Raw genomic sequence first — 56397 nt, 5'->3', positions numbered from 1 at the left:
GCAGGCCGGCTGAAAATTCACGCCATGTCGGCCATCGGCAACCATTACGTGATCGGCGCCATTGCCCGCTACCGAGAAACCTATCCTTCGGTTCTGTTTGACCTGACCGTGACCAATCGCCTGCCGGATTTGCTCGAGGAAGGCTATGACATGTCGATTGTGCTGGCACGGGATCTGCCCGATTCCGGATTCGTCGCCCAGCGGCTGGGTATCACCTACAGCATTCTCTGCGCCTCGCCGGCCTACCTGAGCAAGCGCGGGACTCCCGAGTCGCCGAGTGATCTTGGCGGCCATGATTGCCTGCGAATCGTCAACACGGTCATGCCGGTCGAGAACTGGGTATTCGAAGGTCCCCAGGGGATAGAAACGTTCAGCACACCGGCGTCGCCCTTTCACGTCAACACGGCTGACGCCATGACATTCGCGATCAAGAACGGGATGGGGATCGGCATTCAACCGATTGCTTCGGCCGTTGAAGGCCTGAAGGCGGGGACCTTGGTGCGGGTATTGCCGGGGTATCGGCTTGAAGAACTGAACCTGTTTGCGATCTACCCGTCACGCAAGTTCGTGGATGCAAAAATAAAAACCTGGGTGGAATTCCTGAAGCATTCCATTCCGGGGTTGCTGGCGTCTGATGAAAAAATTGTCGGTGCATCTGTGTAGCGATGTGGCTGGCGCTGTACGCATGGAGTGTCGACCCTCCATCGTCCGTACAGTGCTCAACCGTTCGAGCATCCGCTGCCCATGACCTGATATTCGATGGTGCGGCGTTGTCCCTGGGAATCTTCGTAGGTCATGCGCGCCGGGACGGGGCCGCATTCATTGGCTATTTCTGATACATCGATGACGCGTTTGATATCCAGCCTGGTGCCATATGTGTAGGTTTCAACGGGTGTTTGGCCGGTGGCGGCAGTCGAGTGGCTGTCTTCTGCAAAGGCCTGGGTGCCGGCGGTGCCAAGCGCAAGCAAGAGTGCGATTTTCAGCAGTTTCATGATCTTCACCTCGTGGTCAGAGCGTTATCCCTTGAACGATTTCTCCCGAGTGAGTGGATAGCGCCTGTTTGGCTTTACTCACTTGGGTAGAACCGATGGTAGGCGTTTGGCGGGGGCGCAAATATCGGTCGGCGGGATAAACACTGTTGCCGGATTGCTAATGAATCAACATTGCCAGTTATGTCAGGGAGGGAAAGGCGACGGTTATCAAGCGTCACTTAAGTTCAGCCATCCCATTGCAGTCGGCACCCTTGGTGAGCTCAGGGCGATGAGATCGGCCGTCGACGATAACTGGGACAATTGATGTTCATGGTGTCCAGCGATTGCAATAATCAATCGCCATCGGTTTTCTCGCGCACCGAATTTACCCAGAAGTTTATCGAGAGAGACGAAGTCAATGACCTTACCTGGTGAAACCAGCCTTCAGGTAAAAAGAGCAAATCGCCAGGTTTCAGATGCACTGCAAGAAAGTTCACCTGTTTTGCAGCCGGAAACTCCTCAAAATTCGGATTTGATGGGTCGAAGTCGCAACCTTCCAGACCGCCGTGAGGCGAAGTCGACCAACTACCCAATGCAATGCGGTGGTGAGGCGCAGCCAGCAACATAGACTTTTCTCCCCAGACTTGAGCGAAAAGGTTGTCTGAGTCATCCCGATGAAGGGGAGTCAATGTACCCTTCGGACCCAGCCAGAGTCGTGGTGGAATGTACAAGGACCTTTTGAAGTAGTCCGGGAACCTGATGAGTGGAAGCAGTTGTTTCGGAACCAGATTATTACCCATGTAAGCTGGCGGCTCGGCGAAAACCTGGCAGGTAGCGTCGTCCATGGTGGCAACAAAATCCAATATCGCGGTAGTCCGAAAATCGCGCTCCGACGAGAAGGCTTTTTGGGCATACTCGCCGTGACGGGTGATGCCCTGCAAGTTGGCAAACTGCTCAAGGGCGGTATCTCTGGGCATGCTGAACAACGGCCAATCGTCAAGGGCCTGGGTGAACACCAGCGGGATGCCTCTGGCCCGGTATCGAACGTTGAACTCGTTCATTGAAACCTGGTTTTTTGGCCGACGATCAATACTGCCATTCAGGTTCACGCTCGCCGAAAGCTGTTCACTAAAGCGTGGTAGTGCTGGATAACGTCGATTCATCTCGACCTCCATTTTGGCGGCAGCAGGATGCAGGCTGTCGCTGACAAGTGAAGGGAGTAGCGTGGCCAGGCCGATGTTTCCGGTTATTTTCAATTGACGTTGAGCGAAGAGCTCTTCGATGTTGGCAAGGCCTTGTACGATAGTGAGAAAAACGGACTCCTTGAGTTCAATTGTCACATCTGCCGTAGGATGCACTCCCAGCTGTGGGAGGTTGGAAGTTGGCACGCATACCCAATAACGTTTCTGATCCGAAAAAACGAACTGAAACGTGCCTGCGACACCAACAGAGTTGGCACTGGCGAACAACGCAGATAGTGCGGATTGAACATGCATAGTTTAGCTCCTTGCTTTTAGGTGTGGTGACGAGATTTGAATTAGTCTGCAAATGCAGTTCGATGCGCGGCAGCACCCTCGTTAATTTCAGACGAGCGTGCCAGCGCACCATCAAATGAGATCAGTCGATCGGTTGTAGCCTTCCAATCTGCAAGGCGATGATAGGCGTTGATAAACCAACTCAAGTTTTCACAAAGGTTTCCAAAGGCCGAATTGATCTGCATGACGTCACCGAACATGATGCTGCCCGCAAAAAAACGAGGGACAGCCAACAAGCTGCTGAATACCAGCGAAAGTTGACTGTAACTTTCGGTGAATAACGACAACCGCATTTTTACTCGAATGGTACGGCGCATATTGGCCAGGCTGATATCAAGTTTTTCGCTGATACTCTCTTTCTCGCAGTTACGCCTGGTGTCGGTAGAGTGCACCTTGGAACCCTCGCGAAAGCGGATGAGAAAGTACCGAAGATCGGCCTCTGATCGCTGTTGGTTGTTACTCAGGGAGACCAACTTAAAGCCGATTTTCTGGCTGATGTACGTACCCAACAACGCATAAAGGATAGCAGCCCAGAACATATAAGCTGGGACGGTAATTCCCCAGAGCGACGCGTCGCCCGAGATGCCGATCAGTACCACGCTGAAGGATACGATGCTGGCCAAGGTGTAAATTAGGCCGCAGGCTAGGTCTATGGTTTCGAAGGTGAATTTGTTGATATCCTCGGCGATGCGTTGGTCTGGGTTGTCGACACACTGTTCAATCTGGTCGGGCCTGGTCGAGTTGACTATCCAGGCGGAGATGTAATGGTTTGTCAACCACCTTCGCCATTTGAGCGCAAATACATCCACCAAGTAGGTAATCAGTACTGATCGCACCACCGAAAACGAGACGATAGCGAGGAACACTACCACTAAGCTGTAAAATTTATGGGCATCAAATTCTTGAATTGCATTGTAGAAATGTTTGTACCATTCGTTGATAGCCAAGGCGGTCACGACGGCAAGCAGCGAGAGAACTACCAAGGCAATAAGCGCGCACCAGGCAAAAACTTTATCCTCGCTTTTCCAATATAATGAAAGCACCGTGTATGTGTTTTTTAGGAACGAGTTTTTGCTGAGGACAATATTGTCCTTTCTTGTGAGGTTGCAGTCCATTGGAGTACCTTGGTAGTGTATGATATTTGTATGTTTTTTTCTGTGGTGTGCTGTTGTTTGTTGTTTTGTAGCGCTCGATTAGAGCGCCCAGAAGCCTAGGCGCCCAAGGCTTGCTGCAAGTTTGAGACGGGCTAATTGCCAGCTGTTCAACGTATTAATATGTTGTTGTTCTGCCGTTGCATAGGCGGTTAATGCGTTCAGAAGCTCAATCATGTTACCGACTCCTGAACGATAGCGCCCTTGCACAACTTGCAGTGCCTGATTTGACTGCTCTACCCACTCAGCAGTTTTTTCCAATGAGCGCGTTTCGATGTTCAAGTTTTGGTAATTGGCCCATAGTTCCATCGAAATACGCTGTTCAACCTCCGAAAGTTCTGCCTTGCTGGTCTCAAATTTTGCTTGAGCTCCCCGTACCTGATAGGTGCGCTCGAAACCTTCGAACAAGGGAATGTTTAATTGCAATCCAACGCTATTTTCACGTAGGTGACTATCGCCATTGAGCGCGATTGATTGGTTTGTCTGTACATCGGAGATGCTAGCGATAAACGACAGGGTAGGGCGGCCAGAGGCTTTGCTTTCGTCGATAGCAGCTTTTGCTGCATCCAGTTTGGCCTTTGCGGCAATAAGTGAGGGATGATCCTGGCGTGCCTGTTCAATTAACTCATCAATGGTTTTGACGAAATGGGTATCCGGACGTCGATTCAGGTTCCCCGCCAACTCCAGAGGTGTTTGTGGAGGTAAGCCCATACGCATCGCGATTAGGCCTTTTGCGCTACGCAACGCGCCTTTGCCGCGAACTTCGTTCAGGCTCGCCTGGGAGTAGGCCGTTTGCGCCTGCAGGCGGTCGGAGAGCGCTGCGGCCCCCGCTTCATATTTGGCGCTTGCGGCTTTCAGGTTTTCGGCTGCCAATTTTGCCACTTGGGTGGCGGCAACCTGGCTACGTTGTGCTGCGAGGGTGTCATAGTACAGCTGGGCTGCCAGCACGAAAGCCTCCTGCAACTGACTATCCTGATTGGCGTTTGCTGCAACTAACAGTTGGCGTGCATTAAGCAGGGCCGATTCGCGGCGACCAAAGTCAAACAGCACCCAACTCAAGGTCAGGCGATTGTCGAGTTGACGCTGATGACCATGACTGGAGTACTCTCCACGCTGTTCATACGCAGTGTCGTTGCGTCCACTGGTAATGCCAGAGCTACCATTGAGCCTTGGAAGATACGCCGATTGCTTAACACCGACCAAGGCTGCCTGGGCCTTTGCACTGGCCCAGGCCTGTCGTGTCTGTGGGTCGTTACAAAGCACCCGCTCTATCATTTCCTCCAGTGTCAGCAACGCCGCTACAGGACCGACTTCACACGACCAGGTCGAGTTGTTGATGTCCTTGATCGCAGTGCGGGAGACATCACGCTCGGTCGCAAATACATCCATTGCCATGGCCGATTGCGACCAGGCGCAAAGGCCTGCCAGAAGGGAATAGGCGAAAGCTGTTTTCATCACAGTGTGACAGCGCCAGTAGTTTGGAACATGGTGGACGAGGTTGGCTGGTCCAGGACAATCCGGCCAGCTTCCAGTATCACCACTCGATCTGCCGAGGCGATCGTCTCCGAACGATGGGCGACAATGATGCGCGTCACCTCAAGTGCACGAACAGCGTCATTTACCTGCTGCTCGCATTTCACATCCAGATGACTGGTTGCCTCATCAAGAATCAGAATGTCTGGTTTCTTGTAGAGCGCTCTGGCTAGCAGCACACGCTGTTTCTGCCCCCCGGACAAAACCGTTCCCATGTCACCAACCAGGGTGTTGTAGCCCATTGGCATGGACAGAATGTCAGCATGAATTGATGACTTGCGTGCACATTCCATGACCCAGTCCAGATCAGGGCTCGGCTCGAAGAATGCGATGTTGTCTGCCAGTGAGCCGGCAAACAGACAATCATCCTGCATCACCGTGCCGATCTTGCTGCGAAAGTTCTCCACCCCGAGGTGGTGCAGTTCATTGCTGGCGATTCGTATCTGGCCATGAGTGGGCTTGCAAATACCCAGCAGCAGGTTGATCAGCGTACTCTTTCCGCTGCCGGAAGCACCGGTGATTGCCACCGACTCCCCCTGCGCAATGTGCAAATTAACGCCATCCAGCACGAATGGCTCCTGATCGGAATAGCGGTACTTCACCCCTGTGAAATCAATATCTACCTGGCACGAAGACCAAGTCGCGGAATTCTGCGTGCCGCGGTTGTCCTCTGGTGGATGCAGGACGATGTCAGCCAGGCGTTCACCTTGTAAACGCAGCATGTGCAGTTCAAATAAATGATCGATCAGGCTGGCCACGCGGCTTACAAATTGGGATTTGTAAGCAATAAACGCCATCAGTACACCGACACTGAATTGGTTGTTCATCACCATGGACGCACCAAGTCCAAGCGCTAGTAGATTCTCCAGTCCGAATATCAAGCCGTTGAACTGGGTGTAGATCAGTTGCAGCTTCTGGGTTCGTAACCCTGCGTTGATCTGTTCTACGAGTAATCCAAGCCAGGTGGAGCGTCGCTCGCTCTGGCGTTGGAACAGCTTTATTGTGCGCATGCCGCGCACGGTTTCCAGAAAGTGGCTTTCCTGCCGGGCAGCATGAATGATTTGTTCCTCGTTTGCTCGACACAAAGGGCGGTACCAAGCCCAGCGAACCAATGTGTACGAAGTCATGGCAATTACCGCGATGACTGCGAGCAACGGGCTGTAGGTAATCATGAGGACGAGTGTCGCGATGGTCATCAGACCATCCAGAAGCGCAGAAAAGAAGGCGGCTGTCAGTGTCCCCTGTATCTCGCCGATAGCACCGAACCGCGAGACGATATCGCCCAGGTGGCGCTTTTCAAAGTACTGGATCGGCAGCCGGAGCAGGTGACTGTAAACGTTCGCCCGCCATTGCACGCTCAGCAGGGTACTCATGTGCATCATCACCCAAGCCCGTGTAGCACTCACCAGTTGCTGCATCAAAAGTAACAGCCCAAAGCCGATGATCAACGTCGTCAGCAAGTCACGGTCTTGAGTGACCAGTACGTTGTCGAGCGTCCACTGCAGCAAGAACGGACTGACAAGCGAGAACACTTCCAGGGCCAGAGCTAGTAGCAGAACCTGCGAAAGGGCGCGATAAAGACCGCTCACCCGTCCCAGCATGCTCATCAATTTGATCTGTGGCTTGGCTTCCTGCTTTTCAAAGTCACTGTCAGGCCACACCTCAAGAGCGACACCGGTAAACGACTTGCTAGCCTCGGCCAGGCTCAACTGGCGGATACCATGGGCCGGGTCATGCAAGGTAAGGCACTGGCCGTCCACGACCTTAAGAACGACGAAATGGTTGAAGTTCCAATGTAATACACAAGGCAACGTGAGCTTGCTCAGGTCCTCCAGTTCAACCCTCATCGCCCGAGTGCCGAATTTCAGTTGATCGGCTGTCTGTGTCAGTTGTTTGAGCGTAACCCCCTTGAGTGACACGCCGAACTGGCGGCGCAGTTCCATCAGCGTCGTGTGATGACCATGGTAGCCCGCAATCATCGCCAAACAGGCCAGACCACATTCTGTCGCTTCTGTTTGTAGAATCAGGGGCAGCCGTCGGCCGATGCGTAGCGTGATCGCGTCGAGATAGTTCATGCATTCGTTCCTAGAGTTTGCCCGTCAGGCTGTAGAGCGGCTCAAGTACCCACTCATAGAGGTGGCGGGTTTCCTGCAGGATGTCTGCCTCAACCAACATGCCGGCTTGTAGCGGTCTCGGTTTGCCGTAGGCCAGTACTGACTGCGCCTCGATATCAACGCGAATGCGGTAGAACTGTTCGCCGTCCAGGCCCAGCCCCGGCACAGTTCCGGTTACGCTCGCCAATTCGGTCGCCGAGAGGGTAGTTTTGGAGATAGATGTCACATTGCCGCGGTGTTGGCCGAATTTCTGATACGGATAAGCATGGTAACGGACCATTACAGGGTCGCCTGTATGGATGAAACCGATGGCTTTGCTCGGTGCATATAGCTCTACTTGTAGGCGGGAATCTGCAGGCACTATGCTCATTAATGGTTGTGAGCTATCCACGGTTTGACCCGGCTCAACAAGAATGGAAGTTGCCATGCCGTCTTGGGGGGCCGACAGGATCAGCGTGCGCTTGGCTTCGCTCTCGATAAACTCCTGCCGGATGCTGGACAATGACCGCCGGATACTGGCCAGCTGATTTTCGTGCAGTGCCGAGAGTCCTGAAAAATCATGCCGACGCTCGACCAGCTGCTGTGTCAATGCTGTAGCTTCGCGAGTCAACCTCTGAAGGGTTTGGCGTTGGCCCAAAAGTTCAGCCTGGCGTTGCTGAAGCTGATCCATGGATATGTAACCTTTATCCATCAGTCCTTGATATCGACCGGCTGCATTAGTTGCCAGATCTACAAGCTTTTCCTGGCTGGCCCTTTGCTGTGCGAGTGTCAGCAGTTCCTGTCGCAAACTTTGCAGTTTGCTTTGCAGACTTTGACGCTCCTCGAATTGAAGTTGTGTTTGTTTCTTCAACTCTTCGTTTAAGGATCGGCGTTGTTGCGCGAGCTGATCGCTTACTTCTGCCTGTACCGGCCCGAAATCTCCTGCGAAGCGCTCACTGGATAGGCGAAACAATCGAGCGCCTTGCTTGACTAACTGCCCTTCATCGACAAAACGTTCGAGCACCAAGCCATATTGTGGCGAGTGTATTTTCAGCTGTCCGGAGATGGGCACTAGCTGACCTGCCACAGTGCTGCGTTTGGTATAGCTGCCGCAGAGAAAGAAAGTTACAACCATTGCGCCAAACAATGTGGCTATCAGCGTAAGTACCGTGAAGGAAACGGGTCTGACAAGCACGATTTCACCGAGCCAGTTAGCTTGTTGTGAGGCTAGCGCTTCAAGTCGAAACAGCGGAGTCTTTGATGTCACACATTCATCCTTAACTTTTTGTTTAGTATTAAACTGGTCACGCCGTTTCCTCTCGGTTTGACAAACCTTCAATTGAATAAGCATTGGTTCCGCAAATGGTTACAAATTCACGGTAAATTTTTAGTTTTTCCTTTCGTCTCGTTCGTAGCTATTTAGCATCAAAGCAACTACAGGGGCGGTGTGCCTGTTTTTGAATCTTGAAATTACAAGACTCGATCTGTACGAATTTGCACGGAGTAATAAATGAAAATAACAAAAAGAGAACGTGATGTGATGCGCTTGTTGGTCAATGGTCTGACTAATAAACAAATCGGTCAGCTGCTGGGGATCAGCAACTACACTGTCAGGGATCACATTTCTTCAGCGTTTAAAAAACTTAATGTAACAAGTCGTGTTGAGCTCGCGGTAATAGCCGCAGAGATGAAAGATGAAAAATAGTTTTTGCTCTCGGAAATTTGCTGTTTTTACTTTTGCACGGCGGTGCATCTGTAGTCATCCCTACAGATGCAGGGTGGTATTTTGGTCGCTGGCAGGGGTAACGTAATTAGTAGATGTGGTTGGCGTCGTCTTGTTTTGGCATCAAATGTGATAATGCGCAGGACAATGCAGGTTTTAGTTGGAAAATCCTGTTCGATCATCGTGGTATGAAATGGAAGTGTTCAAGTATGATTGAGGGGAAGCGATTATCTGATCTACAAGAAGTTTTTGTTAGTTTTGAAGCTGAAAAGCTTGATGGGTGTGTTATCGCTTATCTCAACGAAGATTTGGCGGGTAAGGAGAATGCTGCAGCTATTCTTAACGCTTACAGCTACGCTATAAGTGTTGGGCCAAAGCCCGGTAAGGGGCAGTCTTCGGTAAAAAAATTCATGGCCGAACGCTATGGCGGAGATGGCATCCTCACTAATGGAGGCGGAGGGCGTTGCGGTTTCGATGGTATTTGGCAACTAAAGGGGATTGGTCCCAATCAATTGGTAGGCAAAGAGGTCGACGCTGCGCATGGCGATGGTAATCTTTGTTTGGATACGGCAATTTATGAGTCAATTTGGTCAGAAATTATAAATGCAGTACTCCCCTTTGGCGCCATTCGAACAATCGCCATTCTGGACACTGGGCGCACATATGAAGAACGGGGAATTGAAACTCCCCGCGGACTATTGGTTCGCCAGTCCGTCGTGCGCCCAGCTCATTTTATTAGGGCTACTTTCTTTGAGGAAAAGCAAGTTAACGGGCTATGTAAAGATGCACAGCGAGTTAAAGCTTCAATAGCGAAATTGGTCGACTTTCTTCCTGGGGAAGGTGCTATGTCAAAGGCTAGCAGTGTGAGTGAACGCTTGGAATCTGGATTTCTCGAGCTAGCCGCGAGATTTGCCGAGCAGTTTGCTGCTGCCAAGGCGAAGCACATTATTCATTACAACGTGAGCGCGTCGAATCTCTCACTCGATGGGGCTTGGCTAGACTTAAGTGGCACCCGCATATTCAGCAATCTCATTGAGGGTTATCGAACTGACATTGATAGGTTCAATACTGAGCATTTTCCTGCAGTCGAAAGCTTGAAAAGCTTGTCTTATTACTTAGGTAAATACTCCGTTATTACCGTTGAGGAGTCGGCTTGTATTTTAGATAAAACAGTAAATCACTTTGCGCAAAAATACGGCAAACAGTTGAGCTTGTATCAGGTAGCGCAGGCAGGATTTCCTCTATGGATACTGCGAGCGCTAGTAGACAGCAAGGAGCTTGAAAATTTTTCTAGTAGCCTTCGTAAGTTTTTTGAGCTTGAAAATTTTACAGTACATGAAATTAGCCTAGCGGGAGGCTGGAGCGGTTATGAACGACGGACTGCGCGGTTGTTCAATGAGTTGCTGTCAAGCAGGATAAGTGCTTCGATCGCAAGCTTTCCATGGTTGAGGGTGGACGCTGCTGCGATCAGTCAATTGCAATCAAGTTATAATAAATTACTCGACCTGGTCTCCAAAATAGCCGGTGAACAACACATAAATTTGCAAAGCGTTTATCGTTGTATGTTAATAAATATGATTCGCCTTAATCGTAGCCATAGTCTGTTGCACGATATTGACTCACGAATTGAGCGCATAAGAACCAGTGTGGAAACAGATAAAAAAGGAGCCTATCAAATGCTTTCAGAAGAGGCTGTGCATACTGCGCAGCTTCACCTCGGCAACGAACAGAAGCGATGTGTTCCGTTCTGGTTGAGTAGTACGCTATCAATCTGGTTTGATCCAGTCTCCGGTATGTTTACATTGCAAGCGGCAGATACATGCTCATTATCGATCGATGCCCTTGTTGATCTCAGAGAACATCACAAGGATGTAAATATGGCACTTGGTTTTTATCGTGGTGCCTGGAAGATATTAAATGAAAAAACTATCTGATGTTTTACAAATTTAGAAGCATAGCGGCTTCGCTGCTATGTTTTTAGTAATGAAGTATTTTGGTTTTAGTTTTCTCGATTGGGTAAAGGTGTGTTTATGATTTGTTTATTTATTTATATTACTCTTCTCTATGCAGGTAATTAACGTTTTCTGTGAATATAGCTGCAGGTTGAATTGTGCAGGCTATTTTTGTCATGTTATTTGGGCGCGCGGCGTGATTGGATGTAGAAGGTTAGGGTCGTATTTTCCGTGTGGCGTTGGAGTTAATTGATGAAAAAATTTTCTGAGCTTTATACCAGTTGTCGATATGATCACTCGCCGAACAGGGCAAAGCTCATCGGCTTTGCTTGTCTAATTATTTTAATGTGCAGGCACTACTCACTTTTTCAGATAATGACTTTGCGGTTCTGGATAGCCCCGGCAATAGATCACAAGCAGATTTTGTTTTTTTTCGATAACTTCGATATGCCTGTTGGCTATGTGACATGGGCACACTTAGCTCCAGACAGCGAACTGCGTCTATTGCAAGACCCTGACTTCTTGCTTCACACGTCGGAATGGAATGAAGGAGGTAAGACATGGATTGTTGACTTTTGCTTCCCTGTAGGCGGTACAGCTATTGCTATTAAACACCTAAAAAAACATTTCCGAGAACTTGGGATCAACAAAGTATTTTGGGGGCGTCGAAACAGAGACCACTCAGTCCGAAGAGTTGGAAGCTACTCCATTGTTATGGAGGAGTAAGACGCGAATGCTTTCCGGACGAAATGGGGGGTATAGTTGTTTGCCGGCACTGATTGAGCTGTACCACTCTAAGGCAAGCGTTTAGTTTGCGACTAACCCTCCCTGACACCATGTGCGTATTCATCTGCTGCAAACTAGTTGGTGTTGAACGATCCAGCGCAGATTTTTCCTCGGGGCTTGATGTTAAAAGTAATAAAGAGACTTCGGCTGCTGTTAAAATTCGTCAGGCGTTTGAGTTTTAAATTCGAGCCGGTATCATTGCTGTTAGCCGGCTCAGGATATTTTTCGCAGAGAGTTATGCGTCGTGTCTTATATAGAGTGCTCAGCTATATGCATCTCACTCTATTATTTTTGTAAGCTTTAGTAACTTGTTGTGTGGTCCCGTAAATGTAGTAGTTTCATTCTTGGATGTGTGAGTGATAAGTTCAGATTTACAGAGGTAGAAAATGCTAAACATTCTTTTTTTGGGGTAATAAACTCCGTCTTTTTTTTCTGAATAACCGATGGCGAGCATTGCGTTCTTCAATGTATTTTGATTTATATTGGTATGGGTTTTTAATTCAGAAAGCGCTTCGTCGTGATACATTAGTTTAATGGCTATGATTAAATAACCTATAGTTCCGCCTATCACGCTGCTACCCAAGTATACTTCCGTTAGGCCTGTTTTTTCCAAAAAAATAAAAACTAAACCTATCAGTAAGTAAGCCAATATAGATTTTTCAATTAATGAAAATAATTTGAGGTGGTCTTCTGATAATTGGTCTCTTAGCTTAAATCTTTTCAAGGTGTCCCTGTTCATGAGTTCAATCTCACTGCCATACGCTATTATAATGTTAAATCTACTGGGCGTACTTGCACTGAGCTAAGGTACGTCCAGTAGAGTCCCGAGTTATTTAACTGGGAGGACTAGATGGTGTCTGAGGGAAAAAAGGAGATCCCTGAAAGCCACCTGGAAAGGTACCTGGTTTCCAAGCGTTAGCAGCATCTCTTCCAGCATTATAAATTCCTTCTCCTGCCATGCCCCCCAACCCACTCCCAATTGCCGCGCCCGCGAGTGGCTGCCCAAATCGACTCCCTATAGCAGCACCTGCCGCAGCACCCAACGTACCTCCTACGTTAGATGCAAAAGTGCTACCATTGTTGGCGCCTGAAACTTGAGATATTTCAATGTTGGATAATTTTCTCATGACTAAGTATTCCTTTTTTAGGAGTTGGTGATCGTCAGCGTTCTATTTGTGTAGTATTCAACCTCCATTTGTTAATAAGATTTCGACTATTCATGCCAATAGGTACTGAAATCGGAGTACGCTTGAAACGCACAATTCCTCTAGTTTCGCTATGATGGTAAATCTGTAATTACCGCATTGCCACTGCATTGCAATAGATTCATTGTCTTGTTGTATATTAGAAATGAGTTTTATGGTTGATGAAAGCCTAGAAAAACCATCAACTCTTGAGCGGAGTAAATTACGAAGGAGATGAAAGTTGGTATGACGAATATGTGTAAGTCTTCGCTTCGAATGTTCCCGTCAAATTTTGCATTTATAAGTAATACGCAACCCTTTGTTGCGAGTCCCAAAAGTAAAGCCATTGCAAGAGAAATAGTTATTAACACGGCATCACCTGCGTCCAAGAAAGTCGGTGCACTTGTAAGTGACGATTATAAAAAATGCATTTTCCTCTATTGCTAAGTAAAACAGAACCGACATTAACAATAATTACCACTAGCTAGTCGAACCAGTCCGCGTTTCCTGTTACGACGCCAGTGCCGAAAACCGGCAGCTGACTCGCCCAAAGCCTGGCTTACATCAAAAGGCCCTGATACTCCTATTCGATCGATCGTCAGCACCCATAGGGTTTGTAATGTTGGCATACTTGGCTCCGGATATAGAGGAACGTTTCTAACCGATCCGAGACTTCCATTGTAAGTCCATGTAGAAAGCGAGCAGGCTGATATTGCGTTAATAAGCCATAAATGCCGATGGCAGGACAATATGAAGTCAAAGATATATTTATATTGCCATGAAGGAGGCCAAGTACCATCCTGCAGATGTAGGGGGCGGTGAATAGTTATCCGAAGTTAATGTGAGTCCGTCTATAAAGGTCAGGCGCTGTACGAAAGAATTTTAAAGTACGTAGATCGTTTGTTAAGTCAGCTTCGTCCTATACGTCAAGTAACTTTTCTTTTTCTCATGAGGGATATTTCCTACAGGATGCTTTCCCAATTTAACCTTCCAGACTGTAAATTGCGCGAACTCCACACCCCCTATTATTGAATCTGTATTTGACCGTAGCCTGAAAAACTAAAGTTTGTTGTTTTTCAAATTATCAGATGCAAAAAAACGCTCGCATGTACCTCAGAAAACCATGCCGGTAGTAGTTTTTGGTTATGACACCTCGGTTGCGCTCAGTGACTCGGCCACCTCCCTGAACAGCTGCATGCCCTGTCGAAACTAATTTGACTTAAAAGTCAGTATCTTGAAAGATGCCGCCCGACCAGACGGTTTCCAGGCTTTCGCTGTATGCGAAAATATATAGCGCTAGCTGCCCGCCAGAGCCCAGGCAAACCCGGTCCATGGACACCAAAAAAACAAGAGACCTGCACTGGGGTAAACACAATGAAGTTGCAACCCCTGGCCCTGGCCATCACCCTGGGTGGTTTGACCCACCAGGCCATCGCCGCCGGTTTTATCGATGACAGCAAGGCCTCGCTGAACCTGCGCAATTTCTATTTCAACTCTGACAACCGCGAAAGCCAGGGCAACGTGGGCAATGCCGCTTACACCAGCCAGGCCAAGGAATGGGGGCAGGGGCTGCAACTCAACGTGATCTCCGGATTCACCCAGGGCACCGTCGGCTTTGGCCTGGACGCTATCGCCATGACGGGGCTGAAACTGGACAGCGGCGGTCGTGCCGGCAAGGCCGGTATCGACCGCACGCCCGGGGCGCTGTTTCCTACGGACAGCGACGGCCATGCGGTCGATGAATATTCGAAGGGTGGCGTGACCGGCAAAGTGCGCATTTCCAAGACCGAAGCACGCCTGGGCACCCTGCAGCCCAAGCTGCCGGTGATCAACTTCAACGACGGTCGCCTGCTGCCGCAAACTTTCGAAGGCGGGCAGATCACCTCAAGCGAAGTCGACGGCCTGACCCTCACCGCCGGCCAACTGCAAAGCACCAAGACCCGCAGTTCCACCGACGATATCGACCTGCGTATCGCCGGTGCGACACGTCCCGCCCGCACACCGGCCAGCACGCCGCTGGCAGACTCGGACACCTTCGTCTTCGCCGGCGGCGACTACAAAATCACCAAGGACCTGACCGCCCAGTACTACTACGGCAGTCTCGAAGATTTCTATAAACAGCACTTCCTCGGCCTGATCCACACTATGGCCATCGGCCCCGGCGCGCTGAAGACCGACCTGCGCTATTTCAACAGCAGCGCCGATGGCAAGACGGCAACGCGGCCGGACGTGCGCAGGGCTACAAAAGCAGCGGTTTCTGGAGGGCGGGCGACACAAAGCCTTCTCCCCCCAGCCAAATCAGGAACTCTGCCGATCAATATCGCGGCGCAGAACGACAGCGGTGGTAATGTCTTCAACGGATTCGTGACTGGCTACTGCATCTCTGACTCGATTCAGGTCATCAATGGTTCGCGATTCGACCTCAATGACCAGATCGAGCTGGCCACTGACCGAGGAGACTCGTCGTACCTGTGAGTTTTGGGCAAGCAGGTCCAGCAAGCTGATGGCTGGTGTGCGTTTCAGGCATACAAGAAGGATTGCGCGAATCACGTTGGCATCGATTTCGCCGATATCAGCTCGGTAGCCTCTGATCACACCATTGCGTTCAAGGTTGATGACTCGCTCGCTGGTAGCACTTCTTGAAAGCCCGATTCTCGCTGCCAGGGCCTTCAGGGCAATTCGAGCCTCTTTGGAAAGAATTTCGAGTATTTCGCGATCTTTCGTGTCCAGGTCGCGCATCAGAACTCCCTAATTTTGCTGCCGAAATTGTGCCGGTCGATTCCGGCAATATGCAGGCGCAAGCCGACCGTATACCTACTGCCGTCCCGGGCGTTGCGTGCCAAGCTATCTGAAAAAAATGGCTTGGAAAACAATTACCATGACAAATCTTTCCCATCCTGCCCCCCAGTTCTCGACCGGGGATGCCGAAAAACTGAGTGAGCAGCTTTTCAACGTTATTGGTACAGCCACGCCTCTGGATGGCGAGCGCGACCGCAACTACCGGTTGAATACCGGAACCGATGCGGGATGGATTCTGAAGGTCGTCAATTCGACCGAGCCGCGCGTTGAAAGCGAGTTTCAGACGGCCATTCTCAGTCATCTCGCCACTCACAACCCCGAGCTTACCGTGCCTTTTCTCAAGAAAAGCCTTGCCGGTGAATACCTCGCCACTGCGGTAGCGCCCTCGGGTGAAACCCATGCGGTCCGTCTGGTGAGCTGGTTGCACGGTACGCCGCTTGCCGAGGTCGAGCGTACGTTCGAATTGATGCGCAGCCTTGGCCAATCGTTCGGTCAGATAGATCGTGCACTGCAAGGCTTCATTCATCCGGGCGCGGTGCGTGATCTTGACTGGGATTTGCGTCACGCCGCACGTTCGCGCTCACGCCTGCACTTCGTCACAGATCCTGGCAGAAGGGCCATCCTGGAACGCTTCATTGAAAACTTCGAACAAAGCGTCCAACCGAAGCTTTCGCGTCTGCGTGCGCAAGTCATTCACAATGACGGCAATGACTGGAACATCCTCGTCGATTCCCACAATCATCAGAACGTCTCGGGCGTCATCGATTTTGGCGATGCGGTCCATACGATCCTGATTGCCGAAGTAGCCATTACCTGCGCCTATTCCATTCTCGACATGGAAGACCCGATCGGCGCCGCCGCCGCCCTCACTGCCGGTTTCCATGACAAGTACCCTCTGCAGCCGGAGGAGCTTGACGTCCTCTTCAATCTCATTGCGATGCGCCTGGTCACCAGCGTCACCTTGTCGGCATCGCGATGCGACCGCACGCAAGACAATCCCTACCTTGGCATCAGCGAAGCGCCGGCCTGGCGCCTGCTGGAAAGGATGGATCGCATGAATCCCCGACTGGCGACGGCGATCCTGCGCAAGGCCTGTGGTTTTGACGCGATCGAAGGCGCGGGTGCGGTGCGCCGCTGGGTGGCTGCGAACAGCAAGTCCTTCGCCGATATCGTGCGTCCATCGGCTGCGACCATGAACAAGGCCATTGCCCCGTTCGGCGACGCTTCGCATGTGATGACCATTGCTTCAGCCGAGCAGCGTCCAGCGCAGGCAACGAAGTGGTGGAGTGATTTTTCTGCCGAGCACAAGGTGCCGCTCGGCATCGGGCCATGGGGCGAGGAACGGACCATCTACACCGACACGGCGTTTGAGTCGCGATTCATCGAAGGGCAGCGTCGGATCATTCACGTCGGTGTCGACTTGATCATGCCCGCCGGGACGCCGCTCTATACGCCGGTTGCCGGTGTGGTGCAGAGCGTCGAGGTCGAGCATGAGCCGCTGGGTTATGGCGGCTTGATCATGCTCAAGCACTCGCCTGAGGGTTGCCCGCCATTCCTCACGCTGTGGGGGCACATGGCGCATGAAGCCCTGGCGCGGCTCAAGCCCGGTGACCGCCTGGAGGCTGGCGCGCTGGTGGGATACATGGGGGCGGATACGGAAAATGGCGGGTGGATCCCCCATGTGCATTTTCAGATGTCCACCGACACCGGGCTGAAAGCGGGCGAGTTCATCGGCGTGGGTGAGCGGGCTTATCTTGAGGTATGGGCGGACCTGTTCCCCGATGCATCGACGCTCGCGGGGATTCCTGCGGAAACCTACAGCCAGGATGGACGCACCAAGGCCGAGCTTGTGGCCAAGCGCAAGGAGCTGTTGCTGCCAAACCTGTCGATCTCTTATTCGGACCCGATCAAGTTCGTTCGCGGTGACGGGGTCTGGTTGATCGACAACTTTGGCCGGGCGTATCTGGACTGCTTCAATAACGTGTGCCATCTCGGCCACTCTCATCCGGATGTGGTGCAAGCACTTTCCCGACAGGCCTCACGCCTGAACACCAACACGCGCTACCTGCACGACAATATCGTCGAGTATGCAGAGCGGCTCACCGCCACTTTGCCTGAAGGTCTGGCGGTCGCTTCCTTCGGTTGTTCGGGCAGTGAAGCCAACAGCCTGATGCTGCGCATGGCGCGCAATCACACCGGGCGTAACGATGCGATCGTGCTGGATTGGGCTTACCACGGCACGACACAGGAACTGATCGACCTGAGCCCCTACAAATACAAGCGTAAAGCCGGTAAAGGGCGCGCAGACCATGTGTTCGAGGCGGCGGTCCCGGATGCCTACCGGGGCATGGATCACTGGGCGTTCGAGGAACTTGGCAAGCGTTACGCCGAGAGCGTGGCGGATCAGATTGAGCTCATGCGCAAGCAGGGCAGGGCGCCGGCGTTCTTCCTGGCGGAGTCCATTCCCAGTGTCGCCGGGCAACTGTTCTTCCCGGAAAACTACTTGAAAGAAGTCTACGCGATGGTGCGTGCCGAGGGCGGTCTTTGCCTGGCTGACGAAGTCCAGGTCGGCTTTGGTCGTGTAGGCAGCCACTGGTGGGCTTTTGAAACCCAGGGTGTGGTTCCCGATGCAGTGTCCATGGGCAAACCTATTGGCAATGGCCATCCCATGTCGGCAGTGGTGACCACGCGAGAAATTGCAGACAGCTTCAACAATGGCATGGAGTACTTCAATACCTTCGCCGGTAGTCCGGTTTCATGTGCTGTAGGGCTCTCGGTACTCGATGTGATCGAGCGCGATAACTTGAAACTCAACGCACTGACCATTGGCAACTATTTGCTCGACGGCTTTCGCAAGTTGCAGCAGCGCTACGATGCAATCGGCGATGTGCGCGGGCAGGGTCTGTTTCTCGGGATAGAACTTGTCACGGATCGCAAAACGAAAGTTCCAGCCACGCAGTTGGCCAGGAAAGTAGCCGATGGTGCCAGGGAACGAGGTGTTTTGATCGGTACTGAAGGGCCACATGACAATGTCCTGAAAATGCGCCCATCGATGATATTCAGTCAGGCAAACGCTGACTTTCTGCTTGAGGTCCTGGACGAAAGTTTCAAGGCAGCACTCCGGTAACCAGGTTGGACGATGTGACTGCCCGACATAGTGTCGGCCAACTCCGGCAATGTGTCAGGCAGGCTGACACCTTGCCGGGTGCTTTCCAGAAGTGCCTATGCAAGACTTTTCATGAAGGCCGGCTGAATAACCCCAAGAAAATAAAAAACAATTCTTCCAAGGTGCCATCCAATGCTAACCAAAAAGCTCAAGGGTTTGATTGTCGCTACTACCGTGGCGGCAGCGGCGCTACTTTCCACCTCGGCTGTTCACGCTGATGATTTGAAGTCGATTCAGGATTCCCAAGAAATCCGCATCGCGATGAGCGGTCAATACTCTCCCTTCAGCTTTGCCAACGAGCAGAACCAGATTGTTGGATTCGACGCTTCCATCAGCGAGGCATTAGCTGAGCGGATGGGGGTAAAAGTGAAGATCATTACCACGCCATTCGACGGGATAATTGCAGGTCTACTCGCGAAAAAGTATGACGCCATTATCGCTTCCATGACCATTACCCCGGAACGGCAGAAGGCAGTGGATTTCGTGGGGCCCTATTACCATGCCGGCCGCACGATCGTAGTGAAGGACGATTCTTCGATCAAAAGCCTTGATGATCTTAAGGAGGTGATTGTCGGCGTGACCCTCGGCGATGCCCACGATAAATGGGCCAGGGCCCGCGGCAACCTGAAGGTCAGAACCTACAAGGGTCTTCCCGAAATGCTGGTCGATCTTGAGGCCGGACGTATCGACGCGATAGTGATGGACAGTGTTCCGGTGTTGGTCGCAGTCAAGGAAACAGGGCAGAAAGTGCGCATCATTACTCCACCGGATAGCGATGGTGCTCTTGAGGGAATGGGTATTGCGTTGCGCAAGAATAACCCTGAACTCAAGGCGACGATGCAGAAGGCACTTGAAGACATGCTCGCTGATGGCACCTACGAAAAGATCTCGATGAAGTGGATTGGCAACGATATCCGCTAATTCGTATTTAGCGTGGCTCGACTTACCGTCGAGCCAGCCAATCAGACTTTTCCGAGCGTGCTCATGGATCTGACTCTCATACAACGCACATTCCCGTTTTTCCTGGAGGCGGCCTGGATTACGGTGCAGATCTCTGTACTTGCTCTTCTGCTTGGTTTTCTGGTCGCAATCGTGCTGGTGGCTGCCCGGTTGTCCACTGTTCTTACCTTTCGATGCCTTGCAAGACTCTACATAAGCGTTTTTCGCGGCACTCCCTGCCTGGTCCAGCTGTTCATCATTTACTTTGGCGGGCCGCAGATCGGTCTTGAGCTGGAGCCGTTTGCGGCAGGCGTAATCGGCTTGGGCCTGAACATCGCCGCCTACATGGCCGAGTCCATTCGTGGCGCTATCATCAACGTTGACCCTGGCCAGGAAGAAGCAGCACGTTCAATTGGTTTCGGGCGGGGTCAAACCTTATGGTTCATCACGCTGCCACAAGCTGCAAAACTGATGATAAGACCGCTGGGAGTGAACGCTGTTGCTCTTATCAAAGGTTCTGCATTGGTGTCGACGATCTCTGTAGTTGAACTTTCATATACAGCGCAACGCTTTATCAGTTCAACATATAAACCTTTTGAGATTTTCATGGTGTCTGCACTGCTTTACATCGTGATGGTCTACTCGGTCAGATTTATTGTTGACTATCTCGATAATCGCTTCGCGGCAAGGTGAGAGCATTCATATGCAAAGCCTGGATCTTAGTATAGTTACACCTTATTCCGAGCTGCTTGCGACCGGTCTTTGGTGGACGGTCGTGATGTTTGTAAGTTCCAGCGTACTGAGTTTGATGGCCGGGATAGCCATTGCACTCATCGTTCTTTATGCGCCCAAGGTGTTGGCGCTGCCCGTGCGTTTTATTACCTGGTTGCTGATGGGCACTCCACTGCTTCTGCAGTTGTACGTGATTTATTATGGTCTTGTGCAAGTGGGAATCGATATTCCTGCACTGGTGGCTGGCATCATAGGCCTGAGTTTGCACTTTGCCGTCTACAACGCCGACGTTATTCGTGCCGGCGTGGTGTCGGTAGACCCGGGGCAGATTGAAGGTGCCCGTTCCATTGGCCTCAGCCGTGGACAGACCCAGCGTTACATCATCGTACCGCAGGCGCTGCGCAGGACTATTGCGCCGCTGGGAAACAACCTGATTGTCCTGTTGAAGGACACCTCTCTGGTTTCCATAATCGGTATTGCCGAGTTGGTGTACAGCGCGCAACTTGCCGTGAGCGAGACCTATAGCCCGTTTGAGTTTTATCTGACTGTTGCGGTTATTTACTATGCAGCCAATCTTGTTCTGGAAGGCGGCCTGCATCTCCTCGAAAACAAGGTAGAGATGTCACGATGATCAGCAAGCAATTCATGGTTGAGGTGAAAGGCGCTCGCAAGGCTTACGGAGCACTTGAAGTACTCAAGGGCATCGATCTTTCCATCTCTCGCGGACAAATCATCGCCATCATCGGCCCGAGTGGTTCTGGCAAAAGCACGCTCCTGCGCTCAATCAATCACCTGGAAGTGCTCGACGATGGCGAGATCTGGCTAGAGGGCGAGCAAGTCAACCGGCCATTGAAAGGTCGTGCGTTCGAACAGCATATCAATGCCGTGCGTCAGCAGATGGGCATGGTATTCCAGCACTTCAATCTTTTTCCGCACCTGACCGTGTATGAAAACATTGCCCTTGGCCCGGTAAAGCTCAAGGGGCTCAGCAAAAAAGCGTCTCGTGAATTGGCAATGGAATACTTGTCAAAAGTTGGCCTGGCCAGCAAATTCGATGAGTATCCTTCTCGCCTGTCGGGTGGACAGAAACAGCGCGTTGCCATAGCAAGAGCACTGGCGATGCAGCCAAAAGTCATGCTGTTCGATGAGGCTACATCGGCACTGGACCCTGAGCTTGTCGAAGAGGTCAACCAGGTCATGAAACAACTCGCTGCGGAGCACATGACAATGTTGATCGTCACCCATGAAATGCGCTTTGCAGGCGAAGTGGCAGACCGGATTGTCTTTATGGACGGGGGGGTTGTAGTAGAGGAAGGGGCGCCGCAAGAGATCCTGCAAAACCCCGTCCACGAGCGAACCCGGTCATTCTTGAAAAAGCATTTGCACGATAGATAAGGTGCGCCTTCCTGCAAACCTTGCGTGATCTTGCAAAACATAGTCTCCCAGACCCAACCGGCGCTGATGGACAAGCGGGCGGACCTCTTCATCGGCAGTCAGTGATACCGCTGGCGCTCACCGGTACTCATCATGCCGGCGCCACCAGGGCCCCGTTTCATTGCGTCCCTTGGGCGCGCGGTCGAGCCATTGGTACATGCCCCACAATCCGTCCAGGCCCCGTGCGTAGGTGGAGTAGGTGTGATAGATCTCGCCGTCCTCCAACACGAACGTGCTCAACCCTGGCCGGTCGCGGGTATAGGTCGGCGCATCGGTGCCACAGGTGGCGGCGAACTGTTTCACCGGTTCCGGTATTTCACTGGCGTCCATGGCATGGCCGCCGCGCTGATAGTTGTACTCGACCAAGCCTTCGCGCTGCTGCGCTTCGGTGAAGTAGACATTGAAGTCGGCGGTGAAGTCGCTGTCGGCGGCCGAGGCCCAAGGGAAGGTCCAGCCCATTCGGCGCTTGTAGGCCTGCAGTTTCGCCAACGGCGCGCGGGATATGGCCATCAGGGTTACGTCGTGGTTCGCCAGGTGGACGACGACGGGGTCGAAGCCATCGGCGATGGCAGAGCAGGACGGGCAGCCGGCGGTGTAGTCGGGGCCGAACATGAAGTGGTAGACCAGCAGTTGTGAGCGCCCTTGAAAGAGTTCGGCCAGGGTGGCGCTGCCGTTGTCGGTATCGAAGCGGTACGTCTTGTCGAGGCGAACCCAAGGCAATGCCTGGCGTTGCCTGGCCACTTCATCGCTGCGTCGGGTCAGGGCCTTTTCCGCTTCGAGCAGTTGCAGGCGTGCCGCCAGCCATTGGTCCCGGGACGCGGTTTTGTGGGTGTTCATCGTTCTACGCTCCTGGTGAAAGGTCGTGATTTAGACTAAACCCGGGTGTCAAATGATGGGAGTGACAAGCGTGGCGGGATTTCCATGGACTCGATGATCGCGGCAGCCGCACAGGCGCTGGCGGCGGGCAATCCGCTGGGCGCACTGGACCGTGTGGCCTTGCGCGACGATGCGCCGGCGCTGGCCCTGCGTGGTATCGCCATGGCGCAACTGGGCGATCTGGTGCGGGCCAGGGCGCTGGTCAAGCGTGCGCAACGGGCCTTTGCGCCAAGGGAAGTGCTGGCCCGAGCGCGCTGTGTGGTGGCCGAGGCGGAAATTGCCCTGGCTTCGCGGGAGCTCGGGTGGCCGGTCAAGGCGCTCGAAACGGCGCGGGTCACCCTTGAACATTACGGTGACCGGGTCAATGCCGCCCATGCGCGCTATCTGCAAATCCGCCGTTTGCTGTTGATCGGTCAGCTCGATGAGGCACAGCAGTTATTGGCCGAACTCGACCCCGACCCATTGCCGCCAGCCTTGCGCGCAACCCATGAACTGGTGCTGGCGGGGATCGCCATTCGGCGCGTGCAATCGCACGCGGCGCGGGAAGCGTTGAACAGGGCCGGGCAGGCGGCTAGTCAAACAGGGATTGCCGCGCTGATCGCTGAGGTCCAACACGCTGCGTATCTGCTGGATGCCCCAGCGGCACGCCTGATTGCCAAGGGTGAAACACGACCGCTGTTGCTCGATGACGTTGAAGCGTTGTTCTGTTCAACGTCACTGGTGGTGGATGCCTGCCGGTACGTTGTGCACGGCTGTGGCATGTCGGTGCCGCTGGCGACGCGGCCGATCCTGTTCGTGCTCGCCCGTGCGTTGGCCGAAGCATGGCCAGCCGACGTTACGCGGGAAGTGTTGATCGCCCGGGCATTCCGTCTGAAGCTCTCGGATGAGTCCCATCGCGCCCGGCTTCGTGTGGAAATCGGCAGGCTGCGCAAGGCGCTCAAGCCGTTGGCCGACGTCATCGCGACGACCCGCGGTTATGCCCTGCAATCGTCGGTGTGCACGGAGGTGGTGGCGCTGGCGCAACCGATCGAGGAAAAATTTGCCGGGGTATTGGCCTGCCTCGCCGATGGCGAATCGTGGTCGAGTTCCGCCCTGGCACTGGCGCTGGGTACCAGCCAGCGCACGGTGCAACGGGCGCTCGATACACTGGCGGAGCAGGGCAAGGTGCAGTGGTTTGGCCGTGGCCGCGCACGGCGCTGGATGACGCCACCGGTGCCGGGATTCGCGACGACCTTGTTACTCCCGGCGCCGCTGCCCGGTGGCTAGGATGAACGCCACCAACCCCCATCGAGGAATGTCAGATGAAACACGCAACTGCTGAAATCATTCGTGAATACGGCCCGTTTGCCGATGTCGACCACGTGTGCGGTGTCACCTGGGACGGCGAAAAGGTCTGGTTCGCCAGCAACAGCAAAATCAACGCCCTGGACCCGGAAAGCGGCAAGGTACTGAGCTCGATCGATGTCGCTGCCCATGCCGGCACCGCGTTTGATGGAGAACACCTGTTCCAGATCGCCGAAGACCGAATCCACAAGATCGACCCCCGCAGCGGCCGTATCCTCTCGACCATTCCTGCCCCCGGCGCAGGCACCGATTCGGGGCTGACCTGGGCCGAAGGGACGTTGTGGGTAGGCCAGTACCGCGAGCGCAAGATTCACCAGATCGACCCCGAGACCGGCAAGATCCTGCGCACCATCGAATCCAACCGTTTCGTCACCGGCGTGACCTGGGTGGACGGTGCGCTGTGGCACGGTACGTGGGAAGGCGATGAAAGCGAGCTGCGCCGGATCGATCCGCAATCGGGCGAAGTGCTGCAGAGCCTGACAATGCCCGAAGGCGTGGGCGTGTCGGGGCTGGAGTCCGATGGTGGCGAGCGGTTGTTCTGCGGTGGCGGCGATAGCGGCAAGGTGAGGGTGGTGCGCCGGCCTGCATGAGGCATCGATGTTGGATGTGCAGCCTTTTCGAACCGCGCTGCGGTCTTAGGTTTTTTCCGTCCTGCCATGTTTTCTGCTGGTCGAAATCGGTCTAAAAGCCCGGTTGGAAATCGCTCCTGTTTTGCTATCCTCAAACCTGTAGGTGAAGACGCAGACTGATGCGCAAAAGGATAGCGAGGAGACGTGGGGCGCGTTCCGAAGGGTACACGGTTAGAAAGATCCCCGCGCTGGGATCCAGCCCTTATGCCGTGTGAAGCAGAAGAGTTCCATTACAGTTTCACGACTCTTTTGTGGGAGGCCTGATAAACCTTGTAAGCCGGAGACCAGCGCCGGCCACCTACTTGTTACATTCACCCACGAAGCCCGCTCAGTGCGGGCTTTTTAATGCCCGCAAGGTGGGTCCGGTCAGCGGCTCAGGGCGCGCCAAACAGCATCGTCCAATAAACGCCGTTGTCGCTGCGCGCGTTGGCGGCGTACGCAGCACCGACCTGGGTGAACATCGGATTCATCAGGTTGGCGCAGTGCCCGGGGCTGGCGAGCCAGCCGGCCATGGCCTTGCTGGGGGAACCTTGCCCGGCGGCGATGTTTTCACCGATTTGCCGGCCACGGTAACCGGCGGCCTTGGCACGGTCATAGGGCATGTCACCGTCGGGGTCCTGGTGGGCGAAATAGTTGCCGTAGGCCATATCCTTGCTGTGGCTTTGTGCTGCGGAGCCCAAGGCTGCACTCCAGGACAGCGGCCGTGCGGCGGCGAAACGCTGGCGACCGCACAAGCGAGGTTTGGCCCGGGCTGCGTTGACCTGCGCCAGCAACGCCTGTGCGGCGCTCCGTGGATCGCCGGTTTGCCCGTCGAGTACCGGCTTGGCGAGCACCACTTGCCATTCACTCCCGGCGCGGCTGACGCCGATGTCGGCGTATTGGTTGTCGAGCAGTGCGGCGCAGTGCTCGTCCTGGAACATATCGAAGGCTTCTTCGGCATCCCGTGCACCCACCACACGGATCGACCTCACCATGGTGGCCTGATAGCCGGAAGCCTTTAACCGGTCCCGCAACCCACCGCCATAGCCAACGGGCAGGGCCAGGTTCGACTTGAGCGTCAGGGGTGATAAGCGTTGTGTGGGTCGCCGGTCGCAGCGTTGCGGATGGGCACGATAGTCGTTGATGGCGTCTACCAGTTGCCGTTGCCCATCGGCGTGGGCGGGGCTTGCAAAAACGGGGAGCAGGGAAAACAGGCACAGCGAAGAAAAGCGCAAGGCAACGACAGTTTGGCGCATGGATGGACAACTCTGATGAGATGACAACGAAGAAAGTGGGGAAAAGCGCTGGGCTATGACTGGTGCCTTGAAACAAGGTTCACGGCGGGCAGCTGTCTATTTTCGGGCGAAGCCATGAGTCCGACGAAGGGTGTCGGCAGGTCTGTATGATGGGACTTTTTCGCCCCAGACAAGGATCAACCCATGGGTTTGAGCAAACGCGATCAGGCGCATATCGAACGGCGCCTGGTCGCCACCCTGACCGAGGCGTGCGAGACGGCCAAAGCGGAAATCGTCGGGTTCCAGTGGTTGACCCATATCGTCGACTACGCCCGGTTTCCGGCCAGCCTCAAGGTGGTTTGGGTCTTCGATACCCAGGCCAACCGGGAGCAGGCGCTGGCCAAGGGGCAGGGCGAACGCATGGTCGAATTCACCGCCATGGCCCTGGGTGAGGCGCAGGTTCAGCTCAGTCCGGTGGCGGCCCATGTGCTGTTCGACTCTGAAGAAGCCTGCCAGCGGGATAACGCCGGAAACTGGCAGCAAAGGCTGACACGCAAGCGTTAGGCTGGCTGATCGGTTTTGGCTGGAGCAGCCTCTGTCGCGACGTCCGGGGTTTCGCTCGGCCGCAACCTGAAGCGACAGACATGCCCGCCGCGTACCATGCACTCGCTGTGCTCGACTTCGCCGCCGCCCAATGCGCCGATCAAGGCCAGGTCCAGTTCGCAGACCACCGGGTGCTCGGCGGCGAGGCGATGGAACACGCAGTTATGCGCGACGATTTCCGGGGTGTCGCCCGAGCGAAAAAACACTTCGGCTTCGTAGCCCGCCTGGTTCATGTGCTGGACGATCCTGGCTTCATCCACGACCTGCTGTTCACGATCAGAAGCCAGCTTGCGGCCCATGCTGCGCATCAGTGAAGTCAGGGCTTCTGGACCGATGATGCCAGCCACTTCATCAATCAAAACGCTGGCCAGTAGCTGATAGTGGCGAGGGAACTGCTCCCGCGCGTGGTCGGTGAGCCGATACAGCTGCTCCGGACGACGCCCCGTCGGCCGGGTGTCGCCGCGCAACACCAGACCGTCACGCTCCAGCGCCGCCAGGTGTTGGCGGATCGCCGTGCGCGTGACGGCCAGGTGTTCAGCCAGCTCGTCAATGCTCATGCCGCCCCCATGGTGCAGCAGTGCATTGAGCAAGTCCTGCTGTGTTCGGCCCAGTCCTTCCAGCATGATGTGCCCTCGCGCGATATCAGAACTTGTCCGGGAATTGCTTGACCAGCGCGCCGGTCAACGCGTCGGCCAGGGCCAGGATGTGCGTGCGCATCATCGCCCAGGTGCGGGCTTCGCCGGCGTAATCGTGCGCGGCAAACTCATCGATCTGGGCTACGTGGTGACCGCCATGGGCCGACAACATGTTGACCAGTGTGGCTTCAGGCAGATTGGGGTTGGCGGTGGCCAGAAACACCGCAATCGCCTTGGCATTGCTGGTCAACTCGGTGACGGCGGCCTGTTTGCCCTTGGCGTCTTTGACGACGGTGGCATCGCTGTAGTGTTTCACCGCGCCCCAGTGACCGGCAAGCAGCTTGAGGAGTTGATCCGCCGCTGGTTGGCCGTAGAGCGGGGCGATGCTGTTGGCGATTTTGGTGGCGTTGTCGACCACCTGGTCCGCCGCGACTTTGGCTTGCTTTTTGTCGGCGGATTGATTGGCCAGCGCGTAGTTTCTGATCCAGAAAATGTGTTCGACCCAAAGGTCACGCTCGGCCAGGCGCGTGGTCAGTGCGGGGCTGTCGGCAGCGGCGGGTGAGGCGGCAGGCGTCTGGCTCCAGACCGGTTGCGCACAGAAAGCCAGCAGGAGCAAAGCCAGGGTTTTGATATTCATGACGGCACCCTCTGAGAGTGGGAATGTTCGACAATATCAATATAGGCATAAAAATATGTTTTTATTGGGCGAAGACATAATCTCGGACCAATGGTCGTCACAGGTATGTTCTACCTTGCTGGCTACAACCCATCCCCCAGCGCCTTGAGGTATTCAGGGCTTTCGCCAATCGAGTTATGCCCCGTCCCCGGTATCACCTGCAGCGACGCCACACCTTTGGCGAAGTGTGTATACAAACGTTCTGTGCTCGGGCGCGGAATCACTTCGTCATGCTCGGCCGCGATCAACAATGTCGGCACGGTGATGCGGGCGGCGTAGCGCCATGACGGGTATTTGTCCTTCAATAACCAGCGCACCGGAAACCAGTGGAACTGACGGGCGGCCAGCCCTTCGAGGCTGTTGTAGGGCGTGATCAGCACCAGTCGCGCGGCCGGGCGTTCGCTGGCAAGGCGCACGGCAACCCCGGAACCCAGGCTGCGTCCGACCACTGCCACATGCGGATGGCTGGCATACACCTGGTCGAACAAGGTGATGGCGTCGCGGGCAATGGCCTCTTCGGAAGGCGAGCCGGAACTCCCGCCATAACCCCGGTAATGCAGCAGGTACAGCGCGTAGTCAGGGAACGCTTGGGTGAACTCGGGCAGGTTGCGCGAAACGTCTTCGGCATTGCCACCAAAATAGATCAGCGCGTTGGGGCCCTCGTGCGGTCGGACGGAGACCAGCACCTGTGCGTCGGCGACCGGCAGGGTGAGCAGCGTTGCGGCTGTCCCGACGGCGCGCGGTTGCGGGTAATAGATCAGCGCCCGTTGAAACACGAACAGCGCGACGCACAGCGCCAGGTACAGCGCGGCGACGATGACAACGAGTAACACCAGGGTGCGTGACATTCGACTAACGTTAGTGGGCGGCATGACTGCTCGGGGTTTGAAAGTGGCTAGCGCAAGGCTTCCTGAGTGTAGTCAATCGACCCTTGGCGCGGGTTATCCGGGGTGTCGGCGCAACAGGCCGGACCCGAGCGACTGGTGAGAAGCGTTTTATGAGCCATCCTGAGGGTTACACCCGTAGAGAAGTACTCACGCTGGCTGCCGGTGCTTCGGCGGTCTTCACGTTCGGTCCGGTGGGTGCACAACCCGAGCCGTCGACGGGAACAGGAGGCAAGACCATGCAGACCCGCGCCATTCCCTCCAGCAACGAGTCCTTGCCGATCGTAGGGTTGGGCACTTACCGCGGATTCGATGTCGAGCCTTCGCAACCGGCCTACAAGGACTTGCCCGCGGTGCTGGATGCCTTGTTCGACAAGGGTGGCAAGCTGATCGACAGCTCGCCGATGTACGGTCGCGCCGAACAGACCATCGGCGAGCTGCTGTCGATCCATGAGCCGCGCTCGCCGGCCTTCCTGGCCACCAAGGTGTGGACCCGGGGCCGCGAAGAAGGCATCGCGCAGATGGAACAATCCTTCGCCCTGTTGCAAACCGACCGGATCGACCTGATGCAGATCCACAACCTGCTGGACTGGCAGACGCACCTGCCGACCCTGCGCCACTGGAAGGAAGCAGGGCGTATCCGCTACATCGGCATCACCCATTACACGGCGTCGGCCTATGAAGAAGTGGAAGCGGTACTCAAGGCCGAGCCCCTGGATTTCTTGCAGATCAACTATGCCCTGGATGATCGCGGCGTCGAGAAACGCCTGCTGCCGTTGTGCCGCGAGCGGGGGGTGGCGGTGATCTGCAACCGACCGTTTGGCGGTGGCGGCTTGCTGGCCAAACTCAAGGATAAGCCGCTGCCAGGCTGGGCGGCGCAAGTCGGGGTCAAGAGCTGGCCGCAACTGGCGCTGAAGTTCCTGTTGTCGCATTCGGCGGTGACCTGCGTGATTCCGGGCACCGGCAACCCGCGCTACATGGCGGAAAATGCCCGGGCCGGTTTCGGCCCGATGCTGACCGATGCCCAGCGTCAGCAACTGATTGCGCTGGTGGGCTAACGACTAGCTCCAAGCGTTGCGGCGAGTCGTCGAACCTCTCCTATACTGTCTCGCGTCCATGCCGTTTAAAGCGCAATCGTTGCCCTGACGGCGTCCCTGTCCATCACTGCAAGGAGATCGAACATGGCTATCCGCATTGGCGACGAAGCACCGGATTTCACCGCCGAAACCACCGAAGGCACCCTCAATTTTCACCAATGGATCGGCGATGGTTGGGCCATCCTGTTTTCCCATCCCAAGGATTTCACCCCGGTATGCACCACCGAACTGGGTTACCTGGCCAAACTCAAGCCGGAATTCGACAAGCGCAACACCAAGGTCCTGGGCCTCAGCGTCGACCCGGTCAGCGACCACAACCGTTGGGTCGGCGACATCGCCGAGACCCAGGGCGCGGCGGTCAACTATCCGCTGATCGGCGATGAAAACCTGGTGGTGGCCAAGCTCTACGACATGATCCACCCCAATGCCAGCGGCGGCGCGCGCACGGCGGTGGACAACGCCACGGTGCGTTCGGTGTTCATCGTCGGCCCGGACAAGAAGGTCAAGGCCATGCTGATCTACCCGATGAGCGCCGGGCGCAACTTCGATGAAGTGCTGCGCCTGCTCGATTCCCTGCAATTGAATGCCAAGCACACCGTTGCCACTCCGGTTAACTGGCGGCCGGGTGAAGACGTGATCATCCCGACCTCGGTGTCTGATGAAGACGCGAAGAAGAAATACCCGGATGGCTTCAAGACCCTGAAGCCGTATCTGCGGACGGTGGCTCAGCCGAAGTAGTCACCTGCAGTGATACCGCCATCGCGAGCAGGCTCGCTCCTACAGGTTCCTGAGTCGTTCACAGACAGGTGTTTCGACCCGGACCCTGTGGAAGCGGGCTTGCCCGCGATGGGGCCAGTCTTGCTGGCCTAGGACTTTTATTCAAACCAGATACTTTTAAACCACCCCAACGTCCGCTCCCACGCCGCCGTAGTGCAGCATCACCGGGGCCTTGATTCGGGGCACCCGCGGTCAGACCGCCGAAGGTAAACAGCGCGGCGCGGTCGAGAAACTCCCGGCGGTTGATCTTGCCGTGGGCGTAGTAGTCGTAGAGTTCCAGCAGTTCAGGGGCGAAGTCTTTGGCAGTCAGACGGGTCATTGTTTCAACTCCTCTCGGCTGGTTTAACACGGACCCTGTGGGATCTATGGTGGATGTTTGGTATGCATTCTGTTCATTTCAGGCACTGCGCCCCGGCCTTCGCGACTTGCGCATCCTGCCCGGGCTTGACACCCGACACCCCGACAGCACCAATCACCTGCCCTTCGAAAACAATCGGTACGCCACCCTCAAGCGAAGTCAGCAAGGGGGCTGACAGGAAAGCGTAGCGCCCGGCGTTGACCATGTCCTCATAGCTTTTCGATTCGCGCCGACCTAGGGCCGAGGTGCGCGCCTTTTCGGTGGCGATGTAGGCACTGCCCGGCGCACAGCCGTCGAGGCGTTCGAGGGCCAGCGGGTGGCCGCCGTCATCGACCACCACTATGGTCACGGCCCATTGATTGGCCTGTGCTTCGGCGCGGGCAGCAGCGAGGATCTGGCCGACTTCGGTCTGGCTCAGGACGGCTTTGCTGTTCATGGGCATCTCCAGGGTTCGGTTAAGGCAGGGCGGCTTCGACCAGTTCGATCCAGTGCCGCACCGGGGTTCGGCCCGCGCCGTCGAGGTGCGACTGGCAGCCGATGTTGGCCGTGACAATGACTTCGGGATGGCCGCTTTCCAGGGCGTTGAGCTTGTTGTCGCGCAGTTGCCGCGACAGTTCGGGCTGGGTCAGCGAATAGGTGCCCGCCGAACCGCAGCACAGGTGCCCGTCGGGGACGGACGTCAGGTTGAAACCGAGTCCGGTCAGCAGCGCTTCCACCTCACCGCCGAGTTTCTGCCCGTGCTGCAAGGTGCAGGGGCAATGGAAGGCCAGGCGTTGCGAGGCGTGGATGCCGAGCTTTTCCAGCGGTTCGTCGCGCAGCACTTCCACCAGGTCCCGGGCCAGCGCGCTGACCTTTTTCGCCTTGTCGGCATAGGCCGGGTCGCTGGCGAGCAGGTGGCCGTAATCCTTGATGAAGGCGCCGCAACCGCTGGCCGTCTGCACAATCGCCTCGGCGCCTTTTTCGATGCCCGGCCACCAGGCGTCGATGTTGCGCCGGGCGCGGTCGAGGCCGGCGGCCTGGGCGTCCAGGTGGTAGTCCACGGCGCCGCAGCAACCGGCTTCGCGGCTCGCGATGACGCTGATCCCCAACCGGTCCAGCACCCGCGCCGCCGCGGCATTGGTGTTGGGAGACAGGCTGGGCTGCACGCAACCTTCGAGCATCAGCACCTGACGCTCACGCAGGGTCATGGGCCGCGGCTTGGCTGGGTAGACATTGCGCGGCAACTTGCTTTGCAGGGTGCCGGGTAGAAGCGCGCGGAACACCTGACCGCTATTGACCAGGGTCTTGAACAGCTCTGGATGCGGCACGGTCTGCCGCAACGCCTCGCGCAACAGGCGCTGACCAAGGGGGCGCGGCACCGCCGCATCGACCACCGCGCGGCCGATGTCCAACAGGTTGTGGTAGTCGACGCCCGACGGGCAGGTGGTTTCGCAGTTGCGGCACGACAGGCAGCGGTCCAGGTGCTGTTGAGTCTTTTGCGTGACGTCGTTGCCTTCCAGCACTTGCTTGATCAGGTAGATACGGCCCCGTGGTCCGTCCAGTTCATCGCCGAGCAATTGATAGGTCGGGCAGGTGGCATTGCAGAAGCCGCAGTGCACGCAGGTGCGCAGGATGCTTTCGGCTTCCGCGGCGCGGGGCAGATGGCTGGCGCGTTCACTCAAGGTCGTCTGCATGGTTCAAAGCTCCGCGTACAGGCGTCCGGGGTTGAAGACGCCCCGTGGATCGAGTTGTTGTTTGAGGTTGCGGTGATAACGCATCAGCGCCGGAGGCAGCGGATGGAAGGGGCTGTCGGTCAGGCCGTGGCTGAAGCAGGTGACATGGCCGCCGACCTCGTCGACGACCTGGCGGATGTACGCTGCATCGGCATCGGATTTCAGCCAGCGCTGGGCGCCCCCCCAGTCGATCAACTGGTGCCCCGGCAGCGACAGAAGCGGTGTGTTGTGTGGCAGTGACAGGCGCCAAAGCGGCTGGTCTTGATCAAAGAAACTCAAGCGCTGTTCGTTGAGATCGTCCCACCAGCAAGCCTCCAGCCGTTCACCCCCGAGGCGCTCATGGGCCGCCGCCACCGAACCTTGACCGCCCTCAAGCCGCAGGTGCAGGCGTGAACCGTCGTGACAGGCCGCGCTGATCGGCAACGGCTGCTGGCCCCATTCCGCCAGGCGCAACAAGGCCCGCTCGGCGTCCATTTCCAGGCTGATGCTTAAGGCTTGCCGGGGTTTTGGCAGCACTTTGAGGGAAACTTCGGTGATCAGCCCGAGGCTGCCGTAACTGCCGGCCATCAGGCGCGACAGGTCGTAGCCGGCGACGTTTTTCATCACCTCGCCACCGAAGCGCAACAGCTTGCCCTGGCCGGTGATGACCCGCGTGCCAAGAATGAAATCCCGCACCGAACCGACCCACGGGCGCCGAGGTCCGGACAGCCCGCAGGCGATCATGCCGCCGACGGTGGCACCGTCGCCGAAGGAGGGTGGCTCGCAGGGCAGCATCTGTTGCGCGGCGTCCAGCACCTGCGCCAGCTGCGACAACGGTGTGCCGCAACGGGCGGTGATCACCAGTTCAGTCGGGTCGTAGCTGACGATGCCCCGGTGCGAGCGGGTGTCGAGAATTTCCCCGGCGGTGGTGCGGCCGAGAAAGGCTTTGCTGTTGGAACCCTGGATGCGCAACGGCGTGGCGTTTTCCAGCGCCTGATTGACCTGCTCCAGGAGGCACTGGCTGTCATCGAAATCTTCAGGGCTGCGCATCAGAAACGCTCCAGCTCGGGGAAGGGCAATTGACCGCCGTGTATGTGCATGGCACCGAATTCGGCGCAGCGGTGCAGGGTCGGAATGTTCTTGCCGGGGTTGAGCAGGCCGCTCGGGTCGAAGGCGGCCTTGATGGCATGGAACAGGGTCAGCTCATCGCTGTTGAACTGCGCGCACATCTGGTTGATCTTCTCGCGGCCCACGCCGTGTTCACCGGTGATGCTGCCGCCGACTTTCACACACAACTCCAGAATCTTGCCGCCCAGGGCTTCGGCGCGATCAAGTTCACCCGGTTGATTGGCGTCGAACAGGATCAGCGGATGCATGTTGCCGTCGCCGGCATGGAACACGTTGGCCACCCGCAGGCCGTATTCGTTCGAGAGCTCGGCGATGGCGTGCAGCACGCCGGGCAGTTCGCGACGGGGGATGGTGCCGTCCATGCAGTAGTAATCCGGCGAGAGGCGGCCCACCGCCGGGAAGGCATTTTTGCGCCCGGCCCAGAAACGCACGCGCTCGGCTTCGTCCCTGGCCTGGCGCAATTCGATGGCGCCGGCCTGTTGCAGCACCTGGCGCACCCGCTCGCAGTCATCTGAGACATCGGCTTCAACGCCATCGAGTTCGCACAGCAGAATGGCCTGGGCATCCACCGGATAACCGGCGTGGATGAAGTCCTCGGCGGCGCGGATGACCAGGTTGTCCATCATTTCCAGGCCGCCGGGGATGATGCCGGCGGCAATGATGTCGCCGACCGCGCGCCCGGCTTTTTCCACGGAATCGAACGCCGCCAGCAGCACTTTGGCGGTCTGGGGTTTGGGCAGCAGTTTGACCGTGACCTCGGTGATCACTCCGAGCAGGCCTTCGGACCCGGTGAACAGCGCCAGCAGGTCGAAACCGGGGGAGTCGAGGGCGTTGGAGCCCAGGCTCAGGTGCTCGCCATCGACGGTGAGGATGTCGACCTTGAGCACGTTGTGCACGGTCAGGCCGTACTTCAGGCAGTGCACGCCACCGGCGTTTTCCGCGACGTTGCCGCCGATTGAACAGGCGATTTGCGAGGACGGATCCGGCGCGTAATACAGGCCGAAGGGTGCCGCCGCCTGGGAGATCGCCAGATTGCGTACGCCGGGCTGAACCCGCGCAGTGCGGGCGGCGGGATCGATGTGCAGGATGTTGTTGAAGCGCGCCATCACCAGCAGTACGCCTTTCTCCAGGGGCAGTGCACCGCCGGACAAGCCGGTGCCGGCGCCACGGGCCACGACGGGGACGTGCAGCTCATGGCAGACCTGAAGCACCCCCTGGACTTCGTCGATGTATCGGGGCAGCACCACGAGCATCGGCATGGTGCGATAGGCCGACAATCCGTCGCATTCGTAGGGCTTGAGTTCCTCGCGCTGATGCAGGACTTCCAGGTTCGGCAAGCGGGTTTGCAGGGCCTGCAACAGCGCCTGTTTGTCGACGTCGGGCAGGGCGCCGTCAACGCGTTCATCGTAGAGAATGTTCATCGGTTCATGACTCCCGCTGGAGGCCACTGATGTACATCATTGGCCCGCAACGGCCGACTGTCCATGGGATGTTTGTCAGCCTGAAGCGGGCATTCATTCAATGAGTTTGCGCAGAAAATGCCAACGCCCGGGTGAAGGAACCCGGGCGTTGCAAGCGTTGGGAGCAGGGTGCGCAGACTCAATGCCCGCCCACCACCATATGGCTGAACGGCGCGACGTAGGCCTGCAACGACACCAGGCCGCCGACCAGGATCGCCAGCACAATCGAGTGGAAGAACACGTAGCGCAGGATTTCCCCTTCATGGCCGTACCAGCGGGTGGCCGTGGAGGCGACCACGATCGACTGGGCGTCGACCATCTTGCCCATGACCCCGCCGGAACTGTTGGCGGCGGCCATCAACACCGGGCTGATGCCCAACTGCTCGGACGTCACCCGTTGCAAGCCGCCGAACAGAACGTTGGACGCGGTGTCCGAGCCGGTCAACGCCACGCCGAGCCAGCCGAGCAGGGTGCCGAACATCGGGTAGAAAATGCCCGTCGCGGCGAAGGCCAGGCCCATGGTCGCATCCAGCCCCGAGTAACGCGTGAGGAAGCCCAGCGCGAGCATCGCCGCAATGGTGATCAGCGAGTAACGCACCACCCACAGGGTGCGCAGGTACTGGTGAATCAGTTGCGGGATCGAGTAACCCATCAGCAAGCCGCCGATGATCGCCGACAGCAGAATGCCGCTGCCGGTGGCGGTGAACCAGGTGAACTTGTACACCGCCTCTTCGGTTTTCGGCGCGGCCACCACGGGCGGGACTTTCTCAACCTGCAAATGCAGGGTGGTGAAGGTCACGACCGGCGCAAACAGCGGGTTCGCCTCGCGCATCGGCTTGCCCTGCGGATCGAGTTTGGCTGAGCTGGTTTGCGGGTCAATCGCCGGGCGGGTGTCGAAGGTGTTCTTGAAGCTCTGGGTGCCCCAGATGAACACGAAGACCGTGAGGATGATCCATGGCATCCACGCCCGCATCACTGCCGGTTTTGCCTCATTGGCAAAGGTTGCAGTGGGGACAGGTTTTTCGTCGTGCTCGACGTCGATCTTCGAGTCGTCGACCCGCCCGGACAGGGCGGCGGAAGTGTGCACAGTGGCCGGCTTCCACACCTTGAGGAAACCGGTCAGGCAGGCCATGGAAATCAGTGCGGCGATCACGTCCACCAGCATCGGCCCGTGAAAGTTGGACACCAGGAATTGCGGCACGGCAAAACTGACCCCGGCCACCAGGATCGCCGGCCAGATTTCCAGCATCTTGCGCCAGCCGGCAAAGGCCCAGATCAACCAGAACGGCACCAGCACCGAGAAGAAGGGCAACTGCCGGCCGACCATCATCGACAGCTCCATTTCATCCAGCCCGGTGACCTTGGCCAAGGTGATGATCGGCGTGCCGAGGGCGCCGAACGCCACGGGGGCGGTGTTGGCGATCAGCGCCAGCCCTGAAGCGGCGAGCGGCGAGAAGCCCAGCCCGATCAGAATCGCCCCGGTCACCGCCACCGGCGTACCGAAACCGGCCGCGCCTTCGAAAAACGCACCGAAGCAGAAGGCGATCAGCAGCAATTGCAGGCGCCGGTCATCGGTGATGCGCGCCAGGGAGTCTTGCAACACCTTGAACGAGCCGTTCTCGGTGGTCAGGCGATGCAGGAAGATGATGTTCAACACGATCCAGCCAATCGGCAGCAGACCGTTGGCCGCACCGAACAGCGCCGCCGAACCTGCCATGTTCGCCGGCATGCCGAAGGCGAATATCGCGATCAGCAAGGCCGAGGCCAGGGCGAGCAACGCCGCCAGGTGCGCCTTGACATGGAAAAACGCGAGGGACGCCAGCATCACCACCACCGGCACAGCCGCCATGAGCGTTGAAAGCACCGGGTTACCGAACGGATCGTAGACTTGCTGCCAGACCATGTTCCACCTCTGCATTTTATTGTTGGACGTGCAGATCCCCTGGGGGGAGGTGGTCTTCAGTATAGGTGGCATTGCGCCGCTGTCAGGGCAGGCCCTCCGGTCCAGCGGGTCGGCGCAGTTCCGGGGGCTGAGCTAGCATGGCCAGTAGGGTTTGAATTCAGTCAGGGGAGCAATGCAGTCATGACCGAGCGCCATATGGAGCACAAGGAAACGCTATCGAACGGATGCAACATCAAGGTCAAGGCCGAGATATTGAAGGATGGTTCGTTGGGCATGTTCATCGGTGTCTATCGGCCGGACGGCTCGACCATCGATGAAAACCACGATCCACGGCCGCACATGCTGGACATGGAAGCGGCGATGGATTGGGGGATCGATATTGCCAAGGGGATCGGCAACAGTCAGCGAACGTTGTGAGCGGTGCCGTCCGTGCCCGGGCGACCGGCGGTCGCTGTCAGAACCCGAACGAACGGGCCGAGCCTTTTGCCAGTTCGACATCCAGCAGATGCCCGACCAGCACGTCATTCAAAAACCGGAACTGATCATTGAGCCCGACCACTTCGTTGCTGAAGTGATGATCGGCTGCCGGGATCAGCAACGCCTCGAAATTTTTGTCGAACATCAGAGTCAACTCTTTACGTGACTCGAATTCCTGCGCGTAGAAATTGTTGCCGAACACCGGGAAACGCACGGCGAGGGTGACAATGTGAATCATGATGTTTGCTCCTCGCTCAGGACGTACCAGGCAAACACACCCAATGTGAACGCCGTCAGGGCCAGGCAGGTCAGCAGATGGATCAGCATGAAGTTCCCCTCCGATTCGGGGTTTCGTGTTGGCTTGGGATCGATCCTACGCTGACGGCCATCAAGTGGAAGGCAATCGCGGCGATGGTGATTATCGACGCAAGTGATGGTGGTTTTTTCGCTGTTGATGCGGGCCCTTTCGCGGGCTCCGGGAGACTGCCACCTATACTTAAACCGAAAGTTTCGCGTGTCGGGCATTTCGCCCGGTGCCAACAGCTGGAAGCCGCTATCTTGAACCTGCGTTCGCTGATCATTGCCGTGCTGGTGGTGTTGGCGGGGTGTGCCACGCCTGTGCGCGCGCCGGTGGAAGTGGCACCGGTCATCGTTCCTGCCAGCACCTGGCAACAAGTGGACCGGGAGATCGTCGCAGCGTCGCAGGCGGCCACCGAGGAGACCAAAATCTACGCCCGCGGCGCCATGGAATACTGGCGCACACGGGTCTATGAATTGACCGAACAGAATTTCATTCCGTGGTTCAGCAGTTACTGGACCCAGGAATGGCTGTCGATGAAGGTCAGCTGGTACACCGTTAGCGCCAAGGGTGAGCAGGACTCCGTGGAAAAACGCCTGGCGGCGTACCTGCTCGAAGCCTATCAGGAGAAGGTCCTGGCGCCGGTGGCCGTGGAAGTCGATCCCGATGCGATTCTCGGCCTGGCAGCGGCGTTCTATGTCGACATCCTCAAGGAAGAGCTGCAGAAAATCTCCAACCGCCACGGCGTGCCGATGGCCCAACTCAACGGGCGCATCCAGAAAGTCCCGGCCATCGCCCTCGGGCCTCCGCCGACGAGGGACGCTTCGTTGTACCAGGTCGTGCACACCGAACCGCTGAACTCCTTGCCGGCCTTCGCCGCGCTGATAGACAAAGTCCATAAGGCCGGTGGCGACAAGGGGGTGGGCTCGACCGACACCGCGATGGCGCCGGTGGCCAGGCGCGCCAGCCGGCGGATGGAAGCCGAGATGGCCCCGCGCGGGGCCGCCAGCGCCGTGGCCGCAGCGACCGGGAAACTGGCCGGTGGCTTGATCACGCTAGGGGTGGCTGGCATTCGCGCATTCATCCAGGCCTTTGACCGGCCCGATAGCGAGGCGCTGATTCGCCGTAGCCTGGGCAATACCTTCGACAAGGCCTGGACCAAACTGGTGCAGAGCCCGACCAGCGGCGTCATGGCCTGCACGCTTTACATGGCGGCGCAGATCGAAGGCAGCCTGGCGGACCGTACTGCACCGCCGGTCGGTTTGAGCACCGGCACTGTCGATCGGACGCCAGCGCAACCGACTATCCAGCAGCACACCCCATGACCCAAGGAGAGCACTCATGTCTTACGTCGATGGTTTTATCGCTGCCGTACCCACCGCCAACCGTGAGCAATACATCAAACACGCCAAAATCGCCGCCTCGGTCTTCAAGGAAAACGGTGCCTTGAGCGTGGTCGAATGCTGGGGCGAGGATGTCCCGGAAGGCAAGGTCACCTCGTTTCCAATGTCGGTGAAGCTCAAGGACGGCGAAACCGTGGCCTTTGGCTGGATCATCTGGCCGGACAAGGCCACCCGCAATGCCGGGATGGACAGGATGATGCAGGACCCGCGCATGAAGCCGGACGTCAATCCAATGCCCTTCGACGGCCAGCGCATGGTCTACGGCGGGTTCGAAGTACTCCTCCAGGCCTGACGCCACACGCAGGGTCACTCCGGCGTCGGGGTGATCCTGCAACTCTTGCGCTGGCGGATCTCGTCGTCCGTCGGCCGCTCGCGGATGAACTCGAAGCGCGGCTCACCTTCGCTGTAATGCACCAGCCAGCCCCATTCCAGCTTGAGTTCATCCTGGCCGGGCTCGGGCGGTCTGGCCCACCATGGTTCCTTGCTGATGATCTGTCGCATGGCCCCCTCCGGTTTTTCGGGATGCTAGGGGGCGTTCTCAATTAGTTTTCACGACGGGAAAACTAATTGAGAACACCCCCTGGAACTATAACGCGCATGTCCCACGGCGCCACAAATGCGCTGGCCGGTACGCAGGTGTTGAGTACACTCAGGCAGTCTTCCCAGGAGGTGCCCGGCATGAACGACGAATCCCGCGAGCCGTTCAAGCGGCTGTTCTTTGCGCTGAACTGCTCCCCGGCCCAGCGTCGGGAGATAGCGCAGTGGCGCAGTGCGCTGCAACTGCGTAATGGACGGCCGGTGCCGGCGGAAAATTTTCACCTGACGCTGAAGTTTTTGGGGGCGGTGGGCGTGGCGCAGATTGCCGAGATCTGCACCGCTGCGGCGTCGATCCGCACACCGGGCGAGCGCTTGACGGTGGTGCTGGACCGGCTGGACGTGTGGCGCAGGGCAGGGGCGCTGGTACTCGCGCCGAAGCAGGCGCCCCCGGCATTGCTGCGCCTGGTGTATGCCCTGGAACAGGCGATGTTGCCGTTCGGCCTGGAGCAAGCCCCAAGGGAATACCGTCCGCACCTGACCCTGGCGCGGGACTATCGGGCGCCGGTGCCGGAGTCCGCAACGGCGCCGGAATTCTCCCTGCGTGCCGACCGGTTCACCTTGTTCGAATCCCACAAGGGACGTTATCGGGCGCTGGCGGAATGGCCGCTGCTTGATTCTGACCGCCCATAAAAAAAGCGCCCGAGGGCGCCAAAATTCACCTGAACCGAGGGAGCCAGGTGAGACCGTTCTACTTGCAGGAGAGGCAGCGGTGGTAAGGCGCTGCGTGAACGGAAAGTGTTGAACCCCCACCGATTAAGTGTGGGGTTCTGGATTATTGGCCCAACTTCACCTTGGTCCAACCACGGGTCATGACCCGCTGGACGGCGATCGGCTGGTCCGGCACGGCATAGAGCGTGGCCATCACCGCTTCCGGCGGGTAGGAGCCCGGATCGTTGCGGATCGCTTCATCGACCAGTGGCGTGGCCGCAGCGTTGGCGTTGCTGTAGCCGATGCTGTTGGTGATGTCGGCAATCACATCGGGGCGCATCAGGAAGTTCATGAACAGGTACGCGTTCTCGACGTTGGCGGCATCGCGGGGGATGGCGAGCATGTCGTAGAAACTGGCGGCGCCTTCTTTCGGGATGCTGTAGTCGATCTTCACCTTGTCCCCGGCTTCCTGGGCGCGGGCCTTGGCCTGCAGCACGTCGCCGGAGTAACCGACGGCCACGCAGATGTTGCCGTTGGCCAGGTCCGAGATGTATTTCGACGAATGGAAGTACGCCACGTTCGGGCGAATCTTCATGAACAGCGCCTCGGCTTCGGCGATGTGCTGTTTGTTCTGATCGTTCACCGGGTAGCCCAGGTAGTGCAGGGCGGTCGGGATCATTTCAGTCGGCGAGTCGAGGAAACTGATGCCGCAGGCTTTGAGCTTCTCGGCGTTTTCCGGTTTGAACAGCAGGTCCCAGGAGTTGGTCGGGGCGTTGGCGCCGAGCACTTCCTTGACCTTTTGCGGGTTGAAGCCGATGCCGATCGAGCCCCACATGTACGGGATGGCGTGGGCGTTATCGGGATCGCTCGCGGAGGCGTTTTTCAGCAGCACCGGGTTGAGGTTTTTCCAGTTCGACAGCTTCGACTTGTCCAGTTCCTGATAGACGCCGGCCTTGATCTGCTTGGCCAGGAAGCTGTTGGACGGCACGACGATGTCGTAGCCGGATTTGCCTGCCAGCAGGCGTGCCTCAAGGGTTTCGTTGCTGTCGAAGACATCGTAGGTCACCTGGATGCCAGTCTCGTCCTCGAACTTCTTGACGGTATCCGGGCCAATGTAATCCGACCAGTTGTAGACGCGCAGAACCTTGTCATTGGCCTGGGCGCCAGTGGCGATTGCGCCCAATAAGGACAGTGTCAGCAGAGTCCTGCCAAACATTTTCATCGGTACAACTCCATTTCTTTTTTATTCAAAAACACAAAACAAAAATCAGTGAACACAGAACCTGTGGCGAGGGAGCTTGCTCCCGCTTGAGTGCGCAGCACTCACAAAAATGTTGGGGCCGCTTCGCAGCCCAGCGCGAGCAAGCTCGCTCGCCACGGTTAATTCAGCAGTGGCCTTAGGCGGTGGCTTCCAGCATTTTCTTTTCAGGCTGCTGCCAGGATTCGCTGGCGGTCTGGTCCATGGCTTCCTGGATCGCGCGCTTGCGGGTGGCTTCGGCACGGCGGCTGAAGTACCAGACCATGAAGGTCACGATCGACACTGCCAACAGGATCAGGCTGGCCACGGCGTTGATCTCGGGCTTCACGCCCAGGCGTACCGCCGAGAACACTTCCATCGGCAGGGTCGTGGAACCCGGGCCGGACACGAAGCTCGCCAGCACCAGGTCATCGAGCGACAGGGCGAACGACATCATGCCGCCGGCCGCCAGTGACGGCGCGATCATCGGGATGGTGATCAGGAAAAACACCTTGAACGGCTTCGCACCCAGGTCCATGGCCGCTTCTTCGATGGACAGGTCCAGTTCGCGAAGGCGGGCGGACACTACCACCGCAACATAAGCGGCACAAAACGTGGTGTGGGCGATCCAGATGGTGACGATGCCACGCTCCACCGGCCAGCCGATCAACTGCGCCATGGCCACGAACAGCAGCAACAGCGACAGGCCGGTGATCACTTCAGGCATCACCAGCGGCGCGGTGACCAGGCCACCGAACAGCGTGCGGCCCTTGAAGCGCGTAACGCGAGTCAGCACGAACGCCGCCAGGGTACCCAGTGCCACTGCCGCGATGGCGGTGTAGCAGGCGATTTCCAGCGAGCGCAGAACCGAACCCATCAACTGACTGTTGTCGAGCAAACCGGCGTACCACTTGATCGACCAGCCACCCCACACCGTCACCAACTTGGAGGCGTTGAACGAGTAGATCACCAGGATCAGCATCGGCAGGTAGATAAACGACAGGCCGAAAATCAGCATGAACTTTGAAAATTCGAAGCGTTTCATCCCCGTGCCTCCATCTCTTTGGCCTGGCTGCGGTTGAACAGCAGAATCGGCACAATCAGGATCAACAGCATCACCACCGCCAGGGCAGACGCCACCGGCCAGTCGCGGTTGTTGAAGAACTCTTGCCACAACACACGGCCGATCATCAGAGTTTCCGGGCCGCCCAGCAGTTCCGGAATCACGAACTCACCGACCACCGGAATGAACACCAGCATGCAACCGGCGATGATGCCGTTCTTGGCCAAAGGCACGGTGATTTTCCAGAAGCTGTTGAAGGTGCTCGAACCCAGGTCCGATGCGGCCTCCAGCAGGCTCTGGTCGTGCTTGACCAGGTTGGCGTACAGCGGCAGCACCATGAACGGCAGATACGCATACACCACGCCGATGTAGACGGCGATGTTGGTGTTGAGGATCTCGATCGGCTGCGACGTCAGCCCGGTCCACATCAGGAACGCATTGAGCAGGCCGTTGTTGCTGAGGATGCCCATCCACGCATAAACGCGGATCAGGATCGCGGTCCAGGTCGGCATCATGATCAGCAGCATCAGGACGTTCTGCGCTTCCTTGCTGGCCTTGGTGATGGCGTAGGCCATCGGGAAACCGATCACCAGGCACATCACAGTGCTGAAAAACGCCACCTTCAACGAACCCAGGTAGGCGGACAGGTACAGCTCATCCTGGCCCAACAGGGAGTAGTTGCCGATGTTGAGCATCAGCTGGAATTTCTGCTCGGCGAAGGTGTAGATCTCCGAGTAGGGCGGAATGGCCAGGGCCGCTTCCGAGAAGCTGATCTTCATCACCAAAAAGAACGGCAGCATGAAGAACAGGAACAGCCAGATGAACGGAATCCCGATGACGAACTTGCGCCCGCTGGGGACCCACCTCAGGAATTGCTGATTGAAGGTTTTCATGCGCGCAGTACCACGCCGCTGTCGTCTTCCCACCACACGTAGACCTGATCGTCCCAGGTCGGACGCGCACCACGGCGTTCGGCGTTGGCCATGAACGACTGGACGATCTTGCCCCCAGGCAGCTCGACGTAGAACACCGAGTGGCCACCCAGGTAGGCAATGTCATGCACCTTGCCGGCGGACCAGTTGTAGCGGTTCTCCGGCTTGACGGTGCTGACCAGCAGTTTTTCCGGGCGGATCGCGTAGGTGATCGACTTGTCCTGCACCGACGTGCTGACGCCGTGACCGACGTAGATCTTCTGCTCCAGGTCCGGGCTGTGGATGATCGCGTGACCTTCCAGGTCCTCGACCACGGTGCCGTCGAAGGCGTTCACGTTGCCGATGAATTCGCAGACCATGCGGCTGACCGGTGCTTCATAAATGTCCACCGGGCTGCCGATCTGGGCGATCCAGCCCAGGTGCATGATCGCGATGCGCTGGGCCATGGTCATGGCCTCTTCCTGGTCGTGGGTCACCATCACGCAGGTCACGCCGACGCGCTCGATGATCTCCACCAGCTCCAGTTGCATCTGCGAGCGCAGCTTTTTATCCAGTGCGCCCATCGGTTCGTCGAGCAACAGCAGCTTCGGACGCTTGGCCAGGGAGCGAGCCAGGGCCACGCGCTGACGCTGGCCACCGGACAGTTGGTGCGGCTTGCGCTTGGCGTACTGGGTCATGTGCACCAGACGCAGCATCTCCTGCACCCGGGCGTCGATTTCGGCCGCTGGCAAACGGTCCTGCTTGAGGCCGAAGGCGATGTTCTGCGCCACCGTCATGTGCGGGAACAGCGCGTAAGACTGGAACATCATGTTGATCGGTCGTTCGTACGGCGGCATGTCGGTGATGTCGACGCCGTCGAGCAGAATCCGGCCTTCGGTCGGGCGCTCGAAACCGGCGAGCATGCGCAGCAGGGTCGATTTGCCGGAACCGGAACCACCGAGCAGGGCGAAGATTTCACCCTGGTGGATTTCCAGGGATACATCGTCCACAGCGGTGGTTTCGTCGAATTTCTTGGTGACGCGATCGATTTTCACCAACACCTTTTTCGGTGCCTGGTGACCCTCAAGAGCCTTCCTGTAGATGCTGGAGGCGTTTGCCATGTGAAACTCCCAACAGGTTTCAGTCGCCCGGCCAACACGGCCCGGCTTAATAGTGGATTGCAAACCCGTATCGGGGACTTCGGTCAGAACACAGGGATTTGCGTTTGCTGATCGAACTCACCCATACCGCTCGGGTTTATTCGGCGCCGCCATCCTGGCTGCCTGGTCGTACTTGTTGTTATTGCAGTGTGTTGTTTTCGCGAGCGGGGCACGCAAAAGCGCCTGCCCGCTCGCGTTGGGCAGTTAATCGTTGAATGTGGGTATCAGTTCGTCAGCTCGAGTGACGCAGTGCCGCCCGTTGCCGGCAGGCTTCGCCGAACGCCTGGAAAATACTCAGATAAGGAGGGTTGTTCAGCACTTGCCATTCCGGGTGCCATTGCACGCCGAGGGCGAAGGCCTTGCTGTGCTCGACCGAGATCGCCTCGATCAAGCCATCGGGCGCGACGGCTTCGGCGCGCAGACCGGGCGCGAGGCGCTCGATGCCCTGGCTGTGAATCGAGTTCACCTGGAACACCGCAGGCAGGTCCAGCGCTTCGAACACACCACCAGGCTGCACGTTCACCCCGTGGGCGGGAGCGTATTGCACGGCCAGGTCCGGATGGTCGGCCTCGCGATGGTCGAGGAAGCCCGGCAGTTCATGGACCTTCTGATGCAGGCTGCCACCGAACGCCACGTTCATTTCCTGGAAGCCACGGCAGATGCCGAGCACTGGAACGCCCGCTGCAATAGCGGCGCGGATCAGGGGAAGGGTGGTGGCATCCCGTGCCGGATCATGATCCGTGCCGGGGGCGCTGTCGGGGCCTTGATAGTGGAAGGGTTCCACGTTCGACGGCGAGCCGGTCAGCAACAGACCGTCGAGCTGCGGCAGCAGGTCATCGATTTCGGTCAGGTCGCCTAAGGAAGGAATAACGACAGGCAGCCCTAGCGCGGCAACGCTGACAGCACGCAAGTACTTGTCACCGCTGATGTGGTAGGGGTGCAGGCCAATCTGTTTGACGCATGCAGTAACGCCGATCAATGGCTTGAATGCCATTTTTATCACCTCGAAGTTTCACACTTGAACGAGCTTTTCTGGAGCTTAGCCTTGTTGATTTTAATTAACAACTCTCATGTAAAAAATTCTAAACGCCGAACGTCCGATCTTCAGGGTTTACGCGTGTTTGAGGGCGTATCTGGCACTCCCGTCCTTCTGAAAGGCCCGAAAATAAACGCTGAACGGCCAGGTGTTCGCTATTGACTTCACTTTGCCTTTCGGATTGACTGGGCTCGTGAAAGGGCAGTGAACATAATAATTAACAGCTAAATAGGTGCAACATGTCGGTCCCTCTGCGTACCGTTCAACTCAACGAAGCAAACGCATTCCTTAAGAAATATCCTGAGGTTTTGTACGTCGACCTTCTGATTGCGGATATGAACGGTGTGGTGCGCGGCAAGCGCATCGAGCGCACCAGTCTTCATAAGGTTTACGAGAAAGGCATTAACCTGCCGGCGTCCCTGTTTGCTCTGGACATCAATGGTTCCACGGTGGAAAGCACCGGCCTGGGTCTGGACATCGGCGACTCCGACCGGATCTGCTACCCGATCCCCGGCACCCTGAGCATCGAACCCTGGCAGAAGCGCCCAACCGCGCAACTGTTGATGACCATGCACGAACTCGAAGGCCAGCCATTCTTCGCCGACCCGCGTGAAGTGCTGGCCAATGTCGTGCGCAAGTTCGACGACATGGGCCTGACCATCTGCGCGGCGTTCGAGCTGGAGTTCTACCTGATCGACCAGGACAACGTGAACGGTCGTCCGCAATCGCCACGTTCGCCGGTATCCGGCAAGCGTCCGATGTCGACCCAGGTGTACCTGATCGACGACCTCGACGAATACGTCGATTGCCTGCAGGACATCCTCGAAGGCGCGAAAGAGCAGGGCATCCCGGCTGACGCTATCGTCAAGGAAAGCGCCCCGGCGCAATTCGAAGTCAACCTGCATCACGTGGCTGACCCGATCAAGGCGTGCGACTACGCGGTCCTGCTCAAGCGTCTGGTGAAGAACATCGCCTACGACCACGAGATGGACACCACCTTCATGGCCAAGCCGTATCCGGGCCAGGCGGGCAACGGTCTGCACGTGCACATCTCGATTCTCGACAAAGAAGGCAACAACATCTTTGCCAGCGAGGATCCCGAGCAGAACGCCGCGCTGCGACACGCGATCGGCGGTGTGCTCGAGACCCTGCCGGCGCAGATGGCGTTCCTTTGCCCGAACGTCAACTCGTACCGTCGTTTCGGCGCGCAGTTCTACGTGCCGAACTCGCCGAGCTGGGGCATCGACAACCGTACCGTAGCGGTACGTGTGCCGACCGGTTCGCCGGACTCCGTGCGCATCGAACACCGCGTGGCCGGTGCCGACGCCAACCCGTACCTGTTGATGGCTTCGGTGTTGGCCGGCGTGCACCACGGCCTGACCAATCAGATCGAACCGGGCGCCCCGGTGGAAGGCAACAGCTACGAGCAGAACGAGCAGAGCTTGCCGAACAACCTGCGCGACGCACTGCGCGAGCTGGACGACAGCGAAGTCATGGCCAAGTACATCGACCCGCTGTACATCGACGTGTTTGTGGCGTGCAAGGAAAGCGAGCTGGCCGAGTTCGAGAACTCCATCTCGGACCTTGAGTACAACTGGTACTTGCACACGGTCTAAAGAACCACTCAAATCCCTGTAGGAGTGAGCCTGCTCGCGATAGCGTCATCACATTCAATAGTGATGCTGATTGATCCACCGCTATCGCGAGCAGGCTCACTCCTACAGGGGTCGGATTACCAAGTTTTGATGGATGGGCGTTCGCTCGTCCTTCATCTATTCCCCTGCGTCGAGTCACAACCATGACAAACACTCGCAGCGATTGGGAGCAGCGCTTCCAGTCCCTAACCATCGAAGGTCGCGCATTCATTGACGGCCAGTACTGCGCAGCCGCCAGCGGCGCGACGTTCGAATGCATCAGCCCCGTGGACGGTCGTTTCCTGGCGAACGTCGCCAGCACCGACGAAGCCGACGCCAATGCGGCGGTCGCCGTGGCGCGCCGTACCTTCGAATCCGGCGTATGGGCCAACCTGGCCCCGGCCGAGCGCAAGCGCATCCTGATCCGTTTCGCCGATCTGATCCTGGCGAACCAGGAAGAACTGGCCCTGCTCGAAACCCTCGACATGGGCAAGCCGATCAGCGACTCCATGAGCATCGACATTCCAGCGACCGCCAACGCGATCCGCTGGACCGCCGAAGCCATCGACAAGATCTACGACGAAGTCGCCGCCACGCCCCAGGATCAACTGGGCCTGGTGACTCGCGAAGCGGTCGGCGTGGTCGCGGCCATCGTGCCGTGGAACTTCCCGCTGATCATGGCCAGCTGGAAATTCGCCCCGGCCCTGGCGATGGGCAACTCGTTCATCCTCAAGCCTTCGGAAAAGTCGCCGCTGACCGCGATCCGCATCGCGCAGCTGGCGCTGGATGCCGGCATCCCGAAAGGCGTGTTCAACGTCCTGCCGGGTTACGGCCACACCGTTGGCAAGGCGTTGGCGTTGCACATGGACGTCGACGTGCTGGCCTTCACCGGCTCCACGGCGATTGCCAAGCAGCTGATGATCTACGCCGGGCAGAGCAACATGAAACGCGTCTGGGCCGAAGCCGGGGGCAAGAGCCCGAACGTGGTGTTTGCCGACGCGCCGGATCTGCGCGCGGCAGCACAGGCTGCGGCCAGCGGCATCGCCTTCAACCAGGGCGAAGTCTGCACCGCCGGCTCGCGCCTGTTGGTGGAGCGTTCGATTCGCGAGCAGTTCATTCCATTGCTGGTGGAAGCCCTGCAAGCCTGGAAACCAGGTCATGCGCTGGATCCTGCAACCACCGTCGGTGCGGTCGTCGACCAGCGTCAACTGGACAACGTACTGCGCTACATCGGCATCGGCAAAGAGCAGGGCGCCCAACTGATCGCAGGCGGTAGCCGCACCCTCGAAGACACCGGTGGCCAGTACGTGGAACCGACGATTTTCGACGGCGTGACCAACGCGATGACCATCGCCCAGGAAGAAATCTTCGGCCCGGTGCTGTCGGTCATCACCTTCGAGACCTTCGATGAAGCCCTGGCGATTGCCAACGACAGCATCTTCGGCCTGGCCGCCGGCGTGTGGACCAGTAACCTGAGCAAGGCCCACACCTTCGCCCGTGGCCTGCGTGCCGGCAGCGTCTGGGTCAACCAGTACGACGGCGGCGACATGACCGCGCCGTTCGGCGGGTTCAAGCAGTCGGGTAACGGTCGGGACAAATCGCTGCACGCGTTCGACAAGTACACCGAACTCAAGGCGACCTGGATCAAGCTCTAACACCTTTTAAACGGCGGCCGCCGACACGCTGTCGGCGACCCTCGGAGAAACGTATGAAACAAGACTCTTTTAACCAACAGCATGTAAACAGCTACTACGCCGCCACCCGCAACTTCACCGGCGATTTTCCGGTGCTGGAAGGGGCGGTGGACTGCGACGTCTGCGTGATCGGCGCCGGCTACACCGGCCTGTCCTCGGCCCTGTTCCTCGCCGAAGCGGGCTACAGCGTGACTGTGCTCGAAGCAGCCAAGGTCGGCTTCGGCGCCAGCGGTCGCAACGGCGGCCAACTGGTCAACTCCTATAGCCGCGACGTCGATGTCATTGAAGAGCGCTACGGCGACAAGACTGCCGAAATCCTCGGCAGCATGATTTTTGAAGGCGCCGACATCATCCGTCAGCGCATACAGCACTACGACATCCAGTGCGACTACCGTCCCGGCGGTATCTTCGCGGCGATGAACAAGAAGCAACTCAACGGCCTGGCCGAGCAGAAGAAGAGCTGGGAACGCTACGGCAACAAGAACCTGAAAATGCTCGACGCGGCCGACATCAAGCGCGAAGTGGGTTCCGATGCCTACGTCGGCGGCCTGCTGGACATGCAGGGCGGCCACATTCACCCGCTGAACCTGGCACTCGGTGAAGCTTCGGCCATCATCGGCCTGGGCGGCAAGATCTACGAGCAATCGGCGGCGGTGGAAATCACCTACGGCGAGCCCATCACCGTGCGCACCGCCAAAGGCGTGGTCAAGGCCAAGTACCTGCTGATCGCCGGTAACGCCTACCTGCCGCAGGGCCTGGACAACCGCGTGACCAGCAAGAGCATGCCGTGCGGTTCGCAGATCGTCGTCACCGAGCCGTTGTCGGAGCAGCAAGCGCGTAGCCTGATCAAGAACAACTACTGCGTCGAAGACTGCAACTACCTGCTCGACTACTACCGCCTGACCGCCGACAACCGCCTGCTGTACGGCGGTGGCGTGGTCTACGGCGCACGCGAGCCGGACGACATCGAACAACTGATCCGCCCGAAAATCCTCAAGACCTTCCCGCAATTGAAGGACGTGAAGATCGACTACCGCTGGACCGGCAACTTCCTGCTGACCATGTCACGCATGCCGCAATTCGGCCGTATCGAGAAAAACGCCTACTACATGCAGGGCTACAGCGGCCACGGCGTCACCTGTTCGCACCTGGCCGGCAAACTGATTTCGGAAATGATCCGTGGCGACGCCGAGCGCTTCGACGCGTTTGCCTCGCTACCGCACATGCCGATGATCGGCGGGCGTACCTTCTCGGCCCCGTTGACCGCCCTCGGCGCCGTGTACTACTCGCTGCGTGACCGTTTCGGCATCTAAGCTTTACCTCGCCGGCGGCATCTCCCCAAAGGGTGCTGCCGGCTTTTTAATCCCTGAAACACCGCCGCCCTTTGTGGGAGCGAGCTTGCTCGCGATAGCGGTCTGACATTCGACATTGATGTTGACTGACCCGCCGCCATCGTCGGAGCGCCGCCCGGAGCAAGCTCGCTCCCACAGGTCTTGTGTCTTGGCTGAGAATTTTCATCAACCGGTTCTTTTCTTCTGCCGTTTATCGAACCTGCTGAGCATTACGAACAAACGTGATTTAATAGCCGCCTTTCACGTTTCCGGGACCGGAAAACGGCGTGATCCGCGCCTGCACTCCACCCCCATTACCCTTAAGTAGCACGCACATAAGGCTGTCATGGACACGGGCTCACGACTCAAATTAGTACGCGAAAGCTACAAAATGTCCCAGCGCGAGCTGGCCCGGCGTAGCGGCGTCACCAATGCAACCATCTCCCTGATCGAACAGAATCGGGTCAGTCCTTCCGTCAGCTCCCTGAAGAAGTTGCTGGAGGGCATCCCCATGTCCCTGGCCGACTTCTTCACCTTTGATCAGCCACCCCGCGAGCACCAGTACGTCTTTCGCGCCAACGAACAGCCCGACCTCGGCCGCCATGGCCTGCGCCTGCTGCTGATCGGCGCGTCCGTGCCAAGCCGGCAGATGCGTTTGCTGCGCGAGCAATACGCACCGGGCGCCAGCTCCGGTGAAGAGCCGATCGTGCATTCCGAAGGCGAGGAGTGTGGGCTGGTGACCCGGGGTACCGTGGAATTGACCGTGGATGGCCAGGTGAGCGTGCTCAACGCCGGGGATGGCTATTACTTCCCGACGACCTTGCCGCACCGGTTTCGCAATATCGGGGCCGATGAAGCGGAAATCATCAGCGCCAACACACCGGCGAACTTCTGATAAGCGCTTTTCGGGCAGGGTTCATCAGGAACCAGCCTTTAAAACCCGCATTTGATGCGGGTTTTTTTATCATTCGAATCTGGTGACTGCCAGGCAACTGAAAGTGCAGCGCTGGCCATTCCCGCAACTCATGACGAAACACTGCACCCTTTGCGGGTTATTTCGATCTGTTGGTAGTCGGCGCGGTTTTCTTTCTGCAGGGTGGCCAACAGAGCCAAAGTGGCTTGCGGATCATTGAGCGGTAATGTCTTGAGCACCTCGACATCAACATCCCACCACTTGCTGTCGATCAGCGCCTCAATCAACTCGGGTGTGTGCCGATACTTGACGACTTTTGCCGGGGTGCCGGCAACAATGGCGTACGGTGGCACGTCATGGGCAACCAGGGCGCGAGTTGCAATGACAGCGCCAGTGCCTATGGTCACGCCTTCCAGGATCATCGCGCTATGGCCGATCCAGACGTCATGCCCAATCGTGATGTCCACAACCTCCGGGTCGTAAACCAGCGCCGTGTCGGTATATTGGAAGGGATGTGAACTGAGCCAGTCCAACGGATGCGAGCTCTTTTGCTGGCCGATAAAACAGCTGCTACTGATGGAACAAAACCTGCCAATGGAGGAGACCGCCGAAAGGAAGCAGTCACTGCGGATATAGGTATGGGCACCGATTTCCAGCTTTTTCGACTCTATGACCACATTCCCAAGCGTCACGCCTTCTTCTATGGTCAGTGTCGTTCTTTTGTGCAGTGACAATAAACCGCCCGCCACTTTGCATTTGTGTTTGCGAATCCATCTTTTCCAGTAACTATTTCGCAAATAACTGATTATTTTTTTCATGAAAAGCTGTCTTGGATATCCGTTACAGGGCTTGGCCTGGCCCCATGAGCCAACAGTCGAGTCTAAATGAATCAGCTGCGAAATTGCACTCTACTTGACCACCCGCTTGCGTTCGACCTGACCACCGATTGCATCGGATTTGACCAGCACGCTTTGTAACCATGATCGGCAGAGAACGGCCAATAGCAGCCCTTCATGATCGGCTGCTATTGGCCAAAAGGTAGCACTGGCCTACACCGACCTACGGCGAGTGCCAGCAGATCGCAAGAGTCGCACTATTTCGATACCACCAGCGCCGGTGGCTGCCAACTGCCCTCACCCGCGGGAAGAATCGAAGGTGGCGTGGCTTTCGGCCAATAGAGGCGCATCACCAGATAGGCCGTGTCGTCAGGCGCGGGCAACCAATTGGACTCCTTGGTCTTGCCCGGCGAATCCTTCTGGATGTACAGCGTCAGTGAACCATCCGCGTTCTTTTTCATGGCCGACAGCATCGGCGAATTGATCAGGTAGCGGTTGATCGGATTCTTGATCAGCAGTTGGCTTTTGCCGTCGTACATGGTCACTGACCAGAAGGCATTGACTGGCGGCAATTTGCCGGCGGGGAAGGTGAGCGTGTAGCTGTGCTTGCCGGTATTCAACGTCTGGCCATTGCCATCGGTACGAGTAATGGGGTACATCGCCTCGGCGGCGTCATTACCGTACAGACCAGCCTTCGCGGCGCCAGACCGCATCAGCCAGTCGCCTTTGTAGAACGCCTGGTCGCCGAAGAACGCGCCAACACTCCAGCCGTTGATATTCTTCATTCCGCTCGAGAGGAATTTGTCGACCTTCTCGTCGCCGGCCTTCATCCCGAGCAGGACCACGGCCTTGTGCTCGAGCGAGAGGTCCTTGAATTCGAAGTTCCGTCCAGGACCTACGCCGATACTGGCCAGCCTGGCCCGGATCTCCTTGTCGTCATCCGATGCTGGCACATACTGCAGCGCGGCCGACAGGTACTCGAAGAAGTTGGCCTTGATGCCATCCGTGGTGGCCGGCACGAAATCAATCTTCGACGCAGCGAGCGGCGCAGGTTGATGGAGGAAGGCGGACAGCGACTGGATCTTATAGCCCGCCTGCAACTTCTCGACATTTGGCATGTCCGCCGGATTGAACAGCTGGGTCCGGATCAGGGTCAGTGCGAAGGGAGTCGTGGAGCTGAACACCTTCTCGATGCCTGGAGGTGTCGCTCCCTTCCAGTCGGGGCCTGCAATCATGTAGCTCCCGGGCGCGCTGGCAGTTGCCCGGCTCCCGATGTAGCCGTAGTTGTAGGTGTTGCCGTCGATCAGTTGCACCGAGTAGTAGCGCTTTTTGGAGACGGCCGGCACGGTAATCACGAGCGGCTCTGCACGCAGGTCGGCCCAGAGTATCGAGTACGGCGTGTCGCTGTTGGGTGTAATGATGGCGGTGTCAGCCGGTGTCGCGACCCGATGATCGTTGTGCAGTTGGTTGAAGGGGGCCTTGAACTGGCTAGACTTGGAGTCCACCGCGAATTCGTTCATCACGGCGTAATTCATAACCAGCGGCAAGCCGTAGATAAAGCCTTCCTCGGCGATCGCCTTGGTTTGCTCCAGACTCGGCGCGGGCACGCCCTTGGCCTCATCCGCCTTATCTGCCTGCGTGATCGGATCGTTCTTACCCGCACACCCCGCGAAAAGCGTTGAACCCACTACGACGACTGCCGCAGCCATTGTCCAGCCCCGGTTAAACTTCCTGTTCATTTCTACCTCGTTAGTTTGAGCAAGCTGGCCCGTGGGCCTTCATGGCCACGGTGAAATAATTTGAATACTTCTTGTGGCGAAGCGCCTACTCACGCGCTCAGGGAGTGTAGATCACAATAAGCCAGCATCCCCTTGCGCAGCTGAGCAGCTCAGATTCAGTTCCGGAGTATTTACGCGCCGCCGTTACGGACCATTTGGCTTCGAGAACAGCCAATCGTGATCTGCAGCCAAAAAGCGGATGGTCAGAGATTAACTCTCGAGATCCGCCAAAGACCGCTACGGGTCGTTCTCTGCCGGTCATGGCCACGCAGCGTGATGGTCAAGTCCCATGCAAACAGCTGGTCAGGTCCTATGCAAACAACTGGTCAAGTCAGTGCAATTACCCATCGGCGGAGGAGATGAATTTTTTAGACGGTATTCAAAAACAGTTCCGGTGCGTCAGTCTGCTGATGGCTTCTGTAGCCAACTGAACGGTGGTCATTGAAAATCCGCAGAAATGCGGGTTTTTTGTGCTTGAAAAATGTCACTGCTTCTTCGGCCCCTCAAACCCCCGCTGCTCGATCACGGCAAATACATCCCGCACATCCTGAAGCAGAATCCGCGAAATGTTGGTGACGGTGTTGATGTCGTTTTCGGCGTAGTCGGGGAGGCTGGTGCAGGCCATGAGGTTGAGGTATTGCAGGACGGCGTTGAGGCGTTCGGCGGCGCAGTTGTGGAGTTCGCGCAGCGGGGCGTCGCTGTCGATGAGGAGGACGGGGTAGCTGGTGGCGATTTGTTTCATTGGGGTGAAGCGGCGGTGTGGGGTGTTCATCATTTTTAAGTTCACTCAAAAAATTAATGAAGCGCCACCTTTTTGCTGCGAAACAATTAGGTGGCAGTTATACGCAGGTTCGCAGACCGAGCCACAACCCAAAACCCGGCAGATCCGAAGATCTCCCACGTACAACCGCCATAAAACGTAATGCTGGCGAAGTTTGCCAGAATTGTTGTTTGACGGTGTAAGGGTGTGTGTTGTTTGGGCTGCGAAACCCAACCGCCAACTCAAGTCAGCGACCGGCGCACATTAGGCATCCATTTCGACGGCTGCAACCGGCCTGTAGGACGCCAAAAGCCCCCTGTGGCGAGGGAGCTTGCTCCCGTTCGGCGGCTCTGCCGCCGTAAAACCGGGCACTGCGGTGTGTCTGAGGAAATGAGTTGCAATGGATGAGGGCTGCTTCGCAGCCCAGCGGGAGCAAGCTCCCTCGCCACGGGGGGTAAATTCCTACATGTTTTTCGGATGTCAGGGATGTGTGATGAGGAGGCGCGGTGAGTTGCATATAATCGACAAGCCCCATCCATCCGCAAACGCCGGCAAGGCTTCGATCGGATGAGCGTAGACGGTTTGGCGGTGGGTGACTTCATGGAACCAACTTCGTCTATAACGTCTAAATTTCAGGGACTATTCCCCACCACGAAGGAATGAATCATGTTCAGGACTCGATCATTGATTGCAGCTGTTACCTGTTTGACTCTGGTCTGTGGCTCGGTGACGGCGCTGGCCGATCCCGGTAACGGCCAGGGCAACGGGAAGGCCAACCATGGCAACCAGGGTGGTCATGGCAACAAGAACAAGAATTCCGGCGGTGGCGGGGACTGGAGCAATGGCCCGAGCATCAACCGGGGCAGCGTGCTCGAGATCATTGGCGTGAATACCGGCTACTGGAGCCCCGGGCCTGACTTGCCACCGGGTATTCAAAAGAACCTTGCCCGAGGCAAGCCGCTTCCACCCGGCATCGCCAAAAAACTGGATGGCCGACTGGTCGGCAGGCTGCCCCACTATGATGGCTACGAATGGCAGCAAGTCGGCACGGACCTGATCCTGGTTGCGCTGGCCACCGGGCTTGTCTATGAAATTCTCGACGGTGCGTTTGATTGACGTGTGGAAGGTAGTCTTCCCGCTGATTCAAGGTGCTCCAGCCGTCTGTCGTGGTACTTGAACTGTTGGAGGGATATCGCGTCATACGTCACGCGATATCAACCTCCTACGGAAGCAATCATGCTTTTTAAAAACAAGAGTCTCGTTGCTGTAATGTCATGCGCCATGATGCTTGCAGCCGCCCCTTTGCTGCCTAGTGGCCTGTCGATCATGGGTTCCGCCTACGCGAAAG

The 56397-nt window shown here is 57.2% G+C and carries 51 protein-coding genes and 2 pseudogenes (1 of these 53 only partly in view); 24 read left to right on the top strand and 29 right to left on the bottom strand.

What is annotated here, in order from left to right; genetic code table 11:
* Positions 1 to 663 carry the 3' portion of a LysR family transcriptional regulator gene (locus tag KGB07_RS03735; RefSeq protein ID WP_223464596.1) on the top strand. 270 nt of this gene lie to the left of the window's left edge, so 663 of the gene's 933 nt are visible here — the last part of the coding sequence; its start codon lies off the left edge, out of view; its stop codon occupies positions 661 to 663.
* Positions 664 to 719: 56 nt separating this feature from the next.
* Here the strand turns inward: KGB07_RS03735 and KGB07_RS03730 are convergent, their stop codons facing one another.
* From KGB07_RS03730 to KGB07_RS03705, 6 genes are all read right to left on the bottom strand, one after another.
* Positions 720 to 992 carry a DUF2790 domain-containing protein gene (locus KGB07_RS03730; RefSeq protein WP_223464595.1) on the bottom strand — a complete coding sequence of 91 codons (273 nt, stop codon included), beginning with the start codon at positions 990 to 992 and terminating at the stop codon, positions 720 to 722.
* A 332-nt stretch (positions 993 to 1324) separates the two neighbouring features.
* Entirely contained in the window at positions 1325 to 2467 is a 1143-nt protein-coding gene (locus KGB07_RS03725) for a cupin-like domain-containing protein (RefSeq protein WP_223464594.1), read from the bottom strand.
* A 41-nt stretch (positions 2468 to 2508) separates the two neighbouring features.
* Positions 2509 to 3621: an SbmA/BacA-like family transporter gene (locus KGB07_RS03720; RefSeq protein ID WP_223464593.1), complete on the bottom strand. Its 1113-nt coding sequence runs from the start codon at positions 3619 to 3621 to the stop codon at positions 2509 to 2511.
* A 78-nt stretch (positions 3622 to 3699) separates the two neighbouring features.
* Entirely contained in the window at positions 3700 to 5112 is a 1413-nt protein-coding gene (locus KGB07_RS03715; RefSeq protein ID WP_411741524.1) for a TolC family protein, read from the bottom strand.
* Positions 5112 to 7265, bottom strand: a complete 2154-nt coding sequence (locus tag KGB07_RS03710; RefSeq protein WP_223464592.1) for a peptidase domain-containing ABC transporter — start codon at positions 7263 to 7265, stop codon at positions 5112 to 5114. Before KGB07_RS03710 ends, KGB07_RS03715 begins: the two co-directional genes overlap by 1 nt.
* Before the next feature lie 10 nt (positions 7266 to 7275).
* Positions 7276 to 8532 carry an HlyD family secretion protein gene (locus KGB07_RS03705; protein WP_223464683.1) on the bottom strand — a complete coding sequence of 419 codons (1257 nt, stop codon included), beginning with the start codon at positions 8530 to 8532 and terminating at the stop codon, positions 7276 to 7278.
* A 261-nt stretch (positions 8533 to 8793) separates the two neighbouring features.
* Between KGB07_RS03705 and KGB07_RS03700 the strand changes: the two genes are divergently transcribed.
* The 3 genes from KGB07_RS03700 (at position 8794) to KGB07_RS03690 (ending at position 11684) form a co-directional block, all read left to right on the top strand.
* Entirely contained in the window at positions 8794 to 8988 is a 195-nt protein-coding gene (locus KGB07_RS03700; protein ID WP_223464591.1) for a response regulator transcription factor, read from the top strand.
* Positions 8989 to 9101: 113 nt separating this feature from the next.
* On the top strand, positions 9102 to 10940 hold the full coding sequence (locus tag KGB07_RS03695; protein ID WP_223464590.1) for a hypothetical protein: 1839 nt from the start codon (positions 9102 to 9104) through the stop codon (positions 10938 to 10940).
* A gap of 270 nt (positions 10941 to 11210) precedes the next feature.
* On the top strand, positions 11211 to 11684 hold the full coding sequence (locus KGB07_RS03690) for a toxin-activating lysine-acyltransferase (protein WP_223464589.1): 474 nt from the start codon (positions 11211 to 11213) through the stop codon (positions 11682 to 11684).
* 337 nt (positions 11685 to 12021) lie between these two features.
* On the opposite strand, the gene KGB07_RS03685 is transcribed toward KGB07_RS03690, so the two are convergent.
* Entirely contained in the window at positions 12022 to 12483 is a 462-nt protein-coding gene (locus KGB07_RS03685) for a hypothetical protein (RefSeq protein ID WP_223464587.1), read from the bottom strand.
* A gap of 1819 nt (positions 12484 to 14302) precedes the next feature.
* Between KGB07_RS03685 and KGB07_RS03680 the strand changes: the two are divergent.
* Positions 14303 to 15204 (top strand): annotated as a pseudogene (locus KGB07_RS03680) (OprD family outer membrane porin); the annotation flags it as partial.
* Positions 15205 to 15226: 22 nt separating this feature from the next.
* Here KGB07_RS03680 and KGB07_RS03675 read toward each other — a convergent pair.
* Positions 15227 to 15667, bottom strand: a complete 441-nt coding sequence (locus KGB07_RS03675; protein ID WP_046042440.1) for an Lrp/AsnC family transcriptional regulator — start codon at positions 15665 to 15667, stop codon at positions 15227 to 15229.
* A 139-nt stretch (positions 15668 to 15806) separates the two neighbouring features.
* Between KGB07_RS03675 and KGB07_RS03670 the strand changes: the two genes are divergently transcribed.
* The 5 genes from KGB07_RS03670 to KGB07_RS03650 all read left to right on the top strand — a co-directional run bounded on the left by KGB07_RS03670 (position 15807) and on the right by KGB07_RS03650 (position 21959).
* Complete coding sequence (locus KGB07_RS03670; protein WP_223464682.1) at positions 15807 to 18854, top strand: aminotransferase class III-fold pyridoxal phosphate-dependent enzyme; 3048 nt, start codon at positions 15807 to 15809, stop codon at positions 18852 to 18854.
* A 171-nt stretch (positions 18855 to 19025) separates the two neighbouring features.
* Entirely contained in the window at positions 19026 to 19814 is a 789-nt protein-coding gene (locus KGB07_RS03665) for an ABC transporter substrate-binding protein (RefSeq protein ID WP_223464585.1), read from the top strand.
* A 63-nt stretch (positions 19815 to 19877) separates the two neighbouring features.
* A complete protein-coding gene (locus KGB07_RS03660) occupies positions 19878 to 20525 on the top strand; it encodes an amino acid ABC transporter permease (RefSeq protein WP_046042437.1) in 648 nt (215 codons plus the stop codon).
* 10 nt (positions 20526 to 20535) lie between these two features.
* Positions 20536 to 21195: an amino acid ABC transporter permease gene (locus tag KGB07_RS03655; protein WP_046042436.1), complete on the top strand. Its 660-nt coding sequence runs from the start codon at positions 20536 to 20538 to the stop codon at positions 21193 to 21195.
* The gene (locus tag KGB07_RS03650) at positions 21192 to 21959 is read left to right on the top strand and encodes an amino acid ABC transporter ATP-binding protein (protein ID WP_046042435.1); all 768 of its coding nucleotides are present in this window, start codon (positions 21192 to 21194) and stop codon (positions 21957 to 21959) included. The genes KGB07_RS03655 and KGB07_RS03650 overlap by 4 nt, the downstream gene beginning before the upstream one ends.
* A gap of 117 nt (positions 21960 to 22076) precedes the next feature.
* On the opposite strand, the gene KGB07_RS03645 is transcribed toward KGB07_RS03650, so the two are convergent.
* A complete protein-coding gene (locus KGB07_RS03645; RefSeq protein WP_046042434.1) occupies positions 22077 to 22835 on the bottom strand; it encodes a DUF899 domain-containing protein in 759 nt (252 codons plus the stop codon).
* 84 nt (positions 22836 to 22919) lie between these two features.
* On the opposite strand from KGB07_RS03645, the gene KGB07_RS03640 reads away from it, so the two are divergent.
* Positions 22920 to 24140, top strand: a complete 1221-nt coding sequence (locus KGB07_RS03640; RefSeq protein ID WP_223464584.1) for a helix-turn-helix domain-containing protein — start codon at positions 22920 to 22922, stop codon at positions 24138 to 24140.
* A gap of 35 nt (positions 24141 to 24175) precedes the next feature.
* Positions 24176 to 24808, top strand: coding sequence for a DUF5074 domain-containing protein (locus KGB07_RS03635; RefSeq protein WP_223464583.1), 633 nt, complete (start codon positions 24176 to 24178; stop codon positions 24806 to 24808).
* Between the two features lie 413 nt (positions 24809 to 25221).
* Here KGB07_RS03635 and KGB07_RS03630 read toward each other — a convergent pair whose 3' ends face one another.
* Complete coding sequence (locus KGB07_RS03630; RefSeq protein ID WP_046042430.1) at positions 25222 to 26082, bottom strand: CAP domain-containing protein; 861 nt, start codon at positions 26080 to 26082, stop codon at positions 25222 to 25224.
* A gap of 183 nt (positions 26083 to 26265) precedes the next feature.
* Here KGB07_RS03630 and KGB07_RS03625 point away from each other — a divergent pair, with 183 nt between their 5' ends.
* Positions 26266 to 26625 (top strand): hypothetical protein, encoded by a 360-nt coding sequence (locus KGB07_RS03625; protein ID WP_046042429.1) that lies wholly within the window; start codon positions 26266 to 26268, stop codon positions 26623 to 26625.
* Here KGB07_RS03625 and KGB07_RS03620 read toward each other — a convergent pair.
* From KGB07_RS03620 to KGB07_RS03610, 3 genes are all read right to left on the bottom strand, one after another.
* The gene (locus KGB07_RS03620; protein ID WP_046042428.1) at positions 26622 to 27287 is read right to left on the bottom strand and encodes a helix-turn-helix transcriptional regulator; all 666 of its coding nucleotides are present in this window, start codon (positions 27285 to 27287) and stop codon (positions 26622 to 26624) included. The genes KGB07_RS03625 and KGB07_RS03620 overlap by 4 nt on opposite strands.
* A 19-nt stretch (positions 27288 to 27306) precedes the next feature.
* Positions 27307 to 27936, bottom strand: a complete 630-nt coding sequence (locus KGB07_RS03615; protein WP_046042427.1) for a hypothetical protein — start codon at positions 27934 to 27936, stop codon at positions 27307 to 27309.
* Between the two features lie 122 nt (positions 27937 to 28058).
* The gene (locus tag KGB07_RS03610; RefSeq protein WP_223464582.1) at positions 28059 to 28847 is read right to left on the bottom strand and encodes an alpha/beta hydrolase; all 789 of its coding nucleotides are present in this window, start codon (positions 28845 to 28847) and stop codon (positions 28059 to 28061) included.
* Positions 28848 to 28972: 125 nt separating this feature from the next.
* On the opposite strand from KGB07_RS03610, the gene KGB07_RS03605 reads away from it, so the two are divergent.
* Entirely contained in the window at positions 28973 to 29917 is a 945-nt protein-coding gene (locus KGB07_RS03605; protein ID WP_185754824.1) for an aldo/keto reductase, read from the top strand.
* Between the two features lie 123 nt (positions 29918 to 30040).
* The gene (locus tag KGB07_RS03600; RefSeq protein ID WP_046042424.1) at positions 30041 to 30694 is read left to right on the top strand and encodes a peroxiredoxin; all 654 of its coding nucleotides are present in this window, start codon (positions 30041 to 30043) and stop codon (positions 30692 to 30694) included.
* 220 nt (positions 30695 to 30914) lie between these two features.
* Here the strand turns inward: KGB07_RS03600 and KGB07_RS03595 are convergent.
* The 6 genes and pseudogenes from KGB07_RS03595 to KGB07_RS03570 all read right to left on the bottom strand — a co-directional run.
* Positions 30915 to 31052 (bottom strand): annotated as a pseudogene (locus tag KGB07_RS03595) (dienelactone hydrolase family protein); the annotation flags it as partial.
* 73 nt (positions 31053 to 31125) lie between these two features.
* Positions 31126 to 31527 carry a heme-binding protein gene (locus KGB07_RS03590; protein WP_223464581.1) on the bottom strand — a complete coding sequence of 134 codons (402 nt, stop codon included), beginning with the start codon at positions 31525 to 31527 and terminating at the stop codon, positions 31126 to 31128.
* A 19-nt stretch (positions 31528 to 31546) separates the two neighbouring features.
* Complete coding sequence (gene glcF, locus KGB07_RS03585) at positions 31547 to 32764, bottom strand: glycolate oxidase subunit GlcF (protein ID WP_223464580.1); 1218 nt, start codon at positions 32762 to 32764, stop codon at positions 31547 to 31549.
* A 3-nt stretch (positions 32765 to 32767) separates the two neighbouring features.
* Positions 32768 to 33832 (bottom strand): glycolate oxidase subunit GlcE, encoded by a 1065-nt coding sequence (gene glcE, locus KGB07_RS03580; RefSeq protein WP_223464579.1) that lies wholly within the window; start codon positions 33830 to 33832, stop codon positions 32768 to 32770.
* The gene (gene glcD / locus KGB07_RS03575; RefSeq protein WP_046042420.1) at positions 33832 to 35331 is read right to left on the bottom strand and encodes a glycolate oxidase subunit GlcD; all 1500 of its coding nucleotides are present in this window, start codon (positions 35329 to 35331) and stop codon (positions 33832 to 33834) included. The genes glcE and glcD overlap by 1 nt, the downstream gene beginning before the upstream one ends.
* 178 nt (positions 35332 to 35509) lie before the next feature.
* Positions 35510 to 37273: an L-lactate permease gene (locus tag KGB07_RS03570; RefSeq protein ID WP_046042419.1), complete on the bottom strand. Its 1764-nt coding sequence runs from the start codon at positions 37271 to 37273 to the stop codon at positions 35510 to 35512.
* A 180-nt stretch (positions 37274 to 37453) separates the two neighbouring features.
* On the opposite strand from KGB07_RS03570, the gene KGB07_RS03565 reads away from it, so the two are divergent.
* A complete protein-coding gene (locus tag KGB07_RS03565) occupies positions 37454 to 37690 on the top strand; it encodes a hypothetical protein (RefSeq protein ID WP_046042418.1) in 237 nt (78 codons plus the stop codon).
* A gap of 37 nt (positions 37691 to 37727) precedes the next feature.
* Here KGB07_RS03565 and KGB07_RS03560 read toward each other — a convergent pair whose 3' ends face one another.
* On the bottom strand, positions 37728 to 37988 hold the full coding sequence (locus tag KGB07_RS03560; protein WP_223464578.1) for a hypothetical protein: 261 nt from the start codon (positions 37986 to 37988) through the stop codon (positions 37728 to 37730).
* Positions 37989 to 38308: 320 nt separating this feature from the next.
* Here KGB07_RS03560 and KGB07_RS03555 point away from each other — a divergent pair, with 320 nt between their 5' ends.
* Together KGB07_RS03555 and KGB07_RS03550 are read left to right on the top strand one after the other, a co-directional pair.
* Complete coding sequence (locus KGB07_RS03555; protein ID WP_046042416.1) at positions 38309 to 39373, top strand: lipoprotein; 1065 nt, start codon at positions 38309 to 38311, stop codon at positions 39371 to 39373.
* Positions 39374 to 39389: 16 nt separating this feature from the next.
* A complete protein-coding gene (locus tag KGB07_RS03550; RefSeq protein ID WP_046042415.1) occupies positions 39390 to 39743 on the top strand; it encodes a DUF1428 domain-containing protein in 354 nt (117 codons plus the stop codon).
* 14 nt (positions 39744 to 39757) lie between these two features.
* Here the strand turns inward: KGB07_RS03550 and KGB07_RS03545 are convergent, their stop codons facing one another.
* Positions 39758 to 39952 (bottom strand): hypothetical protein, encoded by a 195-nt coding sequence (locus KGB07_RS03545; RefSeq protein WP_056727280.1) that lies wholly within the window; start codon positions 39950 to 39952, stop codon positions 39758 to 39760.
* A 177-nt stretch (positions 39953 to 40129) separates the two neighbouring features.
* Between KGB07_RS03545 and thpR the strand changes: the two genes are divergently transcribed.
* Positions 40130 to 40678: an RNA 2',3'-cyclic phosphodiesterase gene (gene thpR, locus KGB07_RS03540; protein ID WP_223464576.1), complete on the top strand. Its 549-nt coding sequence runs from the start codon at positions 40130 to 40132 to the stop codon at positions 40676 to 40678.
* A 142-nt stretch (positions 40679 to 40820) separates the two neighbouring features.
* On the opposite strand, the gene KGB07_RS03535 is transcribed toward thpR, so the two are convergent.
* From KGB07_RS03535 to KGB07_RS03515, 5 genes are all read right to left on the bottom strand, one after another.
* Entirely contained in the window at positions 40821 to 41918 is a 1098-nt protein-coding gene (locus KGB07_RS03535; RefSeq protein ID WP_046042412.1) for a polyamine ABC transporter substrate-binding protein, read from the bottom strand.
* A 175-nt stretch (positions 41919 to 42093) separates the two neighbouring features.
* Positions 42094 to 42978, bottom strand: coding sequence for an ABC transporter permease subunit (locus KGB07_RS03530; protein WP_046042411.1), 885 nt, complete (start codon positions 42976 to 42978; stop codon positions 42094 to 42096).
* On the bottom strand, positions 42975 to 43889 hold the full coding sequence (locus KGB07_RS03525; protein ID WP_046042410.1) for an ABC transporter permease subunit: 915 nt from the start codon (positions 43887 to 43889) through the stop codon (positions 42975 to 42977). The genes KGB07_RS03530 and KGB07_RS03525 overlap by 4 nt, the downstream gene beginning before the upstream one ends.
* Positions 43886 to 45028 carry a polyamine ABC transporter ATP-binding protein gene (gene potA, locus KGB07_RS03520; protein ID WP_046042409.1) on the bottom strand — a complete coding sequence of 381 codons (1143 nt, stop codon included), beginning with the start codon at positions 45026 to 45028 and terminating at the stop codon, positions 43886 to 43888. Before potA ends, KGB07_RS03525 begins: the two co-directional genes overlap by 4 nt.
* Positions 45029 to 45299: 271 nt before the next feature.
* A complete protein-coding gene (locus KGB07_RS03515; protein WP_046042408.1) occupies positions 45300 to 46061 on the bottom strand; it encodes a gamma-glutamyl-gamma-aminobutyrate hydrolase family protein in 762 nt (253 codons plus the stop codon).
* A 281-nt stretch (positions 46062 to 46342) separates the two neighbouring features.
* Between KGB07_RS03515 and KGB07_RS03510 the strand changes: the two genes are divergently transcribed.
* The 4 genes from KGB07_RS03510 (at position 46343) to KGB07_RS03495 (ending at position 51657) form a co-directional block, all read left to right on the top strand.
* Positions 46343 to 47719 (top strand): glutamine synthetase family protein, encoded by a 1377-nt coding sequence (locus KGB07_RS03510; RefSeq protein WP_046042407.1) that lies wholly within the window; start codon positions 46343 to 46345, stop codon positions 47717 to 47719.
* A 182-nt stretch (positions 47720 to 47901) separates the two neighbouring features.
* Positions 47902 to 49392: an aldehyde dehydrogenase gene (locus KGB07_RS03505; protein WP_223464574.1), complete on the top strand. Its 1491-nt coding sequence runs from the start codon at positions 47902 to 47904 to the stop codon at positions 49390 to 49392.
* A 53-nt stretch (positions 49393 to 49445) separates the two neighbouring features.
* Positions 49446 to 50744, top strand: coding sequence for an NAD(P)/FAD-dependent oxidoreductase (locus tag KGB07_RS03500; protein WP_046042405.1), 1299 nt, complete (start codon positions 49446 to 49448; stop codon positions 50742 to 50744).
* Positions 50745 to 51108: 364 nt separating this feature from the next.
* Positions 51109 to 51657, top strand: a complete 549-nt coding sequence (locus KGB07_RS03495) for a cupin domain-containing protein (RefSeq protein WP_046042404.1) — start codon at positions 51109 to 51111, stop codon at positions 51655 to 51657.
* 128 nt (positions 51658 to 51785) lie between these two features.
* Here the strand turns inward: KGB07_RS03495 and KGB07_RS03490 are convergent, their stop codons facing one another.
* The 3 genes from KGB07_RS03490 to KGB07_RS03480 all read right to left on the bottom strand — a co-directional run bounded on the left by KGB07_RS03490 (position 51786) and on the right by KGB07_RS03480 (position 55061).
* Complete coding sequence (locus tag KGB07_RS03490) at positions 51786 to 52493, bottom strand: CatB-related O-acetyltransferase (protein ID WP_223464572.1); 708 nt, start codon at positions 52491 to 52493, stop codon at positions 51786 to 51788.
* Positions 52494 to 52768: 275 nt separating this feature from the next.
* Positions 52769 to 54220 carry a DUF1254 domain-containing protein gene (locus tag KGB07_RS03485; protein WP_223464681.1) on the bottom strand — a complete coding sequence of 484 codons (1452 nt, stop codon included), beginning with the start codon at positions 54218 to 54220 and terminating at the stop codon, positions 52769 to 52771.
* A 553-nt stretch (positions 54221 to 54773) separates the two neighbouring features.
* Positions 54774 to 55061: a fructose-bisphosphate aldolase gene (locus KGB07_RS03480; protein ID WP_223464680.1), complete on the bottom strand. Its 288-nt coding sequence runs from the start codon at positions 55059 to 55061 to the stop codon at positions 54774 to 54776.
* 654 nt (positions 55062 to 55715) lie between these two features.
* Here KGB07_RS03480 and KGB07_RS03475 point away from each other — a divergent pair.
* Entirely contained in the window at positions 55716 to 56165 is a 450-nt protein-coding gene (locus tag KGB07_RS03475) for an anti-virulence regulator CigR family protein (protein WP_046042401.1), read from the top strand.
* The last annotated feature ends 232 nt before the right edge of the window (positions 56166 to 56397 follow it).

The sequence above is a fragment of the Pseudomonas sp. GL-RE-26 genome (assembly GCF_019956275.1).
In the GTDB taxonomy this organism is placed as follows: domain Bacteria; phylum Pseudomonadota; class Gammaproteobacteria; order Pseudomonadales; family Pseudomonadaceae; genus Aquipseudomonas; species Aquipseudomonas grandcourensis.
This window is presented reverse-complemented; position numbering and strand designations above follow the sequence as displayed.

What these genes read in the sequence shown, in the direction of transcription:
- KGB07_RS03500 (WP_046042405.1), top strand. Translation starts at nt 49,446, where the DNA reads ATGAAACAAGACTCTTTTAACCAACAGCATGTAAACAGCTACTACGCC.
- KGB07_RS03550 (WP_046042415.1), top strand. Translation starts at nt 39,390, where the DNA reads ATGTCTTACGTCGATGGTTTTATCGCTGCCGTACCCACCGCCAACCGT.
- KGB07_RS03510 (WP_046042407.1), top strand. Translation starts at nt 46,343, where the DNA reads ATGTCGGTCCCTCTGCGTACCGTTCAACTCAACGAAGCAAACGCATTC.
- KGB07_RS03625 (WP_046042429.1), top strand. Translation starts at nt 26,266, where the DNA reads ATGGGTTTGAGCAAACGCGATCAGGCGCATATCGAACGGCGCCTGGTC.
- KGB07_RS03715 (WP_411741524.1), bottom strand. Translation starts at nt 5,112, where the DNA reads ATGAAAACAGCTTTCGCCTATTCCCTTCTGGCAGGCCTTTGCGCCTGG.
- KGB07_RS03610 (WP_223464582.1), bottom strand. Translation starts at nt 28,847, where the DNA reads ATGCCGCCCACTAACGTTAGTCGAATGTCACGCACCCTGGTGTTACTC.
- KGB07_RS03600 (WP_046042424.1), top strand. Translation starts at nt 30,041, where the DNA reads ATGGCTATCCGCATTGGCGACGAAGCACCGGATTTCACCGCCGAAACC.
- KGB07_RS03490 (WP_223464572.1), bottom strand. Translation starts at nt 52,493, where the DNA reads ATGAAAAAAATAATCAGTTATTTGCGAAATAGTTACTGGAAAAGATGG.
- KGB07_RS03545 (WP_056727280.1), bottom strand. Translation starts at nt 39,952, where the DNA reads ATGCGACAGATCATCAGCAAGGAACCATGGTGGGCCAGACCGCCCGAG.
- KGB07_RS03690 (WP_223464589.1), top strand. Translation starts at nt 11,211, where the DNA reads ATGAAAAAATTTTCTGAGCTTTATACCAGTTGTCGATATGATCACTCG.
- KGB07_RS03495 (WP_046042404.1), top strand. Translation starts at nt 51,109, where the DNA reads ATGGACACGGGCTCACGACTCAAATTAGTACGCGAAAGCTACAAAATG.
- KGB07_RS03560 (WP_223464578.1), bottom strand. Translation starts at nt 37,988, where the DNA reads ATGATTCACATTGTCACCCTCGCCGTGCGTTTCCCGGTGTTCGGCAAC.
- KGB07_RS03635 (WP_223464583.1), top strand. Translation starts at nt 24,176, where the DNA reads ATGAAACACGCAACTGCTGAAATCATTCGTGAATACGGCCCGTTTGCC.
- KGB07_RS03480 (WP_223464680.1), bottom strand. Translation starts at nt 55,061, where the DNA reads ATGAACACCCCACACCGCCGCTTCACCCCAATGAAACAAATCGCCACC.
- KGB07_RS03605 (WP_185754824.1), top strand. Translation starts at nt 28,973, where the DNA reads ATGAGCCATCCTGAGGGTTACACCCGTAGAGAAGTACTCACGCTGGCT.
- KGB07_RS03515 (WP_046042408.1), bottom strand. Translation starts at nt 46,061, where the DNA reads ATGGCATTCAAGCCATTGATCGGCGTTACTGCATGCGTCAAACAGATT.
- KGB07_RS03725 (WP_223464594.1), bottom strand. Translation starts at nt 2,467, where the DNA reads ATGCATGTTCAATCCGCACTATCTGCGTTGTTCGCCAGTGCCAACTCT.
- KGB07_RS03485 (WP_223464681.1), bottom strand. Translation starts at nt 54,220, where the DNA reads ATGGCTGCGGCAGTCGTCGTAGTGGGTTCAACGCTTTTCGCGGGGTGT.
- KGB07_RS03505 (WP_223464574.1), top strand. Translation starts at nt 47,902, where the DNA reads ATGACAAACACTCGCAGCGATTGGGAGCAGCGCTTCCAGTCCCTAACC.
- glcD (WP_046042420.1), bottom strand. Translation starts at nt 35,331, where the DNA reads ATGAACATTCTCTACGATGAACGCGTTGACGGCGCCCTGCCCGACGTC.
- potA (WP_046042409.1), bottom strand. Translation starts at nt 45,028, where the DNA reads ATGGCAAACGCCTCCAGCATCTACAGGAAGGCTCTTGAGGGTCACCAG.
- KGB07_RS03670 (WP_223464682.1), top strand. Translation starts at nt 15,807, where the DNA reads ATGACAAATCTTTCCCATCCTGCCCCCCAGTTCTCGACCGGGGATGCC.
- KGB07_RS03530 (WP_046042411.1), bottom strand. Translation starts at nt 42,978, where the DNA reads ATGAAACGCTTCGAATTTTCAAAGTTCATGCTGATTTTCGGCCTGTCG.
- KGB07_RS03655 (WP_046042436.1), top strand. Translation starts at nt 20,536, where the DNA reads ATGCAAAGCCTGGATCTTAGTATAGTTACACCTTATTCCGAGCTGCTT.
- KGB07_RS03565 (WP_046042418.1), top strand. Translation starts at nt 37,454, where the DNA reads ATGACCGAGCGCCATATGGAGCACAAGGAAACGCTATCGAACGGATGC.
- KGB07_RS03700 (WP_223464591.1), top strand. Translation starts at nt 8,794, where the DNA reads ATGAAAATAACAAAAAGAGAACGTGATGTGATGCGCTTGTTGGTCAAT.
- KGB07_RS03590 (WP_223464581.1), bottom strand. Translation starts at nt 31,527, where the DNA reads ATGAACAGCAAAGCCGTCCTGAGCCAGACCGAAGTCGGCCAGATCCTC.
- KGB07_RS03660 (WP_046042437.1), top strand. Translation starts at nt 19,878, where the DNA reads ATGGATCTGACTCTCATACAACGCACATTCCCGTTTTTCCTGGAGGCG.
- KGB07_RS03685 (WP_223464587.1), bottom strand. Translation starts at nt 12,483, where the DNA reads ATGAACAGGGACACCTTGAAAAGATTTAAGCTAAGAGACCAATTATCA.
- KGB07_RS03630 (WP_046042430.1), bottom strand. Translation starts at nt 26,082, where the DNA reads ATGCGCCAAACTGTCGTTGCCTTGCGCTTTTCTTCGCTGTGCCTGTTT.
- KGB07_RS03695 (WP_223464590.1), top strand. Translation starts at nt 9,102, where the DNA reads ATGTGGTTGGCGTCGTCTTGTTTTGGCATCAAATGTGATAATGCGCAG.
- KGB07_RS03675 (WP_046042440.1), bottom strand. Translation starts at nt 15,667, where the DNA reads ATGCGCGACCTGGACACGAAAGATCGCGAAATACTCGAAATTCTTTCC.
- KGB07_RS03620 (WP_046042428.1), bottom strand. Translation starts at nt 27,287, where the DNA reads ATGCTGGAAGGACTGGGCCGAACACAGCAGGACTTGCTCAATGCACTG.
- KGB07_RS03525 (WP_046042410.1), bottom strand. Translation starts at nt 43,889, where the DNA reads ATGAAAACCTTCAATCAGCAATTCCTGAGGTGGGTCCCCAGCGGGCGC.
- KGB07_RS03730 (WP_223464595.1), bottom strand. Translation starts at nt 992, where the DNA reads ATGAAACTGCTGAAAATCGCACTCTTGCTTGCGCTTGGCACCGCCGGC.
- KGB07_RS03475 (WP_046042401.1), top strand. Translation starts at nt 55,716, where the DNA reads ATGTTCAGGACTCGATCATTGATTGCAGCTGTTACCTGTTTGACTCTG.
- KGB07_RS03640 (WP_223464584.1), top strand. Translation starts at nt 22,920, where the DNA reads ATGGACTCGATGATCGCGGCAGCCGCACAGGCGCTGGCGGCGGGCAAT.
- KGB07_RS03710 (WP_223464592.1), bottom strand. Translation starts at nt 7,265, where the DNA reads ATGAACTATCTCGACGCGATCACGCTACGCATCGGCCGACGGCTGCCC.
- KGB07_RS03615 (WP_046042427.1), bottom strand. Translation starts at nt 27,936, where the DNA reads ATGAATATCAAAACCCTGGCTTTGCTCCTGCTGGCTTTCTGTGCGCAA.
- KGB07_RS03535 (WP_046042412.1), bottom strand. Translation starts at nt 41,918, where the DNA reads ATGAAAATGTTTGGCAGGACTCTGCTGACACTGTCCTTATTGGGCGCA.
- glcE (WP_223464579.1), bottom strand. Translation starts at nt 33,832, where the DNA reads ATGCGCAGCCCTGAAGATTTCGATGACAGCCAGTGCCTCCTGGAGCAG.
- KGB07_RS03645 (WP_046042434.1), bottom strand. Translation starts at nt 22,835, where the DNA reads ATGAACACCCACAAAACCGCGTCCCGGGACCAATGGCTGGCGGCACGC.
- KGB07_RS03650 (WP_046042435.1), top strand. Translation starts at nt 21,192, where the DNA reads ATGATCAGCAAGCAATTCATGGTTGAGGTGAAAGGCGCTCGCAAGGCT.
- glcF (WP_223464580.1), bottom strand. Translation starts at nt 32,764, where the DNA reads ATGCAGACGACCTTGAGTGAACGCGCCAGCCATCTGCCCCGCGCCGCG.
- KGB07_RS03720 (WP_223464593.1), bottom strand. Translation starts at nt 3,621, where the DNA reads ATGGACTGCAACCTCACAAGAAAGGACAATATTGTCCTCAGCAAAAAC.
- thpR (WP_223464576.1), top strand. Translation starts at nt 40,130, where the DNA reads ATGAACGACGAATCCCGCGAGCCGTTCAAGCGGCTGTTCTTTGCGCTG.
- KGB07_RS03665 (WP_223464585.1), top strand. Translation starts at nt 19,026, where the DNA reads ATGCTAACCAAAAAGCTCAAGGGTTTGATTGTCGCTACTACCGTGGCG.
- KGB07_RS03570 (WP_046042419.1), bottom strand. Translation starts at nt 37,273, where the DNA reads ATGGTCTGGCAGCAAGTCTACGATCCGTTCGGTAACCCGGTGCTTTCA.